The 42,618-nt window shown below is 57.2% G+C and carries 36 protein-coding genes and 1 pseudogene; 14 read left to right on the top strand and 23 right to left on the bottom strand.

From position 1 onward, the window contains the following. Positions 1 to 175: 175 nt before the first annotated feature. From KR51_RS17040 to KR51_RS17030, 3 genes are all read right to left on the bottom strand, one after another. Entirely contained in the window at positions 176 to 1,954 is a 1,779-nt protein-coding gene (locus tag KR51_RS17040) for a DUF3685 domain-containing protein (protein ID WP_022609413.1), read from the bottom strand. Positions 1,955 to 2,099: 145 nt separating this feature from the next. Beyond that, positions 2,100 to 3,191: a hypothetical protein gene (locus KR51_RS17035; RefSeq protein WP_022609412.1), complete on the bottom strand. Its 1,092-nt coding sequence runs from the start codon at positions 3,189 to 3,191 to the stop codon at positions 2,100 to 2,102. A gap of 232 nt (positions 3,192 to 3,423) precedes the next feature. Continuing rightward, entirely contained in the window at positions 3,424 to 4,605 is a 1,182-nt protein-coding gene (locus tag KR51_RS17030; protein WP_022609411.1) for a ferrochelatase, read from the bottom strand. Between the two features lie 415 nt (positions 4,606 to 5,020). Between KR51_RS17030 and tyrS the strand changes: the two genes are divergently transcribed. Beyond that, complete coding sequence (gene tyrS / locus KR51_RS17025) at positions 5,021 to 6,241, top strand: tyrosine--tRNA ligase (RefSeq protein WP_022609410.1); 1,221 nt, start codon at positions 5,021 to 5,023, stop codon at positions 6,239 to 6,241. A gap of 140 nt (positions 6,242 to 6,381) precedes the next feature. Here the strand turns inward: tyrS and KR51_RS17020 are convergent, their stop codons facing one another. The 3 genes from KR51_RS17020 to KR51_RS17010 form a co-directional block, all read right to left on the bottom strand. Next, positions 6,382 to 7,764 carry an L-dopachrome tautomerase-related protein gene (locus KR51_RS17020; RefSeq protein ID WP_198016845.1) on the bottom strand — a complete coding sequence of 461 codons (1,383 nt, stop codon included), beginning with the start codon at positions 7,762 to 7,764 and terminating at the stop codon, positions 6,382 to 6,384. A gap of 242 nt (positions 7,765 to 8,006) precedes the next feature. Then, a complete protein-coding gene (locus KR51_RS17015; protein ID WP_022609408.1) occupies positions 8,007 to 8,903 on the bottom strand; it encodes an amino acid ABC transporter substrate-binding protein in 897 nt (298 codons plus the stop codon). 159 nt (positions 8,904 to 9,062) lie between these two features. Beyond that, complete coding sequence (locus KR51_RS17010; protein ID WP_040656672.1) at positions 9,063 to 9,731, bottom strand: diacylglycerol/polyprenol kinase family protein; 669 nt, start codon at positions 9,729 to 9,731, stop codon at positions 9,063 to 9,065. Between the two features lie 129 nt (positions 9,732 to 9,860). On the opposite strand from KR51_RS17010, the gene yidD reads away from it, so the two are divergent. The 3 genes from yidD to KR51_RS16995 all read left to right on the top strand — a co-directional run bounded on the left by yidD (position 9,861) and on the right by KR51_RS16995 (position 12,339). After that, the gene (gene yidD, locus KR51_RS17005) at positions 9,861 to 10,127 is read left to right on the top strand and encodes a membrane protein insertion efficiency factor YidD (protein ID WP_022609406.1); all 267 of its coding nucleotides are present in this window, start codon (positions 9,861 to 9,863) and stop codon (positions 10,125 to 10,127) included. Positions 10,128 to 10,232: 105 nt separating this feature from the next. Then, positions 10,233 to 11,334, top strand: a protein-coding gene (prfB, locus tag KR51_RS17000; RefSeq protein WP_156915181.1) for a peptide chain release factor 2 whose coding sequence is annotated in 2 segments (ribosomal slippage) — positions 10,233 to 10,304 and positions 10,306 to 11,334 — 1,101 coding nt in all. Because the reading frame shifts where the segments join, the coding sequence is not laid out codon by codon here. A 213-nt stretch (positions 11,335 to 11,547) separates the two neighbouring features. Further along, positions 11,548 to 12,339, top strand: a complete 792-nt coding sequence (locus KR51_RS16995; RefSeq protein WP_022609405.1) for an LmeA family phospholipid-binding protein — start codon at positions 11,548 to 11,550, stop codon at positions 12,337 to 12,339. A gap of 786 nt (positions 12,340 to 13,125) precedes the next feature. Here KR51_RS16995 and nblS read toward each other — a convergent pair. The 4 genes from nblS to grxC form a co-directional block, all read right to left on the bottom strand. After that, on the bottom strand, positions 13,126 to 15,165 hold the full coding sequence (gene nblS / locus KR51_RS16990; protein ID WP_022609403.1) for a two-component system sensor histidine kinase NblS: 2,040 nt from the start codon (positions 15,163 to 15,165) through the stop codon (positions 13,126 to 13,128). Between the two features lie 123 nt (positions 15,166 to 15,288). Further along, on the bottom strand, positions 15,289 to 16,614 hold the full coding sequence (gene purD, locus KR51_RS16985; protein ID WP_022609402.1) for a phosphoribosylamine--glycine ligase: 1,326 nt from the start codon (positions 16,612 to 16,614) through the stop codon (positions 15,289 to 15,291). Positions 16,615 to 17,289: 675 nt separating this feature from the next. Further along, the gene (gene tadA, locus KR51_RS16980; protein WP_269634925.1) at positions 17,290 to 17,781 is read right to left on the bottom strand and encodes a tRNA adenosine(34) deaminase TadA; all 492 of its coding nucleotides are present in this window, start codon (positions 17,779 to 17,781) and stop codon (positions 17,290 to 17,292) included. Positions 17,782 to 17,809: 28 nt separating this feature from the next. Beyond that, positions 17,810 to 18,130, bottom strand: coding sequence for a glutaredoxin 3 (grxC, locus tag KR51_RS16975; RefSeq protein WP_022609400.1), 321 nt, complete (start codon positions 18,128 to 18,130; stop codon positions 17,810 to 17,812). A gap of 220 nt (positions 18,131 to 18,350) precedes the next feature. Here grxC and glpX point away from each other — a divergent pair, with 220 nt between their 5' ends. Then, positions 18,351 to 19,388, top strand: coding sequence for a class II fructose-bisphosphatase (glpX, locus tag KR51_RS16970; protein WP_022609399.1), 1,038 nt, complete (start codon positions 18,351 to 18,353; stop codon positions 19,386 to 19,388). A gap of 280 nt (positions 19,389 to 19,668) precedes the next feature. Here glpX and bchD read toward each other — a convergent pair whose 3' ends face one another. Then, on the bottom strand, positions 19,669 to 21,687 hold the full coding sequence (gene bchD, locus KR51_RS16965) for a magnesium chelatase ATPase subunit D (RefSeq protein ID WP_022609398.1): 2,019 nt from the start codon (positions 21,685 to 21,687) through the stop codon (positions 19,669 to 19,671). A gap of 315 nt (positions 21,688 to 22,002) precedes the next feature. On the opposite strand from bchD, the gene KR51_RS16960 reads away from it, so the two are divergent. After that, positions 22,003 to 22,782 carry a DUF1350 family protein gene (locus KR51_RS16960; protein WP_022609397.1) on the top strand — a complete coding sequence of 260 codons (780 nt, stop codon included), beginning with the start codon at positions 22,003 to 22,005 and terminating at the stop codon, positions 22,780 to 22,782. A gap of 107 nt (positions 22,783 to 22,889) precedes the next feature. On the opposite strand, the gene KR51_RS16955 is transcribed toward KR51_RS16960, so the two are convergent. Next, positions 22,890 to 24,353, bottom strand: coding sequence for a glycoside hydrolase family 13 protein (locus tag KR51_RS16955; RefSeq protein WP_022609396.1), 1,464 nt, complete (start codon positions 24,351 to 24,353; stop codon positions 22,890 to 22,892). A 186-nt stretch (positions 24,354 to 24,539) separates the two neighbouring features. Here KR51_RS16955 and KR51_RS16950 point away from each other — a divergent pair, with 186 nt between their 5' ends. Next, complete coding sequence (locus KR51_RS16950) at positions 24,540 to 24,956, top strand: response regulator (RefSeq protein WP_022609395.1); 417 nt, start codon at positions 24,540 to 24,542, stop codon at positions 24,954 to 24,956. A gap of 81 nt (positions 24,957 to 25,037) precedes the next feature. Here the strand turns inward: KR51_RS16950 and KR51_RS16945 are convergent, their stop codons facing one another. After that, positions 25,038 to 25,217, bottom strand: coding sequence for a hypothetical protein (locus KR51_RS16945; RefSeq protein WP_022609394.1), 180 nt, complete (start codon positions 25,215 to 25,217; stop codon positions 25,038 to 25,040). 195 nt (positions 25,218 to 25,412) lie between these two features. On the opposite strand from KR51_RS16945, the gene KR51_RS16940 reads away from it, so the two are divergent. Then, positions 25,413 to 25,979 carry a DUF2854 domain-containing protein gene (locus KR51_RS16940; protein ID WP_022609393.1) on the top strand — a complete coding sequence of 189 codons (567 nt, stop codon included), beginning with the start codon at positions 25,413 to 25,415 and terminating at the stop codon, positions 25,977 to 25,979. Positions 25,980 to 26,319: 340 nt separating this feature from the next. Here KR51_RS16940 and KR51_RS16930 read toward each other — a convergent pair whose 3' ends face one another. Further along, positions 26,320 to 26,985 carry a YqiA/YcfP family alpha/beta fold hydrolase gene (locus tag KR51_RS16930; RefSeq protein ID WP_156915180.1) on the bottom strand — a complete coding sequence of 222 codons (666 nt, stop codon included), beginning with the start codon at positions 26,983 to 26,985 and terminating at the stop codon, positions 26,320 to 26,322. A 385-nt stretch (positions 26,986 to 27,370) separates the two neighbouring features. Then, positions 27,371 to 27,664, bottom strand: coding sequence for a hypothetical protein (locus tag KR51_RS16925; protein WP_156915179.1), 294 nt, complete (start codon positions 27,662 to 27,664; stop codon positions 27,371 to 27,373). A 125-nt stretch (positions 27,665 to 27,789) separates the two neighbouring features. Between KR51_RS16925 and KR51_RS16920 the strand changes: the two genes are divergently transcribed. Further along, complete coding sequence (locus KR51_RS16920; RefSeq protein WP_040656657.1) at positions 27,790 to 27,975, top strand: hypothetical protein; 186 nt, start codon at positions 27,790 to 27,792, stop codon at positions 27,973 to 27,975. 75 nt (positions 27,976 to 28,050) lie between these two features. Here the strand turns inward: KR51_RS16920 and KR51_RS16915 are convergent, their stop codons facing one another. Then, positions 28,051 to 30,282: an APC family permease gene (locus KR51_RS16915; RefSeq protein WP_022609390.1), complete on the bottom strand. Its 2,232-nt coding sequence runs from the start codon at positions 30,280 to 30,282 to the stop codon at positions 28,051 to 28,053. Between the two features lie 368 nt (positions 30,283 to 30,650). Here KR51_RS16915 and KR51_RS16910 point away from each other — a divergent pair, with 368 nt between their 5' ends. Beyond that, the gene (locus tag KR51_RS16910; protein WP_232214646.1) at positions 30,651 to 32,111 is read left to right on the top strand and encodes a GTP-binding protein; all 1,461 of its coding nucleotides are present in this window, start codon (positions 30,651 to 30,653) and stop codon (positions 32,109 to 32,111) included. A gap of 142 nt (positions 32,112 to 32,253) precedes the next feature. On the opposite strand, the gene KR51_RS16905 is transcribed toward KR51_RS16910, so the two are convergent. The 3 genes from KR51_RS16905 to KR51_RS16900 all read right to left on the bottom strand — a co-directional run bounded on the left by KR51_RS16905 (position 32,254) and on the right by KR51_RS16900 (position 35,321). After that, positions 32,254 to 33,888, bottom strand: a complete 1,635-nt coding sequence (locus KR51_RS16905) for a DUF3352 domain-containing protein (protein ID WP_022609388.1) — start codon at positions 33,886 to 33,888, stop codon at positions 32,254 to 32,256. Positions 33,889 to 33,961: 73 nt separating this feature from the next. Then, positions 33,962 to 34,126: a hypothetical protein gene (locus tag KR51_RS20020; protein WP_156915178.1), complete on the bottom strand. Its 165-nt coding sequence runs from the start codon at positions 34,124 to 34,126 to the stop codon at positions 33,962 to 33,964. Between the two features lie 19 nt (positions 34,127 to 34,145). Next, positions 34,146 to 35,321, bottom strand: coding sequence for an RNA-guided endonuclease InsQ/TnpB family protein (locus tag KR51_RS16900; protein ID WP_022609387.1), 1,176 nt, complete (start codon positions 35,319 to 35,321; stop codon positions 34,146 to 34,148). A 149-nt stretch (positions 35,322 to 35,470) separates the two neighbouring features. Here KR51_RS16900 and KR51_RS16895 point away from each other — a divergent pair, with 149 nt between their 5' ends. Next, positions 35,471 to 35,929, top strand: a complete 459-nt coding sequence (locus tag KR51_RS16895; protein WP_022609386.1) for an EF-hand domain-containing protein — start codon at positions 35,471 to 35,473, stop codon at positions 35,927 to 35,929. Between the two features lie 296 nt (positions 35,930 to 36,225). On the opposite strand, the gene psb30 is transcribed toward KR51_RS16895, so the two are convergent. Then, positions 36,226 to 36,339: a photosystem II reaction center protein Ycf12/Psb30 gene (psb30, locus tag KR51_RS18560; protein ID WP_022609384.1), complete on the bottom strand. Its 114-nt coding sequence runs from the start codon at positions 36,337 to 36,339 to the stop codon at positions 36,226 to 36,228. A 184-nt stretch (positions 36,340 to 36,523) separates the two neighbouring features. Here psb30 and KR51_RS16890 point away from each other — a divergent pair, with 184 nt between their 5' ends. Then, positions 36,524 to 36,877, top strand: coding sequence for a YkgJ family cysteine cluster protein (locus KR51_RS16890; protein ID WP_022609383.1), 354 nt, complete (start codon positions 36,524 to 36,526; stop codon positions 36,875 to 36,877). A gap of 7 nt (positions 36,878 to 36,884) precedes the next feature. Here the strand turns inward: KR51_RS16890 and KR51_RS16885 are convergent, their stop codons facing one another. Together KR51_RS16885 and KR51_RS16880 are read right to left on the bottom strand one after the other, a co-directional pair. Beyond that, positions 36,885 to 38,723, bottom strand: coding sequence for a proline--tRNA ligase (locus KR51_RS16885; protein ID WP_022609382.1), 1,839 nt, complete (start codon positions 38,721 to 38,723; stop codon positions 36,885 to 36,887). 210 nt (positions 38,724 to 38,933) lie between these two features. Then, positions 38,934 to 40,787 carry an ABC transporter ATP-binding protein gene (locus tag KR51_RS16880; protein ID WP_022609381.1) on the bottom strand — a complete coding sequence of 618 codons (1,854 nt, stop codon included), beginning with the start codon at positions 40,785 to 40,787 and terminating at the stop codon, positions 38,934 to 38,936. 411 nt (positions 40,788 to 41,198) lie between these two features. Here KR51_RS16880 and KR51_RS16875 point away from each other — a divergent pair, with 411 nt between their 5' ends. Further along, the gene (locus KR51_RS16875; protein ID WP_022609379.1) at positions 41,199 to 41,939 is read left to right on the top strand and encodes a GAF domain-containing protein; all 741 of its coding nucleotides are present in this window, start codon (positions 41,199 to 41,201) and stop codon (positions 41,937 to 41,939) included. Between the two features lie 169 nt (positions 41,940 to 42,108). Here KR51_RS16875 and KR51_RS20820 read toward each other — a convergent pair. Continuing rightward, positions 42,109 to 42,279, bottom strand: a pseudogene (locus tag KR51_RS20820) (transposase); the annotation flags it as partial. Between the two features lie 26 nt (positions 42,280 to 42,305). On the opposite strand from KR51_RS20820, the gene KR51_RS16870 reads away from it, so the two are divergent. Beyond that, positions 42,306 to 42,618: helix-turn-helix domain-containing protein (locus KR51_RS16870; protein WP_198016843.1), on the top strand; the 313-nt coding region annotated here is incomplete at its 3' end.

Below are 42,618 nucleotides of genomic sequence, written 5' to 3'. Positions count from 1 at the left end.
AGCATCAGCGTCGGGAGGATGTCACTATTTGAGGTTGTTTGCAAAGTCGGGTTGCGCTTAATCGGGCACATGCCTCGCGCGAGGGAATAGGATTTTTGGGTCTTTTCTAGGGATTGCTCTGGGTACTCCGGTTCCAGATCGGACCCTTTTAAACACCTCTAAAGCTAAAAGTGTGCTAGTCGTTCCCGTAATCGCCCGGTTTGGTATTCCGGCTCGGACGCACATCCTGGAGCGCGCTCCCGATGCCGCTGATGATGCCGCGCCCGATCAAACCGATCCCTCTACCGAGGACTTCGCGCAGCACGTAAACAGCGCCGCTGCCAATAAAACTGACGATTGCGCGCAACCGCGGCGATATCGCATCGCGCAATTCTACGACAATTGTCGTTGCCCAACGAATACCTTCAAGTTTCTCCAACTCATCCTGACGCGGTGCGTAAATGACGTGTCGGACGATACTGCCGTCGGCAAACGCAAACAGGCGATATTGACTTTCAAAAATATCCATTGGTTCGGCAAACAAGCGTTCTTGACGCGATCGCCATGACAGCTCGTTACGAAAGCGAGCGATCTCGCGCGTAGAACGGTAGCGTAGTTCGTATAGGGTGGTTTTTAAGTCCTCGTTGTCGGCAAAGCGATCCAGCAGTAATTGCATGACACCGTTCGCGATCTGCACGAGCGCATTTGACAATAGCAACACCGCCCGATCGCGAGCTTCCGGCGACTCCGGACGATAGGAAACGTTGTCGATAAGGAACGGTTCGGTACGTGCAAGATACACCCATAGCTCCCCAGCAAACGGAATGCGAGCGAGCTTTTCGGCCCTAACCCGCGGTGCGTCGACAGTTGCAAAGTCAATCGCCCGAACGTCGCTCGCATCCAGAATCGGCGCGTAATGCCGACTAAAGAACTCCACGATCGCGCTCCGCCAAATCGCGCGCGCGATCGTCGCGTGCCGCTCGCGAATGTCCTCGGCAGCAAGTTGCTGAAACTGCAACTCTGCAACCGCATCTCCCACCTCTTTCCACACGAGGTAGAGCAATTCGCGTCGTTTTTCCGGTTGCAGGATGTCAATTTCCAATGAAACCCGCGTGCTGTTGTCTAACGCAGATTGCATTGCGGCTAGGACGCGGTTGAGTACATCGGCTGTGGGCGAGTTTGCTGCGGTGGAAACCGAAGCTGTTTGCATCCGGTCCGATGAGATTTCATCGGCAACATTCGCTTGAGTGGCGACGCTAGTGCCTGCAGGCAACCTCGGTGCATCTCCACTCACCACGATCGCCTCGACGGGTAAAAGCCGATCGACCAACCACCTCGCGGCACTCAGTTCGCGCCGCTGTCCGCGCAAAAACATCCGATCCCACCTCGTGGCGGAAGAGCGTTGCAATTCTGCCTCTATGCGTGACAGATTTTCAGCCATCACTTGCAGCCCGAGCTGCCGCTGCCGTGCCAGCCAGTTCCGCGATCGTGTTGGTGGTAGGGACCGCGCGATCGCCGCTGGTGTGACTACCGGCCAGTCTGATTCTCCCGCCGCCACGCGGCGGATTGCCTGCGCGAGTTCGTCGGGTGGGGTACCTTTGGCACGATAGCCACGCGCACCGGCTGCCCGAGCTGCAGCCAAGACCTCCGGAGAGGCGATCGCACTCAGGAGGAAAACTGACAGAGCGGGGAACGCTGACGCAATGTCGCAACACAGCCGCACGCTCGCCGTAAAATCGTCATTGGTGCCGTCAACCGTACCGCCATTCGACGCGGCGATTGCCGGATCTAGTATCACGACATCAGGGGCATCATCGCGCTCGCGGGCTGCGGACAGCCGCGCGAGCACCACTGTTGCTGTCGACACGCGATCGACGATCTGCAGGTCAGAAAATGATGCCAGCGCTGCTTGTAACCCGAGCTGAAACACCGGATCGGCATCAATTACTATGAGTCGAGTGGGGCGATCGCTCACGAGTTATGATTTCCCCGTACCGATGGGCTTTACGTCACTATTCGCTAGCTGAAGCATAGCTCATCCCGACGCGATCGCCAGACTGTGCGTGCCCGCAAGCGAAAGTTCCGATTGCAATTATCTCGTTCGCAACGCGCGCGTTCCTTCACGACAGCTTCAGGCGACGTAACAGCCAACGGAGCGGGCGATCGAAAACGGAGCGCTGCTTAAAAAACTGCTCGATTTTGTACAGTACGCGCAGCGATGTTAGGTTCATTTGCTCTTGCCGAGCCTGCGACTCTGACGCCAGCGCCATCGCCAATACGCGTGCTACGCGCTCGGGTGTCAAGCCTTCGTACTCGACTGTTTCCGAAGTCTGCGGTTCGACAAACAAACATCCCGATGGCTCGCCAAAATACTCGCGGGCGACACGCGCGTTCGACTCGGCATAGCGCTCCAAAAGTGCGTGCCGTTCCTCCAGAGGGAAGTAAGCATAATCTTCAAGTGCTCGCTTTACGCTTGCTGCTTGCAAAAGCGCGCGCAATTGCTTTCGTCCCGCCACATCTAAATACGAATTGCACAAACGTGCGATCTCCAGCACATCGCGACTGTAGCCAGTATTTTCTTCTCGCTCTAACGCGACTTCGGGCAGCACCTGCGATCCGACGATCGCGGCAAAGTTGCCGATCAGCCCGTTCTTCTCTGGAAAGCGACCTTTCTCGTAACGCCTCACGATCGTGTTGTCCTTGCCAAAGCGATTGGCAAACTCCGCAAGCAACGCCCACCAGTCGAAGCTCAGTGGTGGAGTTACAGCATCGGAGCGGAGAAACTCTTCAAACGAAAATGAGTCGATTGCGCGCACGCGTTGTGTATAAAGCGCTTCGAGAAAAGAATCCTGGCGTCGCAAGTAAACAACAATCCGTGCATCGAAAACCTCACTGGTAATCTCCTGCAACATCTGTGCAGTCACTGCTGCATTGCGATAGCCTTTGTAAGCGTTGCCGGAATACGTTTCGGAACTCAAGATAAACACGTGCTCCGGCGAATACCGCTCGATCTCGGCAAGTAAGGAAGCGCGGGCGGTCGCTACGATCTGCGCGTCCGGAGCATCTAAATATTGCATTTCGACGGAGCCGTGAAAGCGCTTCAGGTAAACGATCTGCTCTTGCTCGAGGCGATTGCGTGCAGCTTCTAGGCTGCGCTGGATGGCAGTGGTGCCTGTTTTGTGCGTGCCGATGTGAATAAATAGTTTGGGCATAGAGCGTATTTGAACGGGACAGGTGACGATCGCGCGCGTCCAATAACCGCAGGTGTGCGGGCTACAGGCTATCTTACCGGACTGCAGACTTCCGGCAATTGCGGCTTGACAGGCCGATCGACGCGCTTAAAGCTGCATAAGTACATTGGCGATCGCTCTTCCAAAAAACCATAGACAAACGTTCCCGAGTACTAGCATCACTCGGGAACGCTGCGACTTGCTCTATAGCAACTTAGTGGTGATGGTGACCGCGGTCGTGGCTATGACTGTGGCCGTGGTTATGACTGTGCCCATTGAACTGAGCTGCCTTTTGACTGGCAAGCTGCGGGTTCACTGCCCCGCTCGCCTCCGACAATAATGACTCGATCGGCGGATTTGCCCAATCTGCCGCCATCTTCAGGAACTCCGGGCGATCGTTGACGCAGGGCATTTGCACGAAGGTCACTGCCGGTTTGCGGCGCTTAACGCTTGCGATGATGTGTTCCACGTCGAGCAGCGTCTCGTGGTTCTCGGTCGCAAACCCGATCGGCATCATCACGATCGCCCGCGCGCCCAGCTCGAGCAGGTTTTTAACTGCGAGCTCGGCGTTCGGCTGCGTCCACTCGATCAGCGGCGTATCGTGGTTTAGCCAGCCTACGGAAATCAGCGGGAACTTCTCGATCAAGCGCTCGCGCACGCTTTCGTAGAGCATCTCGCTCTCGCGGATGCCGGAGGTGAAGCCCTTGGCTTGGTGCGGGCAGCCGTGGTTCATCAGCACGATGCCGATTTGCGACGGCAGGTACGCATCTGCCAAGTCGCTTGCCACGCGCTCCTCGACCATTTGCGCCATCAGGTTAATGTAGTCTGCGCGATCGTAGAACGACGGGATGTAGCGCGTGCTCTTCAGCCAGTGCTCCTCACCGTCGGCGAGGTTGACGAGCGCCTCGTTCACCTGCTCGACGGCAATACCACTGGTAAAAATCGAATCGACCACGAGCAGCGGATAAATCAGCAGCTTGTCGAAACCCTGTTCCTGGATCTGAGCGAGTACCTGTTCGGGCAGGTGCGGCGCGCAGAAGTTGAACGCCTTGAACACCGAGACGCGATCGCCCCAGGTTTTTTGGAGCTCGCGCTCGATGCCGGCGCGTTGGTGCTCGAAAATGTGGTTGTGCGGCGAAATGAAGTTGCCGTGCTGGTGACTCCACTCGTGCAGATCGAACATCGCCAACAGTCGTGCCAGTGGCGGATAAATCCAGGTGGGCACGGGCGCGAATTTTGCCGTGAGCAGATTCAAGGCTTGCTCGTTGTAGTTCGCGAAATCCTCGTAGCTTTCGACTTCGCCGTAGCCCATCAGCAAAACGGCGACGCGATCGGTGCCGGCCGGGCTTGCTGCGGCACGGGCAGTTGTTTGGGCTTGCTCTGGCGTCAGAACCACGGCAGCGTTGCCTCCGAATTCAGTGCAGGTGTTTCGATGAAGTTGGCGCGAGATTGCGGCAAGTTGAACTGGCAGCCGCATTATGGCGGGTTCGGGACCCCTCAATACGTCTCAATCGCCCACTAGATTAGCGCATCCCCCCCTAGGGGATGTGCATTTGCAACCAATCGATATCGCGATCGCGTTGCTTCACATCTCTCCAAATTTGGTAATCTCCAAGCCGGCAATTGTCTGGGCGGGTGCGGCATCGCTGAACCCCTAATTCGGTCTTGGCACAGAAATTTGTATCCGTTTGCCCTGACGAGCACTGCGATGGCGCTTGAGCGGGGGAGAAGTCAGCAGCTAGATTAGGAAAGGTTTCCTGCTGGCACCACCAGATTCCACTACTGCATCCGAGTCGCCTAGTTAATTACTCATGTCTGCAGCGATCGCGTCTTCCACCTTGTCTTGGCTCCATCGCGGAACGAGCGAGATCTTCCCGAACCAACCCGACTCCGACGATCCGGATGTCAATCTCGAACGGCGAATACTCGACAGCGATCGCCCGCTCCGCATCAAACTCGGCATCGACCCGACGGGTACGGACATTCACCTCGGACACAGCATTCCGGCGCGCAAGCTTCGAGCGTTTCAGGATGCCGGCCACATAGCGGTCCTGATCGTCGGCGACTTCACGGCGCGGATTGGAGATCCAACGGGTAAGTCGGACGTGCGCAAGCAGCTGACTTCGCAGCAGGTGGCAGCTAACGCCGAAACATATCTAGAGCAGTTGCGCCCGGTGCTGGACTTTTCGCCGGAGCGCTTGGAAGTGCGCTACAACTCCGAGTGGCTGCAAAAGCTAGATCTATCCGCGATCCTGGAGTTGCTGGCGCAGATGACGGTCGGGCAGATGTTGGCAAAGGAAGGTTTTGCCGAACGCTACGCACGTGAGATGCCCATCTTTTTACACGAGTTTTTATACCCGCTGATGCAGGGCTACGATTCGGTGGCAGTCGATGCGGACGTCGAGCTGGGCGGCACGGACCAGAAGTTCAACATTGCCGTCGGGCGCGACTTGCAGCGCTTCTATGGCAAGCGCCTGCAATTCGGATTGCTGACGCCGATTTTGGTCGGCACGGATGGCGTTCAGAAAATGTCGAAATCCCTCGGCAATTACGTCGGTTTGCGCGAGGATGCGCTGTCCATGTACTCGAAACTAGAAAAAACGCCCGACAGCCAGATCGACAGCTATTTTGAGTTGTTAACGGCGCTACCGCGGCATGAACTGCCTGAGAATCCGCGCGATCGCCAAAAGCTCCTCGCCCTTGAAATTGTCGCTCAGTACCGCGGGCGCGATGCGGCTCGACAAGCCCAAAGTGCCGCGATCGAACTCGTGCAAGGCAGCGCGCAAAGTGCCGAGGCCGTCCCGGAGTTCTCGCTAGCCGATATCGAGTTCCCCGCCAAGCTGTTTTATATCCTCAGTGCGAGTGGTTTGTGCAAAAGCAGCGGTGAGGGACGTCGGCAAATCCAGGGAGGAGCCGTGCGCCTCGATGGCGATAAGGTGACCGATGTCGATCGGACGTTCGCGGCGGCAGCAGACTTGAGCGGCAAAACACTTCAGGTTGGCAAGAAAAGATTTGCACGCTTGGTGGCTTGAGCGGCAATTGCTTGGAGGGGGCGATCGAGAGCGCCAGAATGTCGACGCAACCCGCGAGCAACTATCTTTCGTAGGAGATCGAGCAGCAAATGCTTCTTTCGGCAGCGTGACGCACAACCTTTCGCAGCCAGAGAGTTTGGTTAGTCTCTATCCGTCGTATCGATAATGGGTACGATGACATCCGATGGAAACCCCTCCGATGTTGTCGGCGGTTCTTCAGCCGCATCGTCGATCTCCGATCCGTTGCCGGTCGGTGCGCGGGGTGCAGGTGCCTCGTGTGCAGGACTGTCGGGCGCGGCTTCCGGTCGCAGCAATACCGGTTCCGCGTCTACGCGCAGGCGCAGCAAACTGAACGGAAACTCTCGCAAGTCCGCGCCGCCGTTAAATCCGGCTTGGCGGTGGAGTTGGTTGACCGTGAAATATAGGTAGCCATCAGTCGCCAGCTCGAGTGTATCCGGCCAGAGCACACGCGGGTCGTGAACCAGGGTCTCAAAGGTGCCGTCGGGCGATCGCCGTCGGATGGCGTTATGCTCCAAGTCAGTGATGTAGATGCGGTTCTGAGTATCCGACTCCAGTCCGTCTGCAACCCCTTTTGGTCCCAGGTCTTCGACGGTGGCAGCAACGTCATCTGCGCTCAGGCTTTCGTCGGCAAGGGCATCGATGCTGACGCCGTAAAGCCTGCGGCTCGAAAGCGGAGAGTAAAACAGACGCTCGCCATCGGCCGAAATCGCAATGCCATCGGCACCGATCGAGACGGAACTCGTCTCGCCTTCAGGCGATCGATTCTGGAAGGGCTGCGCTTCCACGAAAGCCAGGAAATCTGGAATGGCTTTGGTTGAGGGATGGTCGTTCAGTCGCCGCCAACTGCGTCCCGTTGCCAGATCCACCACGATGATGGCATTGGGACCGCTGAGCGACGAATCGGTGACAAATGCCAGACCGGCCCTACCGCGCCGCAGGTCGAAGCGTACGTCGTTCAGGTACGTTGTCGGCAATGCCACCTCGGGCGGAAACACAATAGTCTGGAGAATTTCGTTCGTTGTCAGATCGACGCAGATGAGTTTTGGACCCCCCGGACTGGTGGGTTGAAACTCGATGCTGCCCGTATCCAGCAGCCACAGGCGATCGAGCGGATCGACGACAACGCTTTGCACCGACAGCAGCGTTCGCTCCGGCGCTTCGGGTGCGGGTTCGTTGAGCGCGGCATTGGGAAACGGTACCAGGTCGTCGCCGCGGATTTCCGCAACCGTGTAGGGTACGATATCGCCCCAGCGCGGGAAATTCACGAATACTCGCCTACCTTGGGAGACCGCGACCCCCGTCGGCATGTTGCGCTCGAAGCGGTAAACCAGCTCCAGCGAACCGACAAAGCGTTCGGTTGGAAGGCGATCCTGCGCGATCGCCTGCGGTGCCAATACGACGACCGCGGCAGCCGCCGCCAGCAATATCCAGCTCCTAAGCCGATTGAGTCTGCGGAGTCCGCGTGAGACTCCGCGCGTGATTCCGCGCATGATTCCACTCACGTTCTCGACGCCTCTCGGATTTATCTTCTGTAGGGTGTCAATAAAAGCTTACTCGGCAAATAAACTCCCACCGCGTTCGGGTCGCTGAAATCATCGCGCTCGGGCAAGCTCGTTGAATCCGTCCGCGTTGTATCTGGTTCGGGATGCGCGCGATCGACCTCGATACATTGAATTAATTGGAGTTTCTTCGGCGACGCGATCGCCGCGAGTCGTGCGCGAGCAGTTGAGAAAACTGGAATCTACTAGTAAAGTTCCGATCCGAACGGAATCCACTCGACGCTGTAGAGAATGGCACTGTAGTAAGCGTCGATCGCTTCGCGCGGATAGGGCAGAACGCCGCTCTCGCCAAACCATTGCTCGTAAATGTCGACCATCTCTAGGCGATCGCTGATGACGCCCTGCAGGTACCGGGCGATCGCGAAGTTGACCAAATCCCGCCAGCGCGAATCGTCTTCAGGCAAGCTACAGGCATAGCTTTCTTCTTGCAGCGGACGATCGGGCACGACTTCCCAGGCCAGAGGTTGTGCAGCCGCGGCACGCAAGCCGGCTAGCATGATGCCATCACTGGCAAATGCATCGATTTCCCCAGCTTCCAGTTTTGACAAACCCGTTGCGCGATCGCCTACCGGTACCAATTCTGCGGCTGGTTGCAGCGTCCTCACATTAGCCGCATTGGAGGTTTCGGGAACGACGCCAATGCGCTTGCCTGCCAGGTCTGAAATGGTTTCTAAGGCATTACCTACTGGGGCGAGCAGTTGCGTCCCGCTGATGAAATAGCTCAGCGAAAAATCAACGCGGCGATCGCGGTCCCAGGTAATCGTTGTCGAGCCGCATTCGATCGCGATCGAGCCGTTCTCGATCTTGTCAAACCGATCTTGTGGGGTGACGACAACCAATTCCAGCTGCACCGGCCGGCCGAGTTCGCGCTCTGTTTGTAGGCGCACGAGTTCCAAGATCTCCAGGGAGAAGCCTACCCACTGGCCGTCGGCGTCAATGTAACCAAATGGAACCGAGTCTTGGCGCGCCCCCACCACGAGTGTGCCGGTTGCGGCAACGCGATCGAGAACGCCCGCCTGCACTGGAACTGCTCCCCACAGCCCACCCAATAGCGCTATCACTCCCAGCCATAGACAATTCATCTGGGTTGCCTCAGCTCGACCTCACATCGGTGACCCAGACCGTTGGTGCGGTCCCAAAGGTTCCGGCAGGTCGCGCGAGGGGGTGGCTTGGCAACGGTTTTCCGGACAGCGAGCGCTGCAACCGATACGAGCAAGCAGAGCGAACGCGGGTTCTAGTGGCTACGACAGCCACCACTGGGATAAGCAAAAACTGAATGCCGCGCTGCCCAGCGGGACAGTCAGGTTGTCGATACCCAACTGCGAAACCGCCTCCAACACGGTTGCCAGAGCCGCCACGGCGAGCGCGATCGCCCACGTTTGCCACAGCGTGCCTTGTACGCTCAGCAACACCAGGCTGGTTGCGATAAAACTTGCAGTCGCCATCGCCAGCGATCCCTCCCAACTTTTCGTCGAGCCGAGGACGCGGTACTGATGTTGCCCGAAACGCGAGCCGACGATCGCTGCCATACCATCGCCCCAAGCCATGACCAAAATTCCGATTGCGGCAAACTGCGGGCGATCGAGCGGCCAGAACCACGCCACCAGGACGCCCATGCTCAGAGCGTAGAAAAACGTTCCGAAACTTTTGCGCCCGACGCTGTTGATGCTCGGCAACAGCGGCACCACGTAAGATAGCAACGCCATCGCCCCAGCGATCGCCGATGCCGCGATCCCGATCCAAGCTGGGATCCCAAACCACCATGCCAGCAAAATGACATTACCCGAGCCGACGTGCACGATCTTGCGCGTCAGCTCGGGATCGCTCGGCATTAGGCGGCTAAGGGTTTCCGCCAAAACAATCGTTGCCGCCAAGAATGCCACGACCGCAATCAAGATCGTCGGGTGCAGGGCGGACTCGGCAAAGGCAAACGGCGATTGAGAGAACAGATACAACTGAAACAGCACGCTCGAAATCGATCCGGACCCGATGGCGATGTGCGTCGCCGGGATACCACCATCTTAGGGGGCACGCGAACCGTGAAATTTGTTTTGCTGGCATTTATCCGCGGCTATCGTACCTTCATCTCGCCGCTGTTTCCGCCCACCTGTCGCTTTCAGCCCACCTGCTCGCAGTACGCGCTCGAAGCGATCGAACGATTCGGTCCTTGGACGGGCAGTTGTCTTGCAATCCAGCGCTTGCTCCGCTGCCATCCGTTCCACCCTGGCGGGTACGATCCCGTTCCTGCCAGTTGTAATGAGCGGGTAGAGAGCGGTAACGATCTCGGTGCGGACAAGACCGATTAACAATAATTGCAGCCCTCGAATCGCGCCGTGGTTTGACCGCGCAGGGAGGGCGAGTTGGGATAAGCTAGCCTAGAATCTCAAGCCGGCCGATCCTGCAGATTGCGAATGGAAACCACAGAACTCAAGCGTGAAGTCCGAGCATTAGCCGAGCGCCTGGACAAAGTCCAGGACTATCTTTGACCCGGCTGCCCTAAATGCAGAGATTCATGACCTAGAGCAAACTGCTGCCCAGCCGGAGTTTTGGGACGAACCGGACGCAGCTCAGCGGTTGATCCAGCGCCTCGACGGCCGCAAAGCCAGTCTTGAAGTTTACCGACAGTGGCGAGCGGGTTTGGAAGACTCCGAGGCGATCGTCGAGCTACTCGACCAGGATAGCGACGACCTGCTTTTAGCCGAAGCGACTGAGACCCTGACGCGGCTCAATCGCGAGCTCGATCGCTGGGATGTAGAACAAATGCTTTCCGGCCCCTACGACGAGCGCGGTGCCGTGCTGACGATTAATGCGGGGGCCGGCGGCACGGACGCCCAGGATTGGGCCGAGATGTTGCTGCGGATGTATACGCGCTGGGCCGAGCGACAAGGCTACCGCATTCATCTGGCCGAACTCTCTGAAGGCGACGAAGCCGGCATCAAGTCGGCAACGTTGGAAGTCGACGGACGCTTTGCCTACGGCTACTTACGCGGTGAAAAGGGCACCCACCGCTTAGTCCGGATCTCGCCGTTCAACGCCAATGGCAAACGCCAAACTAGCTTCGCGGGTATTGAAGTGATGCCCGCCCTCGATGAAGCATCGGTAAGCGACGTTGAGATTCCCGAAAAAGACCTCGAAATAACAACCTCGCGCTCCGGAGGCAAAGGCGGACAGAACGTCAATAAAGTTGAGACTGCGGTGCGAGTCGTGCACCTGCCCACCGGTATAGCCGTTCGCTGTACCCAAGAGCGATCGCAACTGCAAAACCGCGAGAAGGCGATCGCCTTGCTGAAGGCTAAGTTGCTGGTCATTGCCCAAGAACAAGCCGCACAGCAGATCGCTGAAATTCGCGGGGATGTCGTGGAAGCTGCCTGGGGAAACCAAATTCGCAACTACGTTTTCCATCCTTACCAGATGGTCAAAGATCTGCGGACGAATGTGGAAACCAGTGCAGTCGGCGACGTAGTTGACGGCAACCTCGATGCCTTTATCGAAGCGTACTTGCGTGCGACCTAATGCGGCGAGCGCGAGTGTCAACTCGGAAGTTAACTTCAGTACCCCGATCGCTCGACTAGCGCGACCGCTGCCGGCGTGCGGGCTCCCCTCTAGTGGCAGATGCTCCAAGCGTTGCGATGAGCGTTCCTATCAATCCCCCAGGCAGCGTGCGATTGTCGGGGGCTTAAGATTTTGTTACAAAGGAGCTGAGTACCCTCTTTGGGCAATAACTTCATGCTCGGTGGTTTCACGGGTTTTCAAGACAGCCAAGGCAAGGATTGGGGCGAGAATCTCCTCAACTCGGTTGCCAGTAAGACGATTCGTCACTTGTTTACCCACAGCGATCTAGTTGATGTTGAGGTTCGCTGCTCTCCGCCCGGCAAACTGTTGCAAGGCAGCATTGACAGCTTCAAGATGAGCGGGCGCGGGTTAGTGATCCGCAAGGCATTTCGGGCAGAGGAACTGAACTTCGAAACCGATGCCGTCGTGCTTGACTTCGGCTCCGTGCTCAAGGGGGGTATCGCCCTCAAACAACCGACGCAGGCGATCGCGCAAGTCAAGCTGGCTGAACCGGATATCAATACTGCCTTTGAGGCACCCCTAATTCGCCAGCGCCTGGAGAACCTGACCGATCCGCAGCTCCTATCGCTCTCGGACGGCGCGCCTGTTTCGTTCGGTAACGTGAAGATGGAGCTGCTCCCCAACAACGGCGTGAATTTACAAGCTGCTGCGCGATGGAGCGAGCGTGCAGTTCCCCTGGCGCTGAGTTGCACGCTCGGCGTCGAGCGTCGCCGTCGCATCCGCTTCAACAGCCTACAGTTTCGCGACGAAGCTATCCCCGAGGATCGGCGCGACCTGTCTGGCAAGCTGACGGGTGTAATGGGCGATATTCTCAACAATATGGTCGACCTCGATCGCTTCAATCTCGACGGTGTCACCATGCGGATCAACCGCCTGGAAACGCAGGGCCGGTTCCTCGTGTTCAGCGGTTACGCCCAGATCGAACACGTCCCCCGCATCGGGTAGGCGTTCTGCACTGCCAGCCATCTTGCCGGTGCCGGAACTGTCCCGCGCAATTTTTAAAGGTCCCCCGCCGGAGCGCGGCTTGGGCAAGGTGAGGGCACTCAAGCCGCCGCCGGGGTAGTCCCTGAAGCCAGCACGAGACGGCGACACGGGTACGTCCGAGGAGGCTGGCAACCTGGGTTGCTTGGGAAGCATACCCGGACTTGAGCCAGTAGAGAGCCTGTAGCTTTTCCTTCACTCGGGCATTGGAGGGGGGAGAGGAGGGGGGGAGCGCGGTTCTTCAGAGGACTCGGCGACATCGATGTGGAGCTTTACCGGCATGAGGACTAATCTCGCGAACCCGACACTTACTATTCGTATCGGATTTTTCCGAATTTGGTATTTGGATGGGCATCGATTCGTCGTTTTGAGATCGCTTTTTGTTCAATGTCGATCGCCGCAAGATACTGAATGCGTATATAGCAGCATCGGCTATCTGAACTGGCTCGACGCCGAGCAGCGATCCGTCCCGCTATAAAAATCTTGGCCAGACAGTCCCGAGTTGGTCTAGCCTGGATTATTCACGAAGATTTTGCCGAAGCCTCAAACCATTGCTCTGACTAGACTCCAATCTACGTGTATAGAAACGTACTGATATTGAGCGAAAAAGTCTGCAATCCTTGCACGGCAAAAGGTTTAGGGTCTCTGCATAAGATTTCATGAATAATACAGGCTAGGCAGCCGCGGCGATTACTGAAGCCATGCAGCGATAGCACTCGATTCCAGAGAGCGGGCCTTCTCGATGGCAACTTACTGTAAAAGCACGTGTTCGGCAGTTGTGGGTGATTGTAGGGAGGGCGATGCAGGCGAAGTTACTGGCACTGGTTGGGCTGCAGACTCGGGCGCAGCCCCCGACGATGCAGCCGCTCGGTACGTTACGAGGTCGAACCAAAACGTGGTGCCAACCCCAACCTCGCTTGCCAGGTGTACCTGGCTGTGATGCTTCTCGATGATGTTGCGCACGATCGACAAACCTAAGCCCGTGCCTTCGAGAGTGTGCACTTGGTTTTCCACGCGGAAAAAGCGATCGAAGATAGCCTCTTGATCCTCTGGTGCGATACCGATACCGGTGTCGGAGATTTCCACGCGAACGCACGATCGCTCGTTGCACAAGCCGGAGTCTGGGTCGAGGGGGTACGCCCGGATGATAACTCGCCCCCCTGCCTGGGTGAACTTTAGTGAGTTGCCCAGGAGGTTGGCAAACACTTGCAGCAATAGGTCGTAGTTGCCCAACACAGTCGGGAGGTGGGGGTAGATGTCATGGGACAATTCGATGCCCTTGTCGCGCGCGTTGAGGTGGTAGGTGCGCAAGGTCTGCTCGACTGGTTGGGCGAGGTCCACTGCGCTCATCGAATACACTTTCGAAGATTCCAGCCGCGATAGGTCTAACACGTCGTTGACCAAACGCGTTAGGCGATCGGTTTCGCTGTTGGTGGTTTGTAAGAACTCGCGCCGCTCTTGTTCGGACAGTTCTTCGCCGTATTCGTACAGGGTTTCGATGAAAGACTTGATATTAAATAGCGGCGTCCGCAATTCGTGGGAAACGTTACTGATGAACTGACTTTTAGCCTTGTTCAATTCCACTTCGCGAGTGATGTCCTGCACGGTAATGGCAATGCCTTTGACACTTTCGCGGTATTGATCGAACACACTGGTGAGCAAAATGCGCACAGTCCGATCGCTCGGTTCGCTCAAGGCAATGCGGAATTCACCGCTGTGACCGTGGTGGTGGCGGTCGGGCGGTGGGGGCTCGAGTTCTTCACCAGCTGCGATTTGGGCGAGGGGCTTGGCGATCTCGATCGCAACCGCTGCCGGGAGGTGGTCGATGACATTTTTCCCATCGAGCAGGCGTCCTTCCCAACCAAAGATGCGCCGAGCCGTCGGGTTGACGAGCAGGACTTGCAGCTGCGTATCGAGCAGCACCGCACCGTCGGCGATCGTCGATACCAAGGTCTCGAGTTTGGCCTTCTCGGCGGTCATCTCCTCGATATTCTGTTCCTCGTAGCGGGCAAGGCGCTCGGCCATGTCATTAAAACTACAGATCAGCTCGCCAAGTTCGCCGCCGAACGGTAGCTCGATGCGTTGTTGGAAATTACCCGCCGCGATGTTCTTGACGCCAACGAGCAACTCTTTAATCGGGCGCGTAATCGCCAAGGCGTTAAAAACCGCACCGAGGATAACCATTGCCCAGATCGAGATAAACACCGCGATCGTCACGTCCCGCGTTAGATGCGAGGAAGCTACAACGGTGGGGTTGGGGTTGATCCCGACAGCCATAACCCCAAGATACATACCCTCGTGGCGCAGCGGCACAAATACGTCGGTAACCTCGCCGTTTGGCGTCAAATGCTGACGCACCAGCGGGATCTTGGTGTCGCTAGCGTAGCTTTCAGGAAGCTGGATGCGGCGCTGGATCGTCAGGTCGTTTTGGCGTTCGGCTTCAGAAAAAGGAATGCCGAAAAATATCTTGCCGTCGCGATCCGCATAAAGGATATAGCGCACGCTAGATGTACTGCTAAAAAAACGCCCAGTAAAAAGCGCAACTTCCGTCAGGTTATCTTCGGCAATTAGCGGCGAGACGTTCGCCGACAGCAATAGCCCCAGGTCGCGACCGAAGCGCGTGTCGTTGACGCGAGCGTCCTGCTGTACGGTATTGACTGCCCAGAACGTCAACCCGCTCATGACGAGCGATACGACAAGCGTCGCAACTGCCATGAGTCGCGTTTGCAAGGTAAAGTCCGACCACCACCGTGCGAGCAGGGCGCGCAGGGCTGTTAGTAGAGCAATCAAGGGGCTAACTTGGCGAGGACGACAGCAAGAGCTGCGTTATGGAAGGTTGCCGAGCATGCTTGATATAAACAGGGCATGCAGTGTGAAGGGTTTGTACTAGGCAATATGCCTGATTCCGACATATTATTGCGAGTCTAGCGCATTACCCTTTCCCTCCCCTGCATCCGGTGTTGCCAAAGTATGGTGACCGATGTCGCGGCGGTAGTAAATCCCCTCAAAGTCGATCGCGTCGATCGCTCCATAGGCTGCCGCCGCCGCTTGCTCGAGATCGGCACCGAGCCCCGTGACGCCGAGCACCCGCCCGCCTGCGGTCAAAACGCGATCGCCTACGAGTTTGGTCCCTGCATGGAAGACAATCTCGTTGCCGGTAGTACTTGCTGGTGCCGCAGGCAATCCGGCAATCGGATGTTCGGTATTGTAAGTTCCGGGATAGCCGCGCGATGCTGCAACGACGCAGAGCGCGCTGCCCACCCGCCACTGTAGCGGTGGCATGTCGCCGAGCCGGCGTTCGATGCAGGCCAGCATCAGTGCGTCCAGGGGCGTGACCAGCAACGGCAGGATAGCTTGAGTTTCCGGATCGCCGAACCGACAGTTGAACTCCAACACCTTAAAGGTTCCATCGGGAGCGATCGTCAACCCGGCATAGAGGACGCCACAGTAATCGATGCCACGATCGTGGAGGGTCGCAACAACTGGCTGCAAAACCTCGGTTTCAATGCGCTGCAATAGCTCGGGGGAAATCAGCGGGGCAGGTGCATAAGCCCCCATCCCGCCGGTGTTCGGTCCGGTGTCCCTTTCGCCAATGCGCTTGTGGTCTTGGGCGGGGAGCAACGTGCGCACGGAAAGTCCATCGGTCAGTGCTAAGACGGAGGCTTCTTGCCCGTGCAAATAGTCTTCGATCACGACCTTGCGGAGGTCGCTCGCTCCGTCGTGATAAAGATCGTCAATCGCCTCATGGGCGCGTTCGAGTGTCATCGCCACCGTAACGCCCTTTCCAGCAGCCAAGCCATCAGCTTTGACGACGATTGGCGCGCCGCAATCGTCCAAGTAAGCGTGGGCGGCATCGGGATCCGTGAAGGTGCGGGCGGGGGGCGTCGGCACGCCGGCAGCCAGCATCAGCTCTTTGGCCCAGGATTTGCTGGCCTCAAGCTGGGCGGCAGCACGCCTCGGACCGAAAACAGGGATGTCAGCAGCGGCTAGAGCATCGGCGATACCGTCGGCCAGCGGTGCTTCTGGTCCCACTGCAACGAAAGCAATATCGCGATCGCGGGCGAAATGCGCGATCGCGTTGAAGTCGTCTGACGCGATCGCGACGTTCTCACAACCGGTTAGGGTGGCCGTGCCGCCGTTACCGGGGGTACAAAAGACGCGCTCGACCTGTGGCGATCGCAGCAGCGCCCAAGCGATCGCGTGTTCGCGACCGCCACCACCCACAACCAAAATGTTCACGAGTTCCGCCCTCAACACGTCCGAGCTATTGTAAGAGGTTTACAGCGCCGCGAGCGCTTGGAATAGCCCAGCTGCTTAGCAATTGCCCCGAGTTGCTCTAAGCCGTTGGGCGATCGCCGTACGCCTCGTGCCTCCCAAGTACGCAGGCAAACGCATACTCGAAATCTCAGCTCGATTTTCGCAATCAGCGAGGCTTAACTGGTCTTGTTGAGAACAGGGACCTAAGTTCAAGCACTCCAGGTCGCTGAAACCCTTATTCGGTCGTAGCACAGAAATCTGTATGCGTTTGCCCTAGGCCTTGAAACGTTAGTCGCATCCACTTTCCTTGTAGGAACTAACGCCGATGAACAGGGCCCGGCCGTCACCACCGTATTCAATATGGAGGCTATTGCCGTACGCGTAAACGAGAGTCGTTTTAGACGTCTGATTCAACCCATAGTTTGGAAAAAGTTGAGAGCGCATCCTTAACTTGTGGGTGCATCATACCTAGTCTCAGGGGACCGACGCCCTCCGGCGGTTGAATCTCGAACTGAGTTATGAGTTCTTGTGGCAAAACGTTTTCGCAGGTCCAACGATTGCAGTTTGCAGAGTTATTTCTGATGCTCGTATGGATACTTCCCCACTCAAACAGTCAGCCTATAGGCGTATTTGCTTGGGCGTGAGCCAGCGATCGCTTCAACCGCGCTTGCTACCAAACCAAGCTTGTAACTGTTCCCGACACTCGGCTTCCAGGATGCCGCCGAGGACCGATAGGCGATGGTTGGACGCCGCACTATCGGGTAGGTTCTCCACCGTGCGAATCGCGCCCGTTTTCGGATCGTCTGCACCGTACACTAGCAACCCCAACCGCGAGTGCACGATCGCTCCTGCACACATCGGACAGGGTTCGAGCGTTACGTATAGCGTACAGTCGCTCAATCGCCAATCCCCGCGCGATCGCGCCGCTGCGCGAATTGCCACCACTTCTGCGTGAGCAGTCGGATCGCGATCGCGTTCCTTGCGGTTCTCGCCATCCGCCATCCAATTGCCCTCGCCGTCCGCGACCGTGGCACCCACCGGCACTTCTCCGGCGTCGCCCGCCCGTGCGGCCAGCGCGATCGCCCGCTGCATCCAACGGCAATGTTGCTCGAATGCCGTCGCGTCCAACCCTGCCAAAACCGGATCGATGTCAATATTGTTGCGATCGCGTCCCGACCTACGACCCACCAGCAGCCTGCTCTAACAACGGGTCGAGTTGCCCGGCCCCATCGAGTTGGTAGAGCTCGGTGCAACCGCCCACGTGCTGGTCGTTGACAAAAATCTGCGGCACCGTCCGTTTGCCGTTAGCTCGCTGCGCCATGCGCGCGCGCGCGCCGCCATCGCCGTCGATCTTGTACTCCTTATAGTTGACACCCTTCCACCACAGCAGTAATTTGGCGCGAATGCAAAACGGGCATGTTTGCCAGGTGTAAATCTCCACATCAGCCCGCATGCGTTCCGGATGGCGCTTGAAAAGTTGATTAAAAAAATCCAGCATAGTCGTACATCCAGCAAGTCATCCGTTAAAACCGGTTGCAAGCTTGAAGCACCGGCCGAGTTTCTACTTCCAAATTATGCGAGATCGCCGTTAATTCGGGTTGATACTTGACTGCAGACCGCGATCCCCTTCCAGCGATTGCGCCCCCAGCGTCTGGTAGACTCTGTCTTGAACCGGAAATCCGAACAAAATCTAAAGGCAGTCGGGAGGAGCTCGTTCCGTGGAGAATACGCTAGGACTTGAGATCATCGAAGTCGTCGAAAAAGCCGCGATCGCTTCGGCTCGCTGGATGGGCAAGGGCGAGAAAAACACTGCCGATGAAGTGGCGGTAGAAGCCATGCGCCAACGCATGAACGAAATTTACATGCGCGGTCGCATCGTTATCGGTGAAGGGGAACGCGACGAAGCGCCCATGCTTTACATCGGAGAAGAAGTCGGTATCTGCACCCGCCCGGACGCCAAGACCTTCTGTAACCCTGAAGAGCTTATCGAAATCGACATTGCCGTCGATCCTTGTGAAGGCACGAACTTAGTTGCCCACGGTCAGGATGGTTCGATGGCAGTGTTGGCAATTTCCCAAAAAGGCGGATTGTTCGCCGCTCCGGACTTCTACATGCGCAAGCTGGCTGCCCCTCCCGCCGCCCGCGGTAAAGTCGATATCCGTAAAACCCCTACCGAAAACCTCAAGATCATCGCCGAGTGCCTAGATCGCAAAGTCGAGGAATTGGTGGTGGTGATTATGGATCGCTCCCGCCACGAACGCCTGATTCAAGAAGTTCGCGATTCTGGCGCGCGCGTCCGTTTGATCAGCGACGGGGATGTATCGGCAGCACTGTCCTGTGCGTTTTCCGGCACGAACGTTCACGCACTCATGGGTATTGGTGCTGCTCCCGAAGGCGTGATTTCCGCTGCTGCCATGCGCGCGCTCGGCGGTCACTTCCAGGGTCAGCTCATCTACGATCCTTCGATTGTCAAGACCGGACTTATTGGCGAGAGCAAAGAAAGCAACATCGAGCGCCTGAAGTCCATGGGCATCGACGATCCCGATCGGGTCTACGACGCAGAGGAGCTTGCTAGCGGCGAGACGGTGCTGTTTGCTGCCTGCGGCATCACCCCTGGCACGCTGATGGAAGGCGTTCGCTTCTTCCATGGCGGCGCACGTACGCAAAGTCTGGTTATCTCCAACCAGTCGAAGACCGCACGCTTCGTAGACACGATTCACCTGTTCGAAGAACAGAAGACGCTCCAGCTCCGCTAGCACGCACCATCCCGAAGCCACCTCGAGGGTATATCGAGCGAGAGCCTCCAGTCGGAGGCTCTTTTTATTTTTTATCGAAATTATATGGGGCAACACTCTTTTTTGGAAGGATTCTGCAGTTGGTAGCCTTGCAAGGAGAAGGTGGCGCAGGTGCAGAACCCTCACAGCCATGCTTCTAACCCAGCACGAGATCGCACTTCAGGACTACCCCATCGTGAAACAGCGGTGCCTAGCCGCTATCCCCACAAACCGTTCGTGTTGTCAGCTCAGGTGCCTGTTGTCAGCGCAGTTGTGCCATGGCTTGTTGGGCAGCTGCAGCGATCGCGCGATCGCCCGCTTTCGGCAAGTGATAATAATTGCCGCCAGCGCGTTCGGCGAGGGCTTTGGCAAAGCCGGTGGAAACAAACTTATTTTCTGTGTCGATAACGAGTAGCTCTATCCCCGCTGCGGGCAAACGCGCTGCTATATCAAGCAGTTCGCTCTTGATATCGGGCTTTTCACCTTCGGGGAATGGCTCGCCCAGCGATCGCGCTAGGGGGACGTTACCGCGGCCGTCGGTGATCGCCACGATGATGGTTTGTCCGACATCGCCCGCACGCAGGGCATTGACGCTCAGGCGCGCGGCTTGTACCAGACCGTGAGCGAGGGGAGAGCCGCCGCCGCAGGGCAGTTTCTCGAGACGGCGACGCGCGAGCGATAGCGAGCGCGTAGGCGGTAACAGCACTTCGGCACGCTCGCCCCGAAAGGGGATCAAGGCAATCCGATCGCGGTTTTCATAAGCCGCAGCCAGCAAACGCAACACGGCACCTTTGGCGGACTGCATGCGATTGAGTGCCATCGACCCCGACGCATCAACCACAAAAATAACCAAGGCACCGGCTTTTCGAGCGAGGCGCTTGGCACGTAGGTCGCTTTGCTCGACAACGACCCGACGATCGGGGTAGCGACGGCGGCGGGCCGCTTGATAAGGAGCAGCAGCGCGGAGGGTGGCATCGACGGCAATGCGGCGGACGGGACCGCGCGGCAACATTGGTTTGACATAACGACCGCGTTCGTTGGAGAACACGATACCGCGACTGCCCGCACCGGCTTGGCTGCGGGCGAGCTGAGCGAAGTAGAGCACGTTCGGGTCGATCGTCACGCCCTCGGCATCGAAAACAAACTCATCGGGAATACCGGGCGGTTCGCTCTCGGGCTCGTCTTGGGCGTCATCGTCGGTATCGTTTTCGGGCGGTTCGGGTTCGGAATCGTCTTCGTCTTGGCGATCCTGGGGTGGCGGCGGCGGTGGTGGTGGCTGGTCTTCCGGCGGGGTGGGAATGATGGTGGCGCGCGGCACGATCGCCAACTCCACCGCGCGACGTAAGTCGTCGGCAGAGACGCGATCGCGACCGTCGAGGGCAGCAGCTGCCTTCGCGATGCGCAAGGCAAAGAGTTCGGCACGATGGCCCCGAACAGCGCCGTTCAGGGCTTCGGTGACGAGGTAGCGGATTTGCTCGGGAGCGATCGCGACACCGGTCAGCCACTCGCGGGCGAGGACGATATCGGTCCGCAGGGCATCGAGATCGCGGTCGTACTGGGCGAGGAAAGCATCTGGAGAAGTAGCAAAATTCAGGGCGCGATCGCTAGCTTGAACGCGGGCATCGAGGTCGAGGACGCCGTCGGCCGAGAGGGTGATAGCAATGCGATCGCGCAAGTGCTCGCGCAGATCCTTTTCGTCGGGATTGAAGGTGGCTACGAGCAGCGGTCTGCAAGCGTGAGCGATACTGATGCCCTCGCGCTCGATGCGATTGACACCATCGCTGAGGACGGCAAGCAATTGGTTGGCGATTTGGTCGTCGAGCAGGTTGATGTCATCGACGTACAGGACACCACGATGGGCTTGTGCCAGCAGTCCGGGCTGGAACACGGGCTCGCCGCGCCGCATCGACTGCTCCACGTCCACCGACCCGAGCAAGCGATCCTCGGTGACACCGAGAGGTACTTGTATGAAAGGAGCTGGAATGACAGCTGTTGGCACGTCCGCGCTGGGGCGATCGCCCCAGCGCGAGCCAGTATCGTCATCCCAGGTATCGGGTGACTTCGGATCGCAGTTGGCAAGGGACCCGGCAACGACCTCAATGGGCGGGAGTAGCGATCGCACGGCTCGGGCCATGACCGACTTCGCCGTCCCGCGCCGGCCCGCAATAGCCACACCGCCCAGGCCCGGATCGACAGCGGCTAACAACAGTGCGAGCTTGATAGCTTCTTGACCAACAATCGCGGTAAGAGGAAAGGTGGGACGGGCAGCAAGAGCGGACATAATTTATTGAAGTGGGCGCGGGGAGAAGAAGGCGTCTGTCTGGGAGTGCAGCGGTTCTTTATTTTAAAGTGCATCGCCCCCGACTAAGCCCATACCCCTATCGCGCGCGACCGCGTGCAACTTCTCTTTCGCGAGGATCGCAGTTGCAATTAGCTTAAGACACTAAAGCAGACGCGATCGCGTTTTGCAAGGGCGTTGTCGGCCGGCTCGTTCTGAACGGTTGCGCATACATACAATGACGGAGAGCGGTAGGGCTACCGAAATGAGCGCATCAAACCCGACAAATGTACAGATGTCCTGGAGCGGCAAGAGTCGATGGAATGGCAAGAGGTTGCAAGTAGTTGGACGCTCGTACCGAGTCAGCCCACAGGCATTATCCACTTCTTAGGCGGGGCGTTTGTCGGCTCCGCACCGCAGCTTGTCTACCGCTGGCTGCTGGAGCAATTAGCCAAAGACGGTTACGCGATCGTAGCGACGCCATTCGCGAACGGCTTCGAGCACAAGCAAATTGCCCGTCAAGCCCTGAGCCGCTTCGAGACTACCTTGCAGCGACTGCAATCAACACCCGCACTCTCGGGTCAGTACCTGCCTGTCTACGGACTCGGGCACAGCATGGGCTGCAAGATCCAGGTTTTGATCGGCAGCTTGTACGGAGCCGATCGCGCCGGGAATATCCTCATGGCATACAACAATTACCCAGCTCGTCGGGCAATTCCATTGCTCGAACAGCTCGATTTCACACCACCTGGCACGATCGAGTTCTCGCCCTCACCAGCAGCAACGCTCGCGATCGCGGCCAGCGATTACAACATCCCTCGGACGCTGCTCGTGCGGTTCCAAAAAGACGATATCGACCAAAGCAGCGAGTTGCTCCCCGTTTTACAGGAGCGCTTACCCGGTCGCGCGAGCGTTATCGTCCTGCCCGGCAATCACAATACGCCTTGTTCTCAGGACTTCGACTGGCAGGCAGGCGTATCATTTACGCCCGTCGACGCGATCGCGCAGTGGGTCAAACAAGAACTGTCGCGCGACCTCAAACGCCTCAAACGCGAGTTGTTGCGGTGGTTAAACCCCGTGGGCATGCCGTCAGGCTAATCTTCAACTATGGCGATTGCCGGTGGGCAACTACGAGGGAGAACGGCAACGCCAATTCTACGGATGCCGGCACCCAATATGAGACGGTGGCGGTTTGCTCGCGCGTCCTACCCCAAAATACAGCCGCTGCGGGCCGGGACGCGAATGCTGAGGTTGCCATCGGTTGCTGCGAGCCGCGCGCTACCGTACAACACTCGGGTCGGCTGCGATCGCAGCGCACCTGCTTGGATGGTTGCCGAAGCTTCCTCCAGTCCGGCATTTACGACAACTGTCAATTCCTCAGCGTCCAGCGAGCGTGCGAAGACATACAACATCCCTTGCGCCGATATCACGCGGTAATTGCCGGTTTGTAGCGCCGGATGCCCGCGACGTAAGGTTAATAAGCGCTTGTGAGCGTCGAGTAGGTCTCGATCCCACTCTGCCTCCGGTGGGAAACAGCGTCGCGAATCTGGGTCGAATGCTCCTGGCAGCGCAACTTCATCGCCGTAGTAAATGCACGGCGCACCCGGGAACGTTATCAGTAGTAACGTCCCGAGCAAAACACTCGCGCGATCGCCGCCCGCAATGGTCAGCAGCCGTGCGGTGTCGTGACTGTCCAGTAGGTTGAATTGCGCGAGCTGGATCTCCCAGGGATACAGTGCTAGCAAGTCCTCGATCTTCGCCGCGTAGCCCGCAGCATCCAGCGCCGGATATGGCTCATACGGTGGCAGTTTCACCAAGTCCATTTGCACGCGATCGCCCGCCACAAACGCAATCGTCGACGCGCAGAATAGATAATTCATGACCGCATCGAACTGCGTTCCATCCAGCCACTGTCGCGAGTCTTCCCACACCTCGCCGACGATGTATGCTTCGGAGTTTAGCGCCTTGACGCGATCGCGGAATTCCTGCCAGAATCCCGGCGCTTCGATTTCGCCGGCCACGTCCAACCGCCAGCCATCGATGCCTTGTTCGATCCAGTATTCGCCCACGCGCATGATGTACTCGCGAACGTCGGGATGGCCGTGGTTGAAGACCGGCAGCGATCGATTGTCGTTCCAGCCGACGTAATTAGCAGGCAAGCTGCCGTCGTATGCCGAGAGCGGCCAGCCTTCGATACGAAACCACTCGACCCACGGCGAGTGCGGCCCGTTTTCGAGAATGTCGTTGAAGTAATAAAAGCCGCGACTGGCATGATTGAACACGCCATCAAGTACCACGTGCATGTTTCGCCGATGTGCGGCTTCCAGTAACGCCAGGAGCGCCTCGTTACCGCCCAGGATCGGATCGACTTGGTAGTAGTCGTGAGTGTGGTAGCGGTGGTTGCTCGCTGACTGAAAAATTGGCGTTAAGTACAGTGCATTGCAACCCAAGTCTTGAATGTAGTCGAGCTGGTTCAGAACGCCCCAGAGATTTCCACCCTTGTAACCCTGCAGCGTGGGACCCGCCGTCCACGACTCGTAATTTGCGCGCTCGAAATCCAGCGTCCGGCTGCGGGCAAGGGCCTGGGGTTTGGTGCTGCGTGCGAAGCGATCGGGAAAAATCTGATAAAACGCGGCATGTTTGACCCAGTCGGGCGTGCAAATTTGCATGTCTCTCCAGTGCGCTCTGCCGATAAGCTTACAGGCTCTCGGTAGGGACAGCTGTCAGACCGGTGCTCCCCGAGGACGATCGAATCGAGGCTTTACGACTTCCCTCGTATGGTAGAGGGGCAAGCTCCCATCGTAAATTTAAAATATTTGGTGTTTGTTTAGTTTAGATTTTCGAGGAACTGAGCTTTGGGGCTAGTATCCGAACCGCCAACGCAACTGCGAGTACTTGTTGCCGACGATCACGAGCTGACGCGCTTCAGCCTCAAAGTCGCCCTTGCTAAACGGAGCGATGTTCGCGTTGTCGGCATTGCATGTAATGGCGCGGAAGCCGTGCGTCTCTGCCAGCAGCACCAAACTGACGTAGCGATCGTTGATTTGCACATGCCGGTGATGGATGGGTTTCGAGCCTCTGCAGCGATCAAGGCCTTGCAACCTCACGCTCGTATCATCGCTTACTCCTCTGCTGATAAGCCTCAGGACAGCAATCGCGCTGGCGCGATCGATGTTTTCTGCGGGAAGGATGCTCCAACCGAGGAACTGCTCGGACTCGTGACCGAGCTCGGACTCCAAGCTCGACAGGCTCAGCTGCTACCCCGGAACTAGTGGGTTTGGCGAGCCTGAGGGACGGTCATTCGCGCGGCATATTGCCGCTCCTGTAACGCTCCTGTAACTATTCCCAACCCGTCAAGATTCGGTCGGAAATGTTGCTTGGAAGTCTTCGAGCAGGTCGTCGAGTTCTTCAATTGCCTGATTGACATCGACGCGTAAAGTCCCGAGATCTGGTTCCTCAAGCAGTCGGACGAGCACATCGCGTTGGCTTTCGAGTCGAGTTACGCGTTCCCGTAAGGCATTTACATCAACCATGTTTGTCCGAGTGTTGTCTGGATCCGAGCGCGTCTGGCTCTAGAATCAGGTTAGACGAGAGCAGCCGCAGGCAGCAACGGGCGGGTCAGGTCAACTGCTATCCAAGTGTGTTAGCTTCACTTCTGCCACACCGGACTCTCCGGCCTTTATTCTTAAACAACCCGGTTTCTTTTGGAGCACGAACGCACGCGAGCTATGCTAGGTCAGATTTCTTTGGGAAAATGGGGAATGCTCCTCGGTGGCGCCTTAGCAATCGTTGGTTTCGTGGCTTACGGCGCGGGCAACGCTACCCTGAATTTGGCAGGGTTTTTCTACGGCATACCTATTTTTCTTGGCGGATTGGCACTCAAAGCAGCCGAGCTGCGACCAACTCCCTACAGCCAGACCCCTACCCCAGACGTCCTCGCTCTCCGCGATCGGCAGGCAACTCCTACTCTGGGGCAGTTGCGAAAGAACGTCACGCGCTATCGCTACGGACACGAAGCACATCTAGACGAATCCTTGGAAAAGCTGGGATTGAGTCCGACGGATGAAGAACGCCCGGTGTTGCTTAGCGTCCGCGAAGCAGTTGTCGAAGGGGCGTATGCCTTCGTACTCGAATTCGATTCGCCTTGCTTCGACCTTGCTGCGTGGCAGGAACGTGTCACTAAGATCGAGCGTTTCTTTGGTCCCGGTATCCGCGCTGACATCTCGCAACCGGATGAAGATGCGATCGCCGTAGCCTTGGTTGTTATCCCAGCCGAGTCCGTCAAGGCTGCCTGAGCGACGGTCGTTCCTTTCGAGTCGCCGCGACCCGAGTTGCGTTGATGAATGGTTTTTCCCCAACCAAGCAATACCGTTCGGTAGATATTGCGAGTGAGTTGCGCCCCAACATATGTACGTTCAAATACCGTGTGCCCAGCAACAGCCTTAAGCGATCGAGAGCACTGGCAAAAGCGATCCAGATCGACACAATGCAACGCGAACGCCGCTGGAGCCTTTTTAACTGTAGGGTGGCTTCGAGCATTGCGTCGTTCGAGAGGCGGTACGGCAAGTTCTCCAGTAAGGAAGTCGCCGCCCATTGAGGCAACAAGCATTTATTGTCGGTTTTAATGAGTCCGACTCAACCCGAGCGATTGCCGTTCTGGGGGGTGTTGAGGAAGCCTGAGATCGCCTCCCACACCTCGGGTAGCACGTCGCCGAGAGCGTGGTCGCTGTCGAGTTCGATCAGGTGTGCCTCCTCAGGGTGGGTGCCAATATAGTCACGGCTGGATTGAAGGGGGATCGTGTCGTCGTGTCGGCCGTGCAAGATTAGGGTCGGCAGCGATCGCGTCAGCTTCCGCTCGTCGTAAAGCTGTAGGTCTTGTATGAACCCGAAGTGCAGCGGCAGCGATCGCCCCTCACCGTAGTGATGTACCGCAATCGTGCCAGTTGCCTGCCACCGTTGCAGCTGCTCCGCATCCAACCAGGACGAGAAGTGCTGGAGAAAATCGAACGCGGGAGCGAGCAGAATGAGGCGCTCGATCCGCGCGTGTTGCTGCGCGAGCCAGGCAGCTGTCAGTCCGCCGAAGCTGGATCCGAAGAGCAAGATAGGACTATCCGGCAGCGAGCACATCAGCGCCGAAACCTGTTCTAGTTGACGCGTCAGCGTCAGATGCGTGAAGTCGCCTTGGTTCAGGTCGGGCACAATTGCCTCAATTCCCAGCGTTCGCAGGCGATCGCAAAGATAGCGTGCCTTCCTCGAATTCGGGCTCGACGCAAATCCGTGCAAATAGATACAAGGCATCATTTTGAATTGCGAGGTTTTAGCGTATTGGCAGCTGAAATCACCATGCTGTCGAACCGGCCATCGGTCTTGAGCGAATTATCGAGTTGCCCTACTGGCAGTTGGAAGAGGTGCTGACATGCTGCAGGCTAAGCGTTAAAGGCTGACAGGTTTGCAGTGCGGCGAGAACATAATCGACAAAACTCGCCGAATTTTTTGGCTTGAGTTTGGCGGAACAAGAGCCTGGTCGGGTACCATAGCGTATCCTCGCGCTCGAGCATCCAGCGCTAGTTTGGCAAGAACCACAGCAGGGTCCAAACGAGTTTATCAATGCTCCAGCCTGATGTGGGATGCTCGAATCGACGCTGCCGATTAAGTCGAGTTGGGGGATCTCTCAGCCCCTGTCGGCTTAGTCGTCGAGCATACCCCCCAGAGCGACGATCTCCACGTCCGCGAGGAGTTCTTTGAGGTCATCCGCGCAGGTCCCGACCAAGCTGTATAACCGAAATTGCAAGAGTTGCAAGAGTTGCAAGACGTCTTGGATGGTTGCCGATCGGTTGCGATCGGTTTTGTGCATGGTGCTGCCCGCCCAGGCAAAGCCTACTGTCTGGGGCGATCCGTCGAACTGAAACTTGTCTGAGGTCAGCCTGCTGCCGATGTAGGGTGATTGGTTTGTTGGGATGGTTTCTAAAGTCTTTCCCATCAACTGCGGCAAACTCTTTACGCGGAGCACGTATCGAAGGCCGACAGAAAAATATCGCCTTATGGAAACAGAAGCTCGATCCCTTCGTTGTGCCAAACAAGCGAAATCGAAGCAAAGCTCGTGATGTGAAGCTAGCAATTGGTTTGCTGTTGAGCTTGAGCCTGCTGGATGCGGGGTGGGGCGATCGAGTTTGCGGCGTCGCTACCTCTTCCATGGCATCGCGTCTTGGCGCTGAGATCGTGACTAGTCAAGAAGAAAATGTCCTTAAATTGTCAGCGATCGCTGCCGTCGTTGGCAGCTTGCGACGTTAATAAACCCTGGGACAAATCTGGATGTATTCGTTGATACGCTTGGCAATGCGCGAGTGCGATGGACAGCAGCAATGCTCAACTGACAGATCCGGTTTCGCTAAGGACTTCCGAGAAAGCGAAATCTGGCGCAGCCAGGACGAATGCAGTTGTTGGCAAGTTGGCCGTACGCGCTTGCAAGCGCTCGTAGTAACTGACGAAATCGGGACCCGGTGGTGCCATGCCCAAGAAAATCAAATCAGCGCTCCGCGAGGACTGGTGCAGAATTTTCTCGAAGGAACGCCCGTCTTCAAGCATCACTTGCGATTTCGCAGAAATCCGTAGCTGCTTGACCAGCCCGGTGAGATTGGTACGGGCTGCTTGCACGCCTCCCGGATCGGCGACCACGAGCTTGATGCAAATTGTCGCGTCGCGCCAGGTGATATCCGTGCGGATCAAATAGGCTAACAGTAACATCAAGCCGCCATTGGCCTGCATACTCCCGCCCCACCATACGTCGATCCGCCGCCGCCGCCCGAATCCACGCGCGTGGTTCTCGCGCAGGATTACCACACTGCGACGGGCCTGATGGATTTGCACGATTGTGCGGCAATAGTTCTCGCGGTTCTCGGTTGATTCGCTGTCGCCGAGCAACACCGTGTTCGGGACTAGGGGGCCGATCCCGTAGGTTTCCACAAGCTTGCACGCACCCTCAAAGGCATCGGCAGCGGTTACCAAGCGCACCAGGGCTTGCACGCCGCGTTTCTGCAAGTAGCTGCGAATGTGCCGCTCGATGCGCTGTTGCTGCCCCAAATCGCGCGAGCCGCTCGGCAGCACCGTCGAAACGGTAAAAAGCCCTCGATTGTGGGTTAGCGCGTCTGCCAGCTCGATCAGCGACCATCGTTTGGTGGGAGCGCCGGATAATACCAGAATATGCGGGCGCCAGTTTTTAGTATCGTCCTCGCGATCGAGGTTATAAATGCCAATACGCAGCAGCGCCATCCACAATCCCCGCCGCGTGTCGCCCCATGCTGCCTCTAACTCCTGCTGCTGTAGCCAAAAGAAAATGCTCAGTACGACGATCGCCGCTACGATCGTAGCCGTCCAATTAATCAAGATCATCGCTGCCAAACAGCCCGCCGCACCCAAAAGCGACAGCGACCAATGCACCTTAAATTCCGGACGGAAGGACGGGCTCTGCAGCAAACCCTCGATGCCAGCCGACAGATTCAGAACCAAATAGGTTGTTAAGAAAAACATCGTCAGCACCGGCGCAATCGCGTTGAGGTCGCCGACCCATACTGCTGCAATAACGACCCCTAGGGTGACCGCCGTGCCAGTACGGGGTTCGTCGCTCGGACCGCTGCCAGACCCGAGCGCGCGCAGCTGGCGGGGTAAAACCCCGTCGCGAACGAGGGCCTGCAATACACGCGGCGCGCCCAAAATGCTCCCCAGGGCACTGCTGAGAGTTGCACCCCAAACTCCAAGCAAGATTGCCGGTCCCCACAATGCCATCTGCTGCATGACCATTGTTTCGTTCAGCAGTGTCGTTGTGTCCGCGCGCATTGCCAGCAGAATCGGCAACACCATGTAGATGATGTAGCCCGTCCCAACGGCCGCTAGCGTGCCGAGCGGAATCGCGCGCATCGGATCGCGCAGGTCGCCGGACATATTGACGCCAGACATGATGCCGGTAACGGCTGGGAAGAACACGGCAAAGACGGCCCAGAACGGTTCTGAAAAAGGAGCACTGCTCCCCCATAGTTCGATCTGCGTGGGTTCCTGAGTATGCCCGAAGGCAAAGGACACCAACGATAGGGCGATCGCAGCCATGATGAAATACTGCGCGCGGATGGCGATGTTTGCCGAAGAAATCGCCAGCACTGCTACTAGCACCGATGCCACCAACGCTACATAGTGCTGGTTCAAACCTGGAAACGTCTGCACCAGGCTTTCGGCAAAGCCCAGGGTGTAGAGCGCGACGGAGAGGGCCTGGGCAAAGTAAAGCGGAATACCCACCGCGCCACCAGTTTCGATCCCCAACGAGCGACTGATCATGTAATATGCGCCGCCGCCACGCACTACACGATCGGTCGCGATCGCGCAGATCGATAGAGAAGTCAAAAAAGTAATGGCTGTTGATAGGGTGACGATCGACAGCGTCCCGAGCAGACCGACATTACCAACCACCCACCCGAAGCGCAGATACATGATCACGCCAAGAATTGTCAGGATCGACGGCGTGTAGACTCCTCCGAAGGTGCCGAGCTTGTAAGTTGCGGGCGCTGTCGCGCTGTCGTTGGTGCTGGGACCGGAAGGCGATGAGGTCATATCTAATCCGAGCGGGTTTGGAGTGAGTCGGGTAATCAGTCCGCCAGGTGGCGGTTACCGCACTGCGGACCGGGATGTGTCGGGACGGATTCAATATCCTTCGCTCCGAGCTAGGGTGACGCAGCTAATCGCGTCTAGCTCGGGGTTATTATGGCAGATTCGCTAGCAACCGCAGGCGATCGCGCGGTTAAACGGATGTCTTGACCGGCACTTGAGACGATTGCGGACTGATGGATGGCTGCAGCAGGCCTCAGTCTCAGGTGACGGAAAAACGCCTCGATCCGATTCGGTCACGTAACCGTAGGGTCGAGCCGGTCGTGCAGTCGCGCTTGCATCTAGGATCGAGCAAGGATGCAGAGGAAGGAATCTTGGCGCCAGACGCAGACCGCCCGCGCGATCGCCATTCGTTCGAAGAGTTGGACCGCAAGCTGCTGGAGTTCGAGCACATTCAGTCCGAGATCGATTACAAACTCGCCCAGAATGCCCTCCGCCAGCTACTCGCGAACCTAGATTTGTCGGCGCGGGAACGGGTGGGACTCGAAGCCGAAATCGAACGCCTAGCAGCGGTTTTGGACAAGCTGGAACGTGCCGTAGTGCAGCTTGCCGTCTTTGGGGCCGTGGGCTGCGGTAAATCATCACTTCTGAACGCATTGCTCGGTCGAGAGGCCTTCCAAACCGGTCCGCTTCACGGTGTCACTCGCGCGGTCGATCGCGCCAACTGGCTAATCGAGCGCGAACCCCTTGGGCACGGCGATTGCGATGTGGTCCGCGTGGCCGTTCCGACTGCAGGTGCGGCGCAAGTTCAGCTGGTCGATACGCCGGGGATCGATGAAGTAGACGGCGAAACGCGTGAATTGCTCGCCCATCAAGTCGCAAAGCGAGCTGACCTACTGTTGTTCGCGATCGCGGGCGACCTCACCCAAGTAGAGTTTGCCGCGCTCTCGCAGCTGCGCGAAGTGGGCAAGCCCATGTTGGTGGTCTTCAATAAAGTGGATCGCTACCCGGATACCGATCGCGAGGCGATTTATCAGAAGCTTTGCAGCGATCGCCTGCGGGAACTACTGACTCCTGACGAGATCGTGCTCGTGGCTGCCGCACCGCTAGTCAAACAGGCCTTGCGCCGCCCGGACGGCAGTTTAGGCGTACGCGTCGAGCGCGGAGCACCGCAAATCCAAGACCTCAAAAACAAGATTCTCGATATCCTCACCCGCGAAGGTAAAGCCCTGATTGCCCTTAACTCGCTGCTTTACGCCGACGAAGTTAACGAGCAGCTCCTGAAGCGCAAAGTTGCCGCCCGCGCCCGCGCTGCCGACGAGACAATTTGGCGCGCGACCCTCACCAAAGCTACCGCCGTTGCGCTCAACCCGGTCACCGTTTTGGACTTATTCACGGGTGCTGCAATCGATGTAGCTACGATCCTCTCTCTCTCTCGACTGTATGGGTTGCCGATGACGCAACCGGCCGCGATTGCGCTCCTCAAGCAAATTGCCTTTGCCATGGGCGGCTTAACTGCTAGCGAGCTGCTAGCAACGTTGGGACTCAGCTCGCTCAAGGGGTTGCTTGGAGTCGCCGCTCCGGCAACCGGCGGTGCGTCTATGGCTCCGTATCTGTCAGTTGCCCTAGCGCAAGCAGGTGTTGCTGGCATTTCGACCTACGCGATCGCCCACGCCGCGCGCGCGTACCTGGCAAACGGCGCGTCTTGGGGACCGGAGGGTCCGAAAACCATGGTCCGGCGCATTCTCGATTCTCTCGACAAAACCTCGATTTTGTATCGCATTAAAGACGAACTCGGCGCACGCTTGCACCGCGAGCGTCCTGCCGGTCGATAAATCATGAAGTCTGGGGGCGCATCAGTCGGTTGTTGTAATTGCAAGGGGGACGGCCGTCGGTCGCGGGTAAGTTGCGCGAAAAAAATGCGCGAGCAGACTGCTGCTGCGATTGCGTATCCCCCATCGCCGGATACTGCAGCTGCTACTGCACGTTTGCCTCCAAAGTCACGAGTATGTCGAGTTGGCTGCGATCTGGTTGCGGTTGCGATGCAGTGAGTCCCAGCGCGCGAACTGACTCGGTAATTGCCAGGGCTTCCGGCGGTAACTGCTGGAGCGGGGTCTGAGGGAGGGCGTTGAGACGATCGCGGACGGCCGTCACGTTGATGAAGGCGTAACCGAAATTTGGGGTAGGTAGGGCACCAGCAACTTCTTGGAATGCCTTACTCCCTGCTAGAGAATCGGGCTCGGTTACCCCAGTAATTTCTGCAAAGGGCATAGCGATAGCCCATACCATTAGGTCGTCTTGCAGCCAGCCGCGCGTCGCTACGGGCTGTTGTTCGGTCGGCACTAGCCACTCCGTTACCTCAGTGCTGCCGACAGTTGTTTGTCTTTGGCGAATAAACGGGAGCCCGACAAGTGTGTCTACCTGTGCAAGGGCCTTCTCACTTGTTGCGCGATCGCTAGTTTCAAGCATTAGCACGCCGCCGAGACCGAGCTGCGGCTCGAACGGTGCATCGGGGGCGACGATTGCAAAGGCGAACTCGCCATCCATCCACCCAAAAACCTCGCGGTCTAAGTCGAGCCCGAGATTGTTGCGGACTAACTGACGTGCGGCGTCGAGGGCTTGCTGGGCTTGCGGGTCGGATTCAGCTTGGACATTCGCGTTTTGCCAGCCCTGTACCAAACCCTCGCCGTTTAAGACAGCCAGCGTATTGGCCGGCAAGCGCTCGAGAAGTTTGTTGTCGCTGGTGTTTGTCTGCACTTGAGCGACCCATTCTGGATCGACGGCCGCAAGCGCTCGCACGCGCAATCCCAAATCTTCAAGCCCGACCCCAACCGCGATCGACTCGATTGCTTCTAGACTCTCCAGAACCTCGGGCGATAGGTCCGACGGCAAGTTGCCGCTAGCGTCGCGTAGCAATGCAGTCAAATCGGCTAAATAAAGTTGCGCGAGCGGCTGTTGCAGTCCAAGATCATCGCCCAGGAACGCATTTTTCTCAGCGGTAGTGGCCAACGACGGCTCTCCCCGGAAGGTGTCGATGACGCGCTCGAGGACCGTTCCGTCCGGCGAGAATACGATGAACTGCTCTATGAATGCAGCGTTGGCGGTGTCGCCTTCAGCGGTTTCAAAAGAAGTGATTTCGATGCCCTGGTAGTCCCGCTTTTCTGTGGAAACGATATCGTTGCTGTCTTTGAAGCCTTCAACGAAGTCGAGAGCTTTGAGCTTGTTGCGAATGCCGACGATCGCAACAAAGTTTTCGCCAGTCGGAATTGCGTCGGCGGCCGGCAGCGCGGCAAACATAACATTCCCAAGCCAGGGGGCAATGTCGGTTTGGTAATCGAGCTCGGTGTCGGACAGATTCTCCTGTCCCCACTGCTGGACGTTTTCGGCGAACAACTGGTGTACCTCGGGCGTCCCAAACCGTGCAAACTGCGACCAAGCTTGCTCGCTCGTTTGGACGTGGGTAACGACCGTTGCATCCGCCGGCACGAGTTCGGCTCCAGCAGCCAGTGTCAGTTCCCGCCCGCCCACAAATCTAAAGTAGGCATAGACGCCGCCAGCGGCGATCGCAACAACGCCGAGCGCTGTTACAGCTAAACGAGTAATGCGAGACATAGGGATTGCGAAGACTCCTCATTGAGTAAGCGAGCCCTACGGGCGGACTCACAGAGATTACAAAGAAGATTACTTAGTATTGCTTTCGCGGTGCTGCGCGGTTATTTATGACGATTCCCGTTGCGTTGACGCTTGCAGGATCGACCGGCGCGATCGCCACGAACAGTCCAACTATACAACCGCCACTTCCGGACGGCCATCCCAAGTGCGCCGCCTGCAGGCGGTTGCCGCCGAGCAAAGTAAGCTTACTCCCGGCTTCAAGCCGGGAGCTTTCGCACTACGCTGGAGTTGACGTGTAGGGAACACGACAAGCGCGCGCGTTCGGGTGGGCTTACAAGAGCCACCCCAAGCAATCGAATCATCTGTGCACCGTTGTAGTCGGCGTTGCCTTTCCACCCACAATGCCCGCACTCGTACCGTTTCCCAGAGCGATAGGACTGGCTTCGCTCGGGATGGATATGCAGGCACTGATGGCAGGTCTGGCTGGAATATCGCGGGTTGACGCACACGACTTCGACCCCCGCACCCAGTGCTTTGTACGCCACAAACTGCCGGAGCTGATAAAATGCCCACGAGTTCGCACGACGGCGCTCCGTTTTGGTGCGACGCTGCCGATTCGTGCGGTCGCGGATGCCCTTCAGGTCTTCCAGCGCCACGGCGACACCGGACGACTTCGCAGTTTCAACGATTTGTTTGCTGATGTGGTGGTTCAGCCACCGCTGGTAGCGCTTCTCTGCTCCCGACAGCCGTTTCAGCAGGCGTTTCGCCCCTTTCGCCCCTTTCGTGCCTTTCCGTTGCAGCGATGCTCGCGTGCGATTGAACCGGTCTCGTTTTGCGCGAATCTCCTGCCCCGACCAGCTCTCGCCTGCGGGGGTGACGGCAATGTCCGCACGCCCCAAGTCCACCCCCAATACGTCGCGACTGCGGTGGGGAGCGGGAGCGTCAGATTTCACCTGGATGTGGATATAGAACAGCCCGTCGCGGTGTTGGCAAAGCTGCGCCGACGTGGGGTTCCGACCGCGCAGCCGGTCGCGCTGGTAGTCTCCCATGGGCGCCAGAACGATGCGCTCGCGCCCCTCGACAGTGGACAGACTCACCCGATTGTCAACTTCGCGGAAGGCGAAGATGCGCTGGTCGTAGTCAGCGGAAGTCGGTCTGAAGGTCTTAACCCGATGCCCTCGGTCCCGAGCGGTCTTGCGGTTAGCTGCCACGCGAGCGCAAACGCGCACCGCCAGGTTGGCGTTCAACCCGAAGCAAGCGCGAATCGTGTGGTAGACCTGAGCTTGGATGCGCACTTTGTTGACAACCCTGGGGTCAACAGCAGCATGGACGTAGTTGCAAGCGGCAGCGAACGCCTGCAGAGAGCGGTCGAGCTTTGCCGACTGCTCCGGGGTAGGGTCGAGCTTGCAAACGAGGGTTAGAAGCAGTTCCATAAATGCAATTGTACTATCGATAACAGTTCACGGCGACTTCAGTCGCCGGGTCGCCTTTCCTCCGCGCGCTGAAGCGGCGCGGCCTCCAGGCTTCCGTTTTACGCCGTGATAAACTTTACAGGAGATAATTAACAACGGACGAGTCACGCATGAGTGCCAGTTTCGAGATTCCTGACGCTGCAAAGGAGTTAGTCCCCGCTGAGAAACTTGCCAAGATTGTCAGCAACTTCGCCGACATCGATAGGGATGGTGACGGACGAGTCACTTTAGACGAATACCTCGACCATATGCTCGCGGAGCATAGGGCGAGGCTGTTGCACAAGTTTCAATATCTCGATACCGACGGCGATGGCACGATCGCTTTTGAAGAATTCCTAACGGCAACCGAGTCTAGCTATGCAGTACTTAAAAAGTTCCGCGAGTGCGATCTCGATGGCGATGGTTTGCTCGATTATGAAGAAGCATTGCGAGCTGCTGAGATTTTAGATCTCCCTTACAGTAGCGATGACATTAAAGCCGCTCTCGAAAGACGTGCAGACTTAGATCGCGATGGGAAGGTAACATACGACGAGTATTTTGGGTTAATCGTTCGCTACGGATTTCAATAGTTGTATGGCTAGGGCTAGCGAGGAGCTTCGATCCCTCGATACTAAGGCTGTATTTCTAATGCCTGTATATGCACTTTTTTGCGGCGGCCGAAACGCTTCGGTGCGATGCCTAAAGTCAATACCAAGCTATCCGTGGTGAAGCATCTAATTGCTGCCCTAACCCGAGTTTTACTCGATTCATATAGAAAGAATCAAAAAAAATTGCCACTACTCCAAGTTGGAGTAGTGGCACGTATTTGTTGCTGTTAAGGCAATTCGAACGACATCACTCGTTCCGAAGCGCAACAGCTCACTAGCTATAGATCGCCGCCGCGAAATGCGAGAATAACAACAACAACCGGACCGGCAACAAGAATTAGGGTTACGAATGCGAGTTGTACAAACACCTCGCTGGTCACAAAGCTCAGCATAGATTCTATCTGCTCTCCCGAAAGGTACTCAACCCGACCAATTAATCGACCGCAGGAACGCAATTGATTCCGTGTAGTATGTTACACGAGCGCGATCCGACCGTTCTCAGTCTCGCAACAAACCTTCATAAAGTTTAGTGTCGCGATCGCATCGATTGCTCGGGCAGAACTGGAGACCGGTGCAATGGCAACTTGGCAATGCATGACACATTGCGGTGCGTGCTGCTATCTCTCCCCGGAGGAACGTCCGGATTTGGGCGATTATCTCACTGCAGCAGAACTGGCGCAATACCGGAGTCTGGTAGGGACGGATGGATGGTGCGTACATTTCGATCGCGCCGATCGCACCTGTAAAATCTACGCCGATCGCCCGTCGTTTTGCCGCGTGTCGCCGGAGGGGTTTCGGCGCATGTTCGCGATCGCGTCGGAAGACTTCCAAGCCTTTGCAATTGATTGTTGCTATCAACATATCGGCGATATCTTCGGTCCCGATAGCTCGGAGTGGCAGCGCTACGCGCTCGTAACCGGGACGCAGTAAGCCGTGTCTACCGAATATCTGCGGTTGGAGCGGGCTCGAGATCGTTGGTGAGCTCCACGTCAACCCAGGTTTTAACCGTTGAGGCAACGTCCTCGAGGGCGATTTCCTGGGATTCTCCGGTTTGGCGGCGAACAATTTCGACTTTGCCGGATTTGAGCGATCGCCCAGTCACGATGCGGAAGGGAATGCCAATCAGGTCGGCATCTTTAAACTTTACGCCTGCCCGCACGTCGCGATCGTCCAGCAGCGTTTCTACACCAACGCGAGTCAGTTCGGAGTAAATCTTTTCAGCAGCGGCAACTTGGTCGGCATCGCCGATAACGGGGACGACCACGATCGCGTGGTATGGGGCGATCGCTACCGGCCAGATGATGCCGTTCTTGTCGTAGGATTGCTCGACTGCCGACTGAGCCAAACGCGACACGCCTACACCGTAGGTTCCCATCCACAAGGGCACGTCTTCCCCCTGTTCGCTGGTGTAGGTGGCGTTCATCGCTTGGGAATACTTGGTTCCGAGTTGGAAGATGTGCCCGACTTCAATGCCGCGCGCAGTTTCTAGGTGTTGTTCGGGATCGTGAAGCGCGCGATCGCCCGGTTGTGCGGTGCGGATATCGACGACGGCCGGCAACTCGAATTGCTCGCCCCAGTTCGCGCCGACGACGTGAAAATTCGCCTCGTTTGCCCCCGTAGAAAAGTTCTTCAGATCGACGACAGTTTTGTCGGCAAGGCGCAGGAATTGTGGCACGACGGTTTCGCTCTTAGTAATATAATCGTCGCCGAGGTTGGGGGCAAGATAGCCGAGCGGGAGTGGTTTTGCCGCCCAGCGTGCTTGGGATGCTTCATCAGGAACGTCCAAACCGATCAAAGTCGTCGCACCATAGTCGCCAGACCGGCGGCTCAGTTCGTTCGTAAGCTTGGTGTCGTTAACGTCGAGGTCGCCGCGAATGTTGGCGAGGACGAGGACGGTTTTGCCGTTGTCGTAGCGAGCTTCGTAAAGGACGTTTTTAACCACGGCAGTTGGCGAACACTTGAGGAAATCGCACATGGTCGCGATCGTTGAAGTCCCCAGCGTGTGAACCCGCTCGTAAGCTGAAAACGGCGACGGCTCGGCTTCCGGCGGGATAGAATCGGCTTTCTCGACATTTGCAGAATAGTTGCCGTCGGACGTATACAGAACGTCGTCTTCGCCGGCATCTGCCAACACCATGAACTCCTGAGACTTCGAGCCACCGATCGCTCCAGAGTCCGCTTCCACGGCGATGAATGCCAGGCCGCAGCGCCGAAACATATTGCGGTAGGCGCGGTCCATTTCGGCATACGTTGCTTTCAAACTTTCCTCGTCAGTGTGAAACGAGTAGCTGTCTTTCATGACAAACTCGCGACCGCGCATCAGACCAAAACGCGGGCGAATCTCGTCGCGGAACTTAGTTTGAATCTGATACAAATGCTGGGGAAGCTGGCGATAAGAACGAATAAAGTCGCGGGCAATAGAGGTGACAACTTCTTCGTGGGTAGGACCGAGACCGACCTCGCGCTCTTGGCGATCGACCAGCGAAAACATGATGCCTTCTGCTTTGGTGTACGTTTCCCAACGTCCGGATTCTTTCCACAATTCAGAGGGTTGCAGTTGTGTAAACAAGCATTCTTGCGCGCCAACGGCATCCATTTCCTCGCGAACGATCTGCGATACCTTCTGCAAAACGCGCCACATCAGTGGCATGTAAGCGTAAAGACCGCTGCCGATGCGTCGGATGAAGCCACCGCGCAACAAGAGTTTATGGCTGGGGATTTCTGCCTCGACGGGATCTTCGCGGAGCGTGACAAAGAGCATCTGAGACAGTCGCATCGGTCGAGTTCCCTTCGCTAGTGTGTCGGAGTGAGCAAGTCGAGTCGCTAGCACGAACGGACCCGCTAGCCGTTTCTAAGTTTAGGGTAGCCGCGACCCAAGCCCAACTTGGCGCTGTCGGTATGCTTTAATGCTGCGGACGCTGCCCGAGAGTTGCCCGGGGCGCGATCGCGCTCGAGGAGTCTGACAGCGTATTGCCAGATATGTGTGCTAGGAGCGCGTCGCCAAGCGTTGCTCGCCGGTGGGAATGGAAGTGATGAGTTTGCGGGTATAGTCCGACTGTGGTTGGTGGTAGATGTTGTCAGCAGGTCCAATTTCTTCAAACCGACCGCGATTCATGACGGCGATGCGATCGCTCATGAACTTGACAACGCTGAGGTCGTGGGAAATAAAGATATACGTGAGCTCGAATTCGGCCTGTAGCTCTTTTAAGAGGTTTAAAACCTGCGCTTGCACCGATACGTCGAGTGCGGAAACCGATTCGTCGCAGACGACGAGGCGTGGGTTGAGCGCGAGGGCGCGGGCGATGCAAATGCGCTGGCGCTGACCGCCGGAAAACTCGTGGGGATATCGCGGCATCCAGTCGGGGTCGAGGCCGACGCGTTCGAGCACATAGGCGACGCGATCGCGGCGTTGCTTCGCGTTGCCGTAGAGTTTGTGGATAGCCAGCGGCTCGGCGATTGCCGAGCCAATACTTTGACGCTGGTTGAGCGAACTAAATGGACTTTGAAAAACGATTTGTAGCTTGCGACGCAGGCGGCGCAGGGATGCACCTTTGAGGTGGGAGATATCGCGTTCCTCAAAGACAATTTGTCCGGAACGCGTCTCGATCAGGCGCAGCAGCGCTCGTGCCAAGGTCGATTTACCGCAACCGGATTCTCCGACAAGTCCGAGGGTTTCGCCGGGGAAAACCTCGAAGGTCACACCATTGACAGCATCAAAGTAGTTGCGCTTGCCACCAATCCTGCCTTTAAGCGGATAGCCAACGCACAGGTCTGTGACGCTGAGCAATGGCGCGATCGCTTCTGCCCGAAAGGGTTGCTCCGATCGGCGCGAGCGACCTACAGTTTGACGATCGCCAGACTGGTCGGTAGGTTTTGCGGTTACAACTGCGTTGCCGTTGTTGTCGCGATCGACAGTCATAAAGTCGCTAACAGTGGGGAGATACTCCACATCGCAATCGAGGCGCGGGCGACAGGCAAGCAATCCTCGGGTATAGGGATGTTGCGGTCGAGTGAAGATGTCGGCGATCGCGCCGATTTCGACAATGTTGCCGCGCCACATAACGGCTACCGTATCGGCAACTTCGGCAATGACGCCCAAATCGTGACTGATAAAAATCGTTGCCATCGAGCGCGCGAGCGCGAGCTCGGCTAGCAGTTCGAGGATGGCTTTTTGAACCGTTACGTCCAGAGCTGTCGTTGGTTCGTCGGCAATAAGCAAGGCGGGGTTGCAAGAGATGGCCATCGCGATCGTGACGCGTTGCAGCTGGCCGCCGGAGAGTTCGTGAGGATAGCGGTCGAGGATGCCGCGCTTGCGCTCGTTGATAAAGCGCTTGAGCTCGCGTTCGCTGGCATTGGGATGGTTCGGACGCAGATCTTCGGCGATCGCATCGTCGGCGGGCAGCACCTTAACTTCTTGCAGGCGCGCGATCGCCTGGCGGCGCGCGTCGGCAGGGGATACATCCTGGTGCTGGCGGATGGCTTCGGTAATTTGGAAACCGATGCTGTAAACCGGATTGAGCGCGGTTGTGGGCTCTTGGAAGACCATGCCGATGTAACCGCCACGGAACATTCGGCGATCGCGCTCGGGGAGGGCGAGCAAGTTGACGGGAACGGTCTCGTTGCGAAACCAAATTTCCCCGGTGGGAGTGCGGGCGGTTTCGGCAAGCAAGCCCATAATCGCCAGCGCCGTTACTGATTTGCCGGAGCCCGATTCGCCGACAATCCCGAGCGTTTGCCCGCGCTGTAGCTGAAAGCTAATATCGTCAACGGCAAGGGTGGGATGGGGTTCGGCAGCAAATTCAACGCACAAATTCCGCACGTCGAGGAGGGAATCGCTCATAATAAGTTCGTGCGGCGGGCTCGCAGCAGCTGTGATGCCAAAGATATGCAGGATCCTAGCAAACCGATTAGAGACCAGCCGTTCGGAAGGCGATCGCCGAAAAACCCGAGATGTTTTCCAACGCTTAGAACCGATGCCTGCGCTGTTTTCCAGTGCTATTTCCCGAACGAGCCCTGCGTGAGGAGGAAGCTTGCCTAAAATGATGGGGTTGCAGAGCTAGCGAACGTAAGATTCCGATACAAACAATCAATCGATTCGTAGGCTTCGATTTCAAGCTTTGATGCCAAGTAATTTGACGATTTTTAGGCTAATTCCTATTAAGCATTGTCAAGCTACCCACTTTAGAACGCGCGCTTGCCTGCGGTCTTTATATAATGAATCCGTAAAATAGATCGTGCGCGCGAGGAAGATATGAAAGCCAAGACGCTCGATCGAGAAGCCGCTCGAATCGAAGCACTCAAACAGTATAGTATTCTGGACACTCCTCCCGAACCAGAATATGACGATATTGCTACGTTGGCGGCTTTTATCTGCGACGTTCCCATCGCGTTAGTAAGTTTCGTCGATATAGACCGCCAGTGGTTTAAGTCCAAAGTAGGACTAAACGTCAATGAAACCTCTCGCAATGTCTCGTTCTGCGCGCACTGCATTTTGGGAACGACCATGATGGTCGTCAACGACGCCCTTTGCGACGAGCGCTTTGTTAACAATCCGTTGGTGACCGATGCACCTAGTATTCGTTTTTATGCTGGCGTGCCGCTAGTAACACCGGAAGGGCATCCTTTGGGTACGCTTTGTGTCATCGATCGCAAACCCAGAGAACTATCAGAACTGCAGCAAAAAACGCTAGAGGCGCTGGCTCGCCAAGTGGTCAAGCTCCTGGAACTGAAGCGGGTATCCGCGCAATTGGCTGCTGCTCTAAAGAGAATTGAGTTGATGTCGGGGTTGATCCCGATTTGCTCGTATTGCAAAGGAATTCGGAACGATCGCGGCTTTTGGTCGACCGTCGAACAATTCGTCCAGCAATATTCGGATGTCGAGTTCACGCACGGAATTTGCAATCGCTGCATGCGCCAGCACTTCCCCGATGTGGCGTCAATGCTGTTGCCAAAGAACAATATCCTTGAAAACGAAGACGGGCCGCTCTTGTAAACACGATTTATTGCGAACTGTCCGATAGCAGCAGGCTTTTATGTGGGTGTCGATTCTGCGAGGATTGCGTCGCCGAACGCGAGCTTGCACGAGAGGGGGCTGCGCGCGGACGCGCAGGGTGAGACCCCAGCGAATCTCGTTTTAGCTTTTAGACGGGAAGCCCCGCGCTCTACCCGCTAGGGTGAGCGTCGGGATGAGAGTCGCGGGTGCTGACGGGGCTCGATGCCCCAGAAGCACCCATCTCCGGGGTGTCCTGCTGCTCAATATACCGCCTCAACACAGACACGGTTACCCCGCCACAACTGGCGGCAAAGTACGACTCATTCCAAAGAACCGACCAATGTATTCTATTAAAATAGCGCTGACTTGAATGCAGCAGTGAAAATCACCTATCAGTATAGATTACGCCCAACGGCTGAACAGACAGTGACCATGACCCGATGGCTAGATATGCTTCGGGCACAATATAACTGGCTGCTTGCTGAGCGCTTCGACTGGTGGGAGATGAACCGCTGTCCGGTCAATGCCTGTCCACTCATCTGTAGCCTTGCGCCACCCAAAGACAACCCTGACTACTACACCCAGAAGGCTAGCCTGGTGCCTCTCAAAAAAGAGAGACCCTGGTACAAAGAACTGCACTCACAGGTACTTCAGGAGGTGACAAAGCAGGTAAAGCAGG

It is taken from the genome of Rubidibacter lacunae KORDI 51-2 (genome assembly GCF_000473895.1).
GTDB classification, from domain to species: domain Bacteria; phylum Cyanobacteriota; class Cyanobacteriia; order Cyanobacteriales; family Rubidibacteraceae; genus Rubidibacter; species Rubidibacter lacunae.
The sequence above is the reverse complement of the archived record's forward strand: the minus strand, read 5'-3'. Positions and strand labels throughout refer to the sequence as shown.

What these genes read in the sequence shown, in the direction of transcription:
- KR51_RS17035 (WP_022609412.1), bottom strand. Translation starts at nt 3,191, where the DNA reads ATGCCCAAACTATTTATTCACATCGGCACGCACAAAACAGGCACCACT.
- tyrS (WP_022609410.1), top strand. Translation starts at nt 5,021, where the DNA reads ATGTCTGCAGCGATCGCGTCTTCCACCTTGTCTTGGCTCCATCGCGGA.
- KR51_RS17015 (WP_022609408.1), bottom strand. Translation starts at nt 8,903, where the DNA reads ATGAATTGTCTATGGCTGGGAGTGATAGCGCTATTGGGTGGGCTGTGG.
- KR51_RS16995 (WP_022609405.1), top strand. Translation starts at nt 11,548, where the DNA reads ATGCTCGGTGGTTTCACGGGTTTTCAAGACAGCCAAGGCAAGGATTGG.
- grxC (WP_022609400.1), bottom strand. Translation starts at nt 18,130, where the DNA reads ATGCTGGATTTTTTTAATCAACTTTTCAAGCGCCATCCGGAACGCATG.
- bchD (WP_022609398.1), bottom strand. Translation starts at nt 21,687, where the DNA reads ATGTCCGCTCTTGCTGCCCGTCCCACCTTTCCTCTTACCGCGATTGTT.
- KR51_RS16960 (WP_022609397.1), top strand. Translation starts at nt 22,003, where the DNA reads ATGGAATGGCAAGAGGTTGCAAGTAGTTGGACGCTCGTACCGAGTCAG.
- KR51_RS16955 (WP_022609396.1), bottom strand. Translation starts at nt 24,353, where the DNA reads ATGCAAATTTGCACGCCCGACTGGGTCAAACATGCCGCGTTTTATCAG.
- KR51_RS16945 (WP_022609394.1), bottom strand. Translation starts at nt 25,217, where the DNA reads ATGGTTGATGTAAATGCCTTACGGGAACGCGTAACTCGACTCGAAAGC.
- KR51_RS16940 (WP_022609393.1), top strand. Translation starts at nt 25,413, where the DNA reads ATGCTAGGTCAGATTTCTTTGGGAAAATGGGGAATGCTCCTCGGTGGC.
- KR51_RS16930 (WP_156915180.1), bottom strand. Translation starts at nt 26,985, where the DNA reads ATGATGCCTTGTATCTATTTGCACGGATTTGCGTCGAGCCCGAATTCG.
- KR51_RS16925 (WP_156915179.1), bottom strand. Translation starts at nt 27,664, where the DNA reads ATGGGAAAGACTTTAGAAACCATCCCAACAAACCAATCACCCTACATC.
- KR51_RS16915 (WP_022609390.1), bottom strand. Translation starts at nt 30,282, where the DNA reads ATGACCTCATCGCCTTCCGGTCCCAGCACCAACGACAGCGCGACAGCG.
- KR51_RS16905 (WP_022609388.1), bottom strand. Translation starts at nt 33,888, where the DNA reads ATGTCTCGCATTACTCGTTTAGCTGTAACAGCGCTCGGCGTTGTTGCG.
- KR51_RS16900 (WP_022609387.1), bottom strand. Translation starts at nt 35,321, where the DNA reads ATGGAACTGCTTCTAACCCTCGTTTGCAAGCTCGACCCTACCCCGGAG.
- KR51_RS16895 (WP_022609386.1), top strand. Translation starts at nt 35,471, where the DNA reads ATGAGTGCCAGTTTCGAGATTCCTGACGCTGCAAAGGAGTTAGTCCCC.
- psb30 (WP_022609384.1), bottom strand. Translation starts at nt 36,339, where the DNA reads ATGCTGAGCTTTGTGACCAGCGAGGTGTTTGTACAACTCGCATTCGTA.
- KR51_RS16890 (WP_022609383.1), top strand. Translation starts at nt 36,524, where the DNA reads ATGGCAACTTGGCAATGCATGACACATTGCGGTGCGTGCTGCTATCTC.
- KR51_RS16885 (WP_022609382.1), bottom strand. Translation starts at nt 38,723, where the DNA reads ATGCGACTGTCTCAGATGCTCTTTGTCACGCTCCGCGAAGATCCCGTC.
- KR51_RS16880 (WP_022609381.1), bottom strand. Translation starts at nt 40,787, where the DNA reads ATGAGCGATTCCCTCCTCGACGTGCGGAATTTGTGCGTTGAATTTGCT.
- KR51_RS16875 (WP_022609379.1), top strand. Translation starts at nt 41,199, where the DNA reads ATGAAAGCCAAGACGCTCGATCGAGAAGCCGCTCGAATCGAAGCACTC.